This window comes from Blautia sp. SF-50, from assembly GCF_900101315.1.
In the GTDB taxonomy this organism is placed as follows: Bacteria; Bacillota; Clostridia; order Lachnospirales; family Lachnospiraceae; genus Blautia_A; species Blautia_A fusiformis.
This window is the reverse complement of record NZ_FMUW01000003.1, coordinates 173,015-228,251: the sequence shown is the minus strand read 5'-3', so window position 1 is coordinate 228,251 and position 55,237 is coordinate 173,015. Positions and strand designations below refer to the sequence as shown.

The 55,237-nt window shown below is 43.2% G+C and carries 50 protein-coding genes, 1 tRNA gene, 1 pseudogene and 2 riboswitches (1 of these 54 only partly in view); of the genes and pseudogenes, 2 read left to right on the top strand and 50 right to left on the bottom strand.

Going from position 1 to position 55,237, the window contains the following annotated elements; translation table 11 throughout:
- Positions 1-384: 384 nt before the first annotated feature.
- From BLP57_RS03415 to BLP57_RS03325, 21 genes are all read right to left on the bottom strand, one after another.
- Positions 385-648, bottom strand: a complete 264-nt coding sequence (locus BLP57_RS03415) for a hypothetical protein (RefSeq protein ID WP_278603923.1) — start codon at positions 646-648, stop codon at positions 385-387.
- Positions 649-742: 94 nt separating this feature from the next.
- A complete protein-coding gene (gene radA / locus BLP57_RS03410) occupies positions 743-2,116 on the bottom strand; it encodes a DNA repair protein RadA (protein ID WP_092069449.1) in 1,374 nt (457 codons plus the stop codon).
- Positions 2,110-2,523, bottom strand: coding sequence for a hypothetical protein (locus tag BLP57_RS03405; protein ID WP_015525913.1), 414 nt, complete (start codon positions 2,521-2,523; stop codon positions 2,110-2,112). The genes radA and BLP57_RS03405 overlap by 7 nt, the downstream gene beginning before the upstream one ends.
- 96 nt (positions 2,524-2,619) lie before the next feature.
- Positions 2,620-5,085, bottom strand: coding sequence for an ATP-dependent Clp protease ATP-binding subunit (locus BLP57_RS03400; protein ID WP_092069446.1), 2,466 nt, complete (start codon positions 5,083-5,085; stop codon positions 2,620-2,622).
- 11 nt (positions 5,086-5,096) lie between these two features.
- Positions 5,097-5,474, bottom strand: coding sequence for a GntR family transcriptional regulator (locus BLP57_RS03395; protein WP_015525911.1), 378 nt, complete (start codon positions 5,472-5,474; stop codon positions 5,097-5,099).
- Positions 5,475-5,546: 72 nt separating this feature from the next.
- Positions 5,547-6,320 (bottom strand): SseB family protein, encoded by a 774-nt coding sequence (locus BLP57_RS03390; RefSeq protein WP_015525910.1) that lies wholly within the window; start codon positions 6,318-6,320, stop codon positions 5,547-5,549.
- The gene (locus BLP57_RS18425) at positions 6,305-6,430 is read right to left on the bottom strand and encodes a hypothetical protein (RefSeq protein ID WP_021650958.1); all 126 of its coding nucleotides are present in this window, start codon (positions 6,428-6,430) and stop codon (positions 6,305-6,307) included. The genes BLP57_RS03390 and BLP57_RS18425 overlap by 16 nt, the downstream gene beginning before the upstream one ends.
- Positions 6,431-6,505: 75 nt before the next feature.
- Positions 6,506-7,780: a phosphoribosylamine--glycine ligase gene (gene purD, locus BLP57_RS03385; RefSeq protein WP_092069443.1), complete on the bottom strand. Its 1,275-nt coding sequence runs from the start codon at positions 7,778-7,780 to the stop codon at positions 6,506-6,508.
- Positions 7,781-7,812: 32 nt separating this feature from the next.
- Entirely contained in the window at positions 7,813-8,436 is a 624-nt protein-coding gene (purN, locus tag BLP57_RS03380) for a phosphoribosylglycinamide formyltransferase (protein ID WP_092069440.1), read from the bottom strand.
- Positions 8,430-9,455 carry a phosphoribosylformylglycinamidine cyclo-ligase gene (gene purM / locus BLP57_RS03375; RefSeq protein ID WP_015525906.1) on the bottom strand — a complete coding sequence of 342 codons (1,026 nt, stop codon included), beginning with the start codon at positions 9,453-9,455 and terminating at the stop codon, positions 8,430-8,432. Before purM ends, purN begins: the two co-directional genes overlap by 7 nt.
- A gap of 50 nt (positions 9,456-9,505) precedes the next feature.
- On the bottom strand, positions 9,506-10,006 hold the full coding sequence (gene purE / locus BLP57_RS03370) for a 5-(carboxyamino)imidazole ribonucleotide mutase (RefSeq protein WP_092069437.1): 501 nt from the start codon (positions 10,004-10,006) through the stop codon (positions 9,506-9,508).
- Positions 10,007-10,129: 123 nt separating this feature from the next.
- On the bottom strand, positions 10,130-12,202 hold the full coding sequence (locus tag BLP57_RS03365; RefSeq protein WP_059085248.1) for an aminopeptidase: 2,073 nt from the start codon (positions 12,200-12,202) through the stop codon (positions 10,130-10,132).
- Complete coding sequence (locus BLP57_RS03360; protein WP_118752432.1) at positions 12,192-12,803, bottom strand: HD domain-containing protein; 612 nt, start codon at positions 12,801-12,803, stop codon at positions 12,192-12,194. The genes BLP57_RS03365 and BLP57_RS03360 overlap by 11 nt, the downstream gene beginning before the upstream one ends.
- Before the next feature lie 3 nt (positions 12,804-12,806).
- Positions 12,807-13,121 carry a hypothetical protein gene (locus BLP57_RS03355; protein WP_015525901.1) on the bottom strand — a complete coding sequence of 105 codons (315 nt, stop codon included), beginning with the start codon at positions 13,119-13,121 and terminating at the stop codon, positions 12,807-12,809.
- A complete protein-coding gene (locus tag BLP57_RS03350; protein WP_021650962.1) occupies positions 13,105-13,614 on the bottom strand; it encodes a VanZ family protein in 510 nt (169 codons plus the stop codon). Before BLP57_RS03350 ends, BLP57_RS03355 begins: the two co-directional genes overlap by 17 nt.
- Positions 13,615-13,642: 28 nt before the next feature.
- On the bottom strand, positions 13,643-13,795 hold the full coding sequence (locus BLP57_RS17760) for a hypothetical protein (protein ID WP_022426215.1): 153 nt from the start codon (positions 13,793-13,795) through the stop codon (positions 13,643-13,645).
- Positions 13,796-13,865: 70 nt separating this feature from the next.
- Complete coding sequence (pyrE, locus tag BLP57_RS03345; protein ID WP_015525899.1) at positions 13,866-14,540, bottom strand: orotate phosphoribosyltransferase; 675 nt, start codon at positions 14,538-14,540, stop codon at positions 13,866-13,868.
- 139 nt (positions 14,541-14,679) lie between these two features.
- Complete coding sequence (locus tag BLP57_RS03340; RefSeq protein ID WP_015525898.1) at positions 14,680-15,585, bottom strand: dihydroorotate dehydrogenase; 906 nt, start codon at positions 15,583-15,585, stop codon at positions 14,680-14,682.
- A complete protein-coding gene (locus BLP57_RS03335) occupies positions 15,582-16,376 on the bottom strand; it encodes a dihydroorotate dehydrogenase electron transfer subunit (RefSeq protein WP_021650964.1) in 795 nt (264 codons plus the stop codon). Before BLP57_RS03335 ends, BLP57_RS03340 begins: the two co-directional genes overlap by 4 nt.
- A 15-nt stretch (positions 16,377-16,391) precedes the next feature.
- Positions 16,392-17,318, bottom strand: coding sequence for an orotidine-5'-phosphate decarboxylase (pyrF, locus tag BLP57_RS03330; RefSeq protein ID WP_059085168.1), 927 nt, complete (start codon positions 17,316-17,318; stop codon positions 16,392-16,394).
- Entirely contained in the window at positions 17,315-18,613 is a 1,299-nt protein-coding gene (locus BLP57_RS03325) for a dihydroorotase (protein ID WP_022426216.1), read from the bottom strand. The genes pyrF and BLP57_RS03325 overlap by 4 nt, the downstream gene beginning before the upstream one ends.
- Positions 18,614-18,938: 325 nt before the next feature.
- On the opposite strand from BLP57_RS03325, the gene BLP57_RS03320 reads away from it, so the two are divergent.
- Positions 18,939-19,139, top strand: coding sequence for a cold-shock protein (locus BLP57_RS03320; protein ID WP_015525894.1), 201 nt, complete (start codon positions 18,939-18,941; stop codon positions 19,137-19,139).
- A gap of 144 nt (positions 19,140-19,283) precedes the next feature.
- On the opposite strand, the gene BLP57_RS03315 is transcribed toward BLP57_RS03320, so the two are convergent.
- Both BLP57_RS03315 and BLP57_RS03310 read right to left on the bottom strand, forming a co-directional pair.
- Complete coding sequence (locus tag BLP57_RS03315; RefSeq protein WP_015525893.1) at positions 19,284-19,538, bottom strand: hypothetical protein; 255 nt, start codon at positions 19,536-19,538, stop codon at positions 19,284-19,286.
- 117 nt (positions 19,539-19,655) lie between these two features.
- Positions 19,656-20,495, bottom strand: coding sequence for a DegV family protein (locus BLP57_RS03310; protein ID WP_021650968.1), 840 nt, complete (start codon positions 20,493-20,495; stop codon positions 19,656-19,658).
- A gap of 159 nt (positions 20,496-20,654) precedes the next feature.
- Between BLP57_RS03310 and BLP57_RS03305 the strand changes: the two genes are divergently transcribed.
- Positions 20,655-21,158: a DUF5721 family protein gene (locus BLP57_RS03305; RefSeq protein ID WP_022426217.1), complete on the top strand. Its 504-nt coding sequence runs from the start codon at positions 20,655-20,657 to the stop codon at positions 21,156-21,158.
- Here BLP57_RS03305 and BLP57_RS03300 read toward each other — a convergent pair whose 3' ends face one another.
- The 27 genes and pseudogenes from BLP57_RS03300 to BLP57_RS03165 form a co-directional block, all read right to left on the bottom strand.
- The gene (locus tag BLP57_RS03300) at positions 21,159-21,491 is read right to left on the bottom strand and encodes a sporulation initiation factor Spo0A C-terminal domain-containing protein (protein ID WP_022426218.1); all 333 of its coding nucleotides are present in this window, start codon (positions 21,489-21,491) and stop codon (positions 21,159-21,161) included.
- 280 nt (positions 21,492-21,771) lie between these two features.
- Positions 21,772-23,826 carry a molecular chaperone HtpG gene (gene htpG / locus BLP57_RS03295; RefSeq protein WP_059085170.1) on the bottom strand — a complete coding sequence of 685 codons (2,055 nt, stop codon included), beginning with the start codon at positions 23,824-23,826 and terminating at the stop codon, positions 21,772-21,774.
- A gap of 240 nt (positions 23,827-24,066) precedes the next feature.
- Positions 24,067-27,048 (bottom strand): LPXTG cell wall anchor domain-containing protein, encoded by a 2,982-nt coding sequence (locus BLP57_RS18170; RefSeq protein ID WP_242872546.1) that lies wholly within the window; start codon positions 27,046-27,048, stop codon positions 24,067-24,069.
- A gap of 120 nt (positions 27,049-27,168) precedes the next feature.
- Entirely contained in the window at positions 27,169-27,426 is a 258-nt protein-coding gene (locus BLP57_RS03285) for a hypothetical protein (protein ID WP_015525887.1), read from the bottom strand.
- A 1-nt stretch (position 27,427) separates the two neighbouring features.
- On the bottom strand, positions 27,428-28,231 hold the full coding sequence (locus BLP57_RS03280) for an HAD family hydrolase (protein ID WP_092069434.1): 804 nt from the start codon (positions 28,229-28,231) through the stop codon (positions 27,428-27,430).
- Complete coding sequence (locus tag BLP57_RS03275; protein WP_092069487.1) at positions 28,224-28,889, bottom strand: HAD family hydrolase; 666 nt, start codon at positions 28,887-28,889, stop codon at positions 28,224-28,226. Before BLP57_RS03275 ends, BLP57_RS03280 begins: the two co-directional genes overlap by 8 nt.
- An 8-nt stretch (positions 28,890-28,897) precedes the next feature.
- Positions 28,898-29,503, bottom strand: coding sequence for a Maf family protein (locus BLP57_RS03270; protein ID WP_092069431.1), 606 nt, complete (start codon positions 29,501-29,503; stop codon positions 28,898-28,900).
- A gap of 189 nt (positions 29,504-29,692) precedes the next feature.
- Positions 29,693-31,360 (bottom strand): glutamine--tRNA ligase/YqeY domain fusion protein, encoded by a 1,668-nt coding sequence (locus BLP57_RS03265; RefSeq protein WP_015525883.1) that lies wholly within the window; start codon positions 31,358-31,360, stop codon positions 29,693-29,695.
- A gap of 114 nt (positions 31,361-31,474) precedes the next feature.
- Positions 31,475-31,547, bottom strand: a tRNA-Thr gene (locus BLP57_RS03260).
- A 164-nt stretch (positions 31,548-31,711) separates the two neighbouring features.
- Positions 31,712-32,065 carry a hypothetical protein gene (locus BLP57_RS03255; protein WP_059085171.1) on the bottom strand — a complete coding sequence of 118 codons (354 nt, stop codon included), beginning with the start codon at positions 32,063-32,065 and terminating at the stop codon, positions 31,712-31,714.
- Positions 32,066-32,149: 84 nt separating this feature from the next.
- Complete coding sequence (sigH, locus tag BLP57_RS03250; RefSeq protein ID WP_022426224.1) at positions 32,150-32,734, bottom strand: RNA polymerase sporulation sigma factor SigH; 585 nt, start codon at positions 32,732-32,734, stop codon at positions 32,150-32,152.
- Between the two features lie 36 nt (positions 32,735-32,770).
- Positions 32,771-33,496: a 23S rRNA (guanosine(2251)-2'-O)-methyltransferase RlmB gene (gene rlmB / locus BLP57_RS03245; RefSeq protein WP_227573913.1), complete on the bottom strand. Its 726-nt coding sequence runs from the start codon at positions 33,494-33,496 to the stop codon at positions 32,771-32,773.
- A gap of 10 nt (positions 33,497-33,506) precedes the next feature.
- Complete coding sequence (locus BLP57_RS03240) at positions 33,507-33,932, bottom strand: Mini-ribonuclease 3 (protein ID WP_021650980.1); 426 nt, start codon at positions 33,930-33,932, stop codon at positions 33,507-33,509.
- Entirely contained in the window at positions 33,917-35,326 is a 1,410-nt protein-coding gene (gene cysS, locus BLP57_RS03235) for a cysteine--tRNA ligase (RefSeq protein WP_021650981.1), read from the bottom strand. The genes BLP57_RS03240 and cysS overlap by 16 nt, the downstream gene beginning before the upstream one ends.
- A 1-nt stretch (position 35,327) precedes the next feature.
- Complete coding sequence (gene ispF / locus BLP57_RS03230) at positions 35,328-35,819, bottom strand: 2-C-methyl-D-erythritol 2,4-cyclodiphosphate synthase (protein WP_044961210.1); 492 nt, start codon at positions 35,817-35,819, stop codon at positions 35,328-35,330.
- Positions 35,820-35,889: 70 nt separating this feature from the next.
- A complete protein-coding gene (locus tag BLP57_RS03225) occupies positions 35,890-37,155 on the bottom strand; it encodes a sn-glycerol-1-phosphate dehydrogenase (protein WP_021650982.1) in 1,266 nt (421 codons plus the stop codon).
- A gap of 1,184 nt (positions 37,156-38,339) precedes the next feature.
- Positions 38,340-39,389, bottom strand: coding sequence for a GGDEF domain-containing protein (locus BLP57_RS03215; RefSeq protein WP_092069426.1), 1,050 nt, complete (start codon positions 39,387-39,389; stop codon positions 38,340-38,342).
- Between the two features lie 299 nt (positions 39,390-39,688).
- A riboswitch (cyclic di-GMP riboswitch) is annotated at positions 39,689-39,764 on the bottom strand.
- 164 nt (positions 39,765-39,928) lie between these two features.
- Positions 39,929-42,760, bottom strand: coding sequence for a response regulator (locus BLP57_RS03210; RefSeq protein WP_092069423.1), 2,832 nt, complete (start codon positions 42,758-42,760; stop codon positions 39,929-39,931).
- 178 nt (positions 42,761-42,938) lie between these two features.
- The gene (locus tag BLP57_RS03205; RefSeq protein ID WP_092069419.1) at positions 42,939-45,794 is read right to left on the bottom strand and encodes a transporter substrate-binding domain-containing protein; all 2,856 of its coding nucleotides are present in this window, start codon (positions 45,792-45,794) and stop codon (positions 42,939-42,941) included.
- A 46-nt stretch (positions 45,795-45,840) separates the two neighbouring features.
- Positions 45,841-45,999, bottom strand: a pseudogene (locus BLP57_RS17965) (response regulator); the annotation flags it as partial.
- 60 nt (positions 46,000-46,059) lie between these two features.
- Positions 46,060-47,559: a response regulator gene (locus tag BLP57_RS03195; protein ID WP_092069416.1), complete on the bottom strand. Its 1,500-nt coding sequence runs from the start codon at positions 47,557-47,559 to the stop codon at positions 46,060-46,062.
- Positions 47,560-47,636: 77 nt separating this feature from the next.
- Positions 47,637-47,996 (bottom strand): Hpt domain-containing protein, encoded by a 360-nt coding sequence (locus BLP57_RS03190; RefSeq protein ID WP_092069413.1) that lies wholly within the window; start codon positions 47,994-47,996, stop codon positions 47,637-47,639.
- Positions 47,997-48,026: 30 nt separating this feature from the next.
- Positions 48,027-50,213, bottom strand: a complete 2,187-nt coding sequence (locus BLP57_RS03185; protein ID WP_092069410.1) for an ATP-binding response regulator — start codon at positions 50,211-50,213, stop codon at positions 48,027-48,029.
- Positions 50,197-51,012 carry a substrate-binding periplasmic protein gene (locus tag BLP57_RS03180; protein ID WP_092069484.1) on the bottom strand — a complete coding sequence of 272 codons (816 nt, stop codon included), beginning with the start codon at positions 51,010-51,012 and terminating at the stop codon, positions 50,197-50,199. The genes BLP57_RS03185 and BLP57_RS03180 overlap by 17 nt, the downstream gene beginning before the upstream one ends.
- 207 nt (positions 51,013-51,219) lie before the next feature.
- A riboswitch (cyclic di-GMP riboswitch) is annotated at positions 51,220-51,295 on the bottom strand.
- A 200-nt stretch (positions 51,296-51,495) separates the two neighbouring features.
- Positions 51,496-51,870 carry a RidA family protein gene (locus BLP57_RS03175; protein ID WP_180214147.1) on the bottom strand — a complete coding sequence of 125 codons (375 nt, stop codon included), beginning with the start codon at positions 51,868-51,870 and terminating at the stop codon, positions 51,496-51,498.
- 94 nt (positions 51,871-51,964) lie between these two features.
- Complete coding sequence (locus BLP57_RS03170) at positions 51,965-53,404, bottom strand: serine hydrolase (RefSeq protein WP_242872545.1); 1,440 nt, start codon at positions 53,402-53,404, stop codon at positions 51,965-51,967.
- Positions 53,405-53,554: 150 nt separating this feature from the next.
- Positions 53,555-55,237: the 3' portion of an ATP-dependent DNA helicase gene (locus BLP57_RS03165; protein ID WP_092069478.1), read on the bottom strand. Its footprint extends 684 nt past the window's final position; the window shows 1,683 of its 2,367 coding nt (coding positions 685-2,367); the start codon falls outside the window, past its right edge; the stop codon is at positions 53,555-53,557.

Sequence of the window (55,237 nt, the reverse complement as noted above, 5' to 3'; positions counted from 1 at the left end):
CTGCTGTCTGAGCCGGAGGCGAGTTCTGGCCCTGCCGCAATGCTTTTAGCCGTCTCACGGAGCCCTAGTAGTATCCCCCGACGGAGTCCCTGCCCGGAGCGATGCCACCTTCCTCTGGCGTCCCTCAACCACATCCACCTCTCAAAACCTCAAAAACATCCCCGCCTGCATCCACCCCCGGAGCGATGCCGCCTTCCTCTGGCGTCCCTCTCCATCCACCACACAAAACCGCCCCCCGGACCGATGCCAACTCCCTCTGGCGTCCCTCTCCATCCCAACAAAAAAAACGGCACCCGGCAGTTCCAACACTGCCAGACACCGGAACCAAAACACCCGTCAAACAGACATATACAATATATAATCAACATTCGCTATCTGCTCAACTCAATTACCACCAGAAAGTTCTCTCAGTAACTCAAGATCACTGGCCTGCACTTTAATATTCGTAGTCAGCTTCTCACCCTCAGGGCTAATATACGTCACCTCAAGAATACTCCCCTCACGAATCCCCCGCCGGGAAACCGCACTACAAAATGCCGGAAACTTCGGATGATTCTGTTTAAATGTATTCCATGCATTCATAACCTTCATCATATTTCCAATATTTCCAATACCCATAACCAACACCAGCCTTTCCCTTACTATCATCTATGTTTTTTTATCTATTAACCCAAACACAGCCGCCGTACAAACCATACAGCGGCTGACCACATGATCCTATTCAAAATAACCTGCCGGGAACTCACAACCCTCTGATAAAAGAAATCGCATCCCGGATCCCAGCTACATAAACCAATTTAATTCCTTTAATACTCTCTGTAGCCGTCCGGTTCACCTCAGGAAGTATCACCGTCTCAAACCCAAGCTTTTTCGCTTCCTGCACACGCTGTCCGGCCATACTCACTGCACGAACCTCGCCACTCAGACCAATTTCACCAAACGCCATCACAGAATCCGGGATCACGATCTCCTTCGCACTGGAAATAATAGCAAGACAAATACCCAGATCGATCGCCGGCTCTGTCATCTTCATGCCACCCGCAATATTCACATAAGCATCCGAAGCAGCAAGATGAACTCCCGCCTTCTTCTCCAGAACCGCCATCAAAAGATTCACACGATTAAAATCCGTACCAACTGCTGTTCTTCTCGGAATTCCAAAATTACTCTGACACACCAGAGCCTGGATCTCCACCAAAATCGGTCTCGTCCCCTCCATAGAACATGCAACAACAGATCCCGAAGCATTCTCCGGTCTTCCATTCAAAAGGAACTCGGAAGGATTCTTCACTTCTTCAAGTCCGGAATTCTGCATCTCAAAAACACCAATTTCATTGGTAGAACCAAAACGATTTTTCACCGCACGCAGGATCCGGTAAGAAGCATGCCTGTCTCCCTCAAAGTAAAGCACAGTATCTACCATATGCTCCAGTACACGAGGACCTGCCACATTTCCCTCCTTGGTCACATGACCCACGATAAAAATGGACACACCCATACCCTTAGCGATCTGCATCAGTACATTGGTAGATTCCCTCACCTGAGAAACACTTCCCGGTGCAGACGAAATATCTTCATGAAACATCGTCTGGATAGAATCCACAACAGCTACATCTGGTTTCGTCCGCTCAATGATCTCCCGGATATTTTCAAGATTCGTCTCACAGAGCAGTTTCAGTTTATCATTAAACGTTCCAAGCCGATCTGCCCGGAGCTTGATCTGTCTGAGAGACTCCTCACCAGAAATATACAAAACAGAAATCCCCTGTGAAGATAAATTTCTGCACACCTGCAACAACAATGTAGACTTGCCAATACCAGGATCTCCACCTACCAAAACAAGGGAGCCGGGGACGATTCCGCCTCCCAGCACCCTGTCAAGTTCACCGATTCCGCAGCTCTGACGTTCATCTGAAGAAAGACTGATATCTTTCAGAACTACAGGCTCCGTTTTCTTTTGTGTAGTTTTAATACTCCCTGAGGAAGATTTTTTGGAAGAAACCGTTTCCTCCACAAAAGTATTCCATGCCTTGCATGCCGGGCACTGCCCCATCCACTTGACTGATTCATACCCGCATTCCTGACAGAAATAAACCGTTTTTTTATTTTTTAGCATTTTACAATTTTAACTTCTGCTTTGGTGTTCGCATCCAGTTCAACACTGAAAGAAAGCTTGCCGCCCAGGTTTGTGGTCATTGTACCTGTACTTACATCATCAATAAATACCTGATACTCTGTCTCAGCTTCAAGTTCAACAGTAATCTGAGAATCCTCAAAGCCCTGAACCTCAAAACTCATTGCTGTTCCATCCTGCTGAAGATGGAACACACTGGTTCCCGGAACAGACTCATATACGAACATTCCATTACGCTCAAGTTTGGTGATCTCCTTATATGTTTTTACTTTATACATATCTCCCTGATACTGATAATCCGACAATTTGGATTTCTGATTTAATTCATAATCTCCAAAACTGATAGTCCCATTATCTTCTGTGCGGATCAATTCCTGTACCACTGCCATGATCTTATGTCCTCCTGAAATCTTTCGTTGTATAGTTTTAATTTTGTTAATTATAACTTATTTCTGTTTTTTTGGCTATAGAAAGTAATAAAATTCTTACGCTTTCTCCGCATCTTTTACTTCAAAGTAGATTTTCTTGTCTTTGACCTTCACCTGTACGGTATCACCGGCTTTGATCCGACCTTCAAGGATTTCTGTTGCCATCTCATCCTCAATCTTTGTCTGGATCGCACGACGCAGCGGTCTTGCACCGTATTTACTGTCAAAGCCCGCATCTGCGATAAGATCTTTAGCTGCTCCGGTAACTTTCAGTATGATATCCAGCTGTTCCTGACAGCGTTTTTCCAGGTTTTTCAAAAGAATAGTAACGATCTTCCTGATATTTTCTTTATTCAGAGAATGGAATACCATGATCTCATCGATCCGGTTCAGAAATTCCGGTTTAAACATCCGCCGCACTTCTTCCATCACTCCGGACTTCATACGTTCATAATCACGCTTTTCCGTATCTCCGGACATAAATCCAAGATGTTTCGGTTCCATGATCATCTGCGCACCTGCGTTGGAAGTCATGATAATGATCGTCTGCTTAAAATCCACTTTTCTGCCTTGAGCATCTGTAATATGACCATCATCAAGTACCTGCAGAAGAATATTAAACACATCCGGATGAGCCTTTTCAATCTCGTCAAAAAGAATGACACTGTATGGATTTCTGCGCACTTTTTCGCTGAGCTGTCCACCTTCTTCATAGCCTACATATCCGGGCGGCGATCCGATCATTTTAGAAACACTATGTTTTTCCATATATTCGGACATATCTACACGGATCATTGCCTGCTCACTTCCAAATACAGCTTCCGCCAGCGCTTTGGAAAGCTCCGTTTTTCCCACTCCGGTAGGTCCCAGGAATAAGAAAGAACCTATAGGCCTTGCGGGATCCTTTAATCCTACTCTTCCCCTTTTTACCGCACGGGCAACTGCAGAAACTGCCTCATCCTGTCCGATCACACGTTTTTTCAGAACCTTTTCCAAATTTGCAAGCCTACGGGATTCCCCCTCTGTCAGACGCTGTACAGGTATTTTTGTCCAGTCAGACACAATACCGGCAACTGCCTCTTCATCAACTGTAAGTGGATTTTTCCGATTTTTCCTCTCCCCCTTTCTTCGGATCTTTTCCAATTCTGCTTCCGCCTCATTCTGCTTTGCCTGTGCTGCTTTTGCACCTTCAAGATCTGCATTTATAACTGCCTGTTCTTTTTGTTTCAGAATATCGTGGATCTCTCTTTCCAGTGCTTCTGCTTTCGGAGACGGACGATATCCCGCCAGCTGTACTTTCGACGCTGCTTCATCAATAATGTCAATGGCTTTATCCGGAAGAAACCGGTCATTGATATAACGAACGGACATTTTTACAGCCGCCTCAAGGGCCTCATCCAAAATCTCTACACCATGATGTTTTTCATAATATGGGCGCAGCCCCTTCAGGATTTCAACAGCCTCCTCTTCTGTAGGCTCTTCCACGATGATAGGCTGAAAACGCCGTTCAAGCGCTGCATCCTTTTCAATGTATTTCCGATATTCTTCCAGTGTCGTTGCTCCGATCAGCTGGATCTCTCCACGGGAAAGAGACGGTTTCAGGATATTGGAAGCATCCAGTGCACCTTCCGCTCCACCGGCTCCGATGATCGTATGGATCTCATCAATAAAGAGCAATATTCCCTGCTGTTCGCTTACCTCATCGATCACATTTCGGATACGTTCTTCAAACTCACCGCGATATTTACTTCCTGCGACCATTCCGGAAAGATCCAGAACTACAACCCGCTTATCCTTCACAGTATCCGGTACCATTCCTGTGACGATCCGCTGTGCAAGTCCCTCTACGATAGCCGTTTTTCCTACTCCCGGTTCTCCAGTCAGGCAGGGATTGTTCTTTGTTCTTCTGCTCAGGATCTGGATCAGTCTGGCAATTTCTTTATCCCTTCCCACTACAGGATCCAGCTTACCTTCTTCTGCCATGGCCGTCAGATCTCGGCTATACTGATCCAGAGTTGGTGTTACACTGCTGTTTCTTCCCTTTGAAGCTTTTACAGCCTGGAATTCTTCCGCAATGGCATCGCTGTCCATTCCCATAGCTGTCAGCACGGCCGCATAAAGCTTCTGGATATTGGCACCCATTGTGTACAGCAGTCTGGTACCCACACAATCTGTTTCTTTCAACATTGCCAGCAGAATATGTTCTGTCCCGACTTCCTCAAAACGCATGGATTCTGCTTCTGCATATGCACCCTCAAGAACTCTTCTGGTTCTCGGACTGAATCCCGGTTTCTGTGAAACAGCCGTATTTCCCGGCGGTGCGATCAGTTTATCGATCAGAGCCATCGCTTTATCAGCCTGGATCCCAAACTCCTCCAGAACTCTTCCTGCTGTGCCCTCCTTTTCTTCTACAAGCCCGACCAGCAGATGCTCCGTGCCGATATAACTATGTCCGCAGGAGCTGGCTGCCTCTTTTGCCAGAGCAAGAACATTCTCTGCCTGTTTTGTATATCGTTCCTGCATGATGTCTCCTCCTATCTGTCTGTGTCATACTCGTCAAAAATCTCGTCCACCAGCTGATGGACTTCTTCTCTTGTTACATTTTTACAGCATCCCCATGCCATTGCTACTGTCAGATTCTGTTTCATTTCTTCCAGTGCTCTGACCTTATCTGCATCTATGGAGATCACCGCTCCCTTTCGCCTGTCAATAGTCACAAAGCCTTCCTGACGAAGCAGCGCATATGCCTTATTCACAGTATGCATATTGATTCCTGCAATGCTTGCAAGCTGCCGTACAGAAGGCAGAGTATCCCCTTCATGAAGCCTTGATGTAGCGATCCCCATTATGATCTGATTGGTGATCTGCATATAGATTGCCTCATCACTGTTAAAATCGATTTCTATCACCATAGGGTAATCTCTCCTCTACAACAGCAAAAGGCTGCACAGTTTCATCCTGGCAGCCTGCTGTGATTTTTGTTTTTATTTACTGATCCCTGCAATCTTCTCTATCTGTTCTTTGTTAAGAACCAGATTAAATCCCATTGGATTTACCACATAAGCGTTTGCCTGCGGAATCATCAGGCTCGGAAGTTTGTCTATAGTCACTTTCGCAACACGGAGATTCTTGCCTCTTCCAAATTTCTCAAATTCCATAACATCTGTAAACACAGGCTGCATGATCTTATCCTCTTTATTTTTCAGATACGGAATATGGAGCTTTCCATCTTCTTCCTGCTCTGCATTGATCGCGATCAGGAATTCTGCCTTACGCAGGTTTGCTATCAGCTCTTCTTCCAACTCACGGATATTCTTGTGCTCTTCCTGTTTTACCGGGCGACGCAATTCCTGCATAAAATAGATTCCGGAAAGTTCAAGAGACGGGTTCAGAAGCGGTCTCTTTGACGGCTCGATCTTACTCATATCTCTCTGGTTTGCGATCTTTCCGATCTCAATCTCGATCTTCTCTTCTCCGTCGATCCAGATCACACTGTTCACTCCGATCGCGTACAGCGTACCATACAGTCTTGGATAGTCTTTTTTCTCATATTTCATGCCCATAAGAAGGATCTTATCCTCAAGGAGCTGTTTACCATATTCTTTGATCTCTTCTTCTGTGGCAAAAATCCTTGCCTGGTCATTAAATGTTTCTTCATCACAGGTCACATATGGAAGTCTGGTTGCCTGTGAATATGCAACAAATACTTCCTCCCTGTTTCTGAGCTCATGGATTGCTTCTTCTACACTGATTCCCATTTTTCTGTCCTCTCTGCCTCATCACTTGGATGCGACACCTCATCAAGGAAAATGGTTGGTTCCTGTTGTGCCCTGTCAGCATCCAGCTTTTCATGTTCGTAACTACTCACTGTGTTTCATAGTTGTTACTATTGTACAATGAAATCCCTGTTTTCGTCAAGCTGTGCCTGTGAAAAATGACCAACTTAAGCCTCGTCGATAGCTTTTCCGATATCGTGACGCATATACTTGTTTGTAAAGCTGATCCACTCTGTAGCAGCATATGCATTCTTTCTGGCTTCTTTTAATGTCTCTCCTTTGGCAGTGATGCCAAGAACACGTCCACCGTTTGTAACGATCTCTCCATCTTTAAATTTAGTTCCCGCATGGAAACAGTAATAGCCGTCTTTGTCCTTAAAATTCTCAAATCCATGGATCGGGATACCTTTTTCGTATTTTACCGGATATCCATCACTTGCAAGAACAACACAAACTGCTGCATTGTCCTCAAATTTCAGATCGATCTGATCAAGTTTGCCGTCTACACAGGCTTCCATTACTTCAATGATATCATTCTCCATACGCGGAAGAACAACCTGTGCCTCCGGATCCCCAAATCTTGCATTATATTCCAGAACCTTCGGGCCATCTGCAGTAAGCATCAGTCCGAAGAAAATGATTCCCTTAAACGGACGTCCCTCTGCTGCCATGGCATCTACTGTTTTCTGATAAACATATTTCTTACAGAATTCATCTACTTCCGGAGTATAGAACGGACTTGGAGAAAATGTTCCCATTCCGCCTGTATTCAGTCCCTGATCCCCATCCTTCGCACGCTTGTGATCCTGTGCGGATGTCATGGTACGGATCGTCTTTCCATCTACAAAAGAAAGTACGGAAACCTCACGGCCAGTCATAAATTCTTCAATTACCATGGTATTTCCGGCATTTCCGAATTTTTTGTCTTCCATGATCTCTTTTACGCCAGCTTCTGCCTCTGCAAGATCCTGGCAGATCAGAACTCCTTTTCCAAGAGCAAGACCATCTGCCTTCAAAACGATCGGGAATTTTGCCTCGGTCCTTAAATATTCCAGAGCTTTTTCCGGATCATCAAAATTCTCATAAGCAGCTGTAGGAATGTCGTATTTTTTCATAAGATCCTTGGAAAAAGCCTTGGAGCCTTCCAGAATAGCAGCATTTTTGCGCGGTCCGAACACACGCAGTCCCTCTGCCTCAAATACATCTACGATTCCGCCCACAAGAGGATCATCCATTCCCACGATAGTAAGATCGATCTCTTTTTCTTTGGCAAAGGCTGCCAGTTTTTCAAATTCCATTGCTCCGATATCTGCACATTCCGCATACTCTGCGATTCCTGCATTTCCAGGTGCACAGTAGATCTTGTCAACTTTCGGGCTTTTTGCAACACTCCATGCAATTGCATGTTCTCTTCCGCCGCTTCCTACGATTAATACTTTCATCTGTTTACTCCTTTGTTTCATCTGTCTGCTGATTACTTTAAAGAAACAATTCCATCTGTCACTGTGATCTTGTCATTGGCGATAAGATTGATTGCTTCCGGAAGGATCTTCCACTCTGCTTTTTCCATTACACGTCTCTGAAGCTCCTTGGATGTATCTCCGTCTTTTACCTTTACTGCTTTCTGAAGAATGATCGGACCTGTATCCGTTCCGGCATCTACGAAATGAACCGTAGCGCCTGTTACTTTCACGCCTCTTGCAAGAACTGCATCATGGACCTTAAGTCCATAAAAACCTTTTCCGCAGAAAGACGGGATCAGAGATGGATGGATATTGATGATCTTGTTGGGATACGCTTCCACCATCATCGGAGGGATTGCAACCAGATATCCTGCAAGAACGATCAGATCCACCTCTTTTTCCTGAAGCTTCGCCAGTAATGCTTTATGGAAAGCTTCTCGGTCCAGATAGTCTTTCGGTGCGATGCATACCGCCTCTATATCATGCTTTCTGGCTCTTTCCAGAGCATAAGCGGAGGCATTATTACTGATCACAATATCCACTTTTGCATTTGTGATCTCTCCTGCATCAATAGCATCCAGGATCGCCTGAAGATTCGTTCCCCCACCGGAAACAAGAACACCGATCTTTAACATAAGGTCACTCCCTTTTCTCCCTCTTCAATGGATCCTACCACATATGGCTTATCGCCGGTTTTGCGGATAGCTTCCATTGTTTTGTCAACATCTGCAGGATCTACTGCCAGGATCATTCCAAGACCCATATTATATGTATTATACATCATATGCTCATCAATATTTCCTTTTTCAGCAAGGAGCTTGAAGATCGGAAGTACCGGATAGCTGTCTTTTTTGACAACAGCTCTGGTTCCCTCTTTCAGCATACGCGGGATATTCTCATAGAATCCACCACCTGTGATATGGCTGCATGCATGGATCTTCACGCCAGACTCTCGGATGCTCTTCAGCGCTTTTACATAGATTCTGGTCGGTGCGATCAGTGCCTCTCCCAGAGTTGTTCCAAGCTCTTCATAATAAGTATCCAGAGACTCTTTTGTCATGTCAAATACTTTACGTACAAGAGAAAATCCATTACTGTGAACTCCTGTGGAAGCCATACCGATCAGGACATCTCCTGGTTTCAGGGCCTCTCCTGTAAGAAGATCTTTTTTGTCAACGACTCCTACTGCAAATCCGGCAAGGTCGTACTCATCTTCCGGCATAAGTCCAGGATGCTCTGCTGTCTCACCACCGATCAGAGCTGCCTCAGACTGTACACAGCCCTCTGCAACACCTTTTACGATCTCTGCGATCTTTTCCGGATAATTTTTGCCGCAAGCAATGTAGTCCAGGAAAAACAATGGCTCGCCGCCTGCACATGCAATATCATTTACACACATGGCTACAGCATCGATTCCGATGGTATCATGCTTGTCCATAACCATGGCTACCTTAACCTTGGTTCCACATCCGTCTGTTCCGGAAACCAGAGTAGGCTCTTCCATATCTTTGAATTTCTCCATGGAAAATGCACCTGAGAATCCACCGATTCCTCCAAGCACCTCCGGTCTCATTGTCTTGGCAATGTGCTTTTTCATCAGCTCTACTGATTTGTATCCTGCCTCAATATCTACGCCTGAAGTCTTGTAATCCATAATGTCCTCCTTATGACAACACTTTTTTATTTTTATGGTAAAAGATTTATTTAGTAATTTTTGTATCCAACTTCCTGAAGCCTTGCGTCTTTCTTCTCAACCTGCTCCTTCAGATCCTGACTGTAGGCTTTCAGTCTGAAAAGAAGCTCTGCGTCGGAAGTTGCAAGGATCTTGGCAGCAAGAAGTCCCGCATTGGCGCCACCATTGATCGCTACTGTAGCAACCGGGATACCGCTTGGCATCTGTACGATTGAGTAAAGGGAATCTCTTCCTCCCAGAGAGGTTGTATGCATCGGAATACCGATCACCGGCATCGGAAAGATCGCTGCGCACATTCCCGGAAGATGAGCTGCCATTCCTGCGCCTGCGATGATAACTTTGAAGCCTTTTTCTTCTGCTGTCTTTGCATACTCGAAAAATACATCCGGTTCTCTGTGTGCGGAAATGATCTTCATTTCATAATCAATCCCCAGTTTCTCCAGGATATCTGCTGCTTTGCTCATAACCGGCATATCTGAATCACTACCCATTACAATTCCTACTTTTGCCATTGTGTTCTCCTTTCATGGTACACTAACTGAATATTAGCCTGTGTCCTTTGACTATTGTTATGGTTATTCTACGTATATTCTCACTTTCTGTCAATACGATCGGAAAAACTGTAAATTTACTAATTAACTTATATTATTATTTAATGGAAGATTCTCAAAAGGACGGTTCAATTCCTCTGTTCCGGGAAGAACAAACCTTCCGTTTTCGATAATGGAGATCATTTCTCCCTCATCATCGATCACCCGGATACTTCCAAGCTCATCATAAGGTATCGTAATATCTGTATGACAGCCATAATAAGCAAGGCTTACGTCATCTTTTCGCATCTCGGAAATCTCATTATCCCTGGCGATGATCTCTTTTCCATCCGGATTATATACCGGTGTATCCTCTGCCCAGCTGTAACAGGTATCGCCCACAGCAAAATGCGGTCCCATTTTTTCTGCGATCAGGATCGGAAGCTTATCCGCAATTCCGTATTTCAGCGCCGCCACATAAGCTGTGGTATTTGTACCGATGGCAAACTCTCCCATGGGGATCTTCGGATGGTGGTGGAGGATATTATCTTCAATATATTTCCGGTTCTCTTCTTCGGTTTTAAAATTCGAGCAGGTGTAATCAATAACCTGGCCGCAGTCAAATACCAGTTTCAGATCCCGGAACTGAAGACCGTTCAGATATACTTTTTTCACATGAAGGATTCCGCCTGTGCCTGCCAGCTGCGGAGATGTAAAGACTTCGCCCACCGGAATGTTCACATCTGCCACACAGTTCTCAAAATTCGTCTGTTTCTCCGGATCTGTCAGCTCATGAAGATGGATCAGAAGATCCGTCTCATTGTCTCCACGTCCTTTGACTTCCACCCACTCACAGGTATCCAGGGTATTGATGATCGTCTGCTGGATTTCCTGATAGAGATGGTAATCCAATGTATTGATCTTTACGATCTCACGGAAAATTTCCTCATAATTTCCACCAATCTCAGGAACCGGATATGCAATGATCGTAAAACTTCTCTCATCACCTTTGATGTATCGGTTTACGATCTGTCCGGATTCATTGTCAAGTTCTGTCTGAAGCTTCTGCTGTGTCTCGCTTAATGCATAAGCTTCCGGTTTACTTATCGGAGAGAAAGGATTTTCTCCAAATGTATCAATGCAGGCCGGACCGCCATGTACTTCTGCCAGTTCTCTGTACTTCTCATAGGAGGTCTGCATAGCACGAAGTTTTCGCTGAACAAAATCCCCATCCAGGAACAATGCACTGTCCTGACGATGATCGTAATCGTACTGCGGATTGGCAACGCCGCCTGTATAGCCTACTCTCACGGCGCCTCTCTTATTTACCACATGCGTTGCATGGCGATAGATTACCGGCTTCAGACCCATTTTTTCAAACTGGAGGATCGCTGCTTTTACCATCCGTTCAAAACCAAGACTATATCGGATATTTACTGTTTTCTTTTTTGTGATATCCTTCCGTCCGGTGATAAATCCGATCCGATAGCCTTCTGTATAGGTAGAAGCCATCTTATCGATCTCTTCCTGAGAAAGGGAGTTCAGAAACTCTGCAACTCCTGTTTCATTCTCTGAAACAAACTCGCCATAGCGATACAGATATCTCAGATCCGAAAGATCCGAATTCATGATGATATCTGCTGCAAAGTCAAGCTCCGGATCTACACCTTCCCGTATCCTCTGCTCCATCATATCCTGGCAGTAATCATTTACATAGGAACGGAGAATCCCCTCCACTGTTGCCGCCTCTGGAAGTTCTTCCTCACAAAATGCAGAATATACTTCCAGAAACAGTTCCATGGATACAGTCATATCCCACAGCCTTTTCTCATGAGCATAAGCTACAGTTCCTGCGATCTCTGCATACAGAAAACTGAAGGCTTTTCCATATTCTCCCATCTGCTGTACTGCATACGCCGGATTTCCATAGCTGCTTTCATAATTTTCCGGGAGGATATCCTGATAAAAGCAATGATTTCTCTCTTTCAACGCCTCCATCGTAAGCTCTGCTGCGCTCTCATCCATCACATCTGCTGCCATGGAAAGAAACTTTGCCCTGTTTCTGAAAAAATCTCCAAACGGTTTTTTTACGGTTTCTTCTGTTATGATCTCACGGATCCGTTCCTTCGCAAGTCCATAACGTTCTTTCATGCATTCTTCCAAGACTTCATCTCCCATCTTTTTCATCATTGATCACATGCCCCAGGGCAATGTGTTTGTCAACGAGTTCTTTCATATATTCCCAGATCACTTCAGAACCCTCTCCTGTTTTCCGGTTTCTCTTATAAATCTGACTTTTCTTCACCTGATGCTCTTCCCAGCTTTTTCCGTTGGAAGCATCATTTAGAAACAATGGCTGACAATTATCTAGCACATGGGCAAATTTCGCCTCCGGGGTTTCGTAAGCCTCAAACTCCTCCCATAATGCTTTTAACCACTGTCCCTGATCTTCCGGCAATAGTCCATAGATCCGTTCTGCTGCCTGCTTCTCCCTGTATTCCTTGGTTGTCGCTCCTTTTTCATCATATGCATAGGTATCACCTGCATCGATCTCTACCAGATCATGCGCCAGTACCATAGGAATCACCTTCGAAAGATCCACTTCCTCATTGGAATATTCCTTTAAAAGCACTGCCATCAACGCCAGATGCCAGGAATGCTCCGCATCATTCTCTTTCCGCTTTCCGTCTGCAAGATATGTCTGACGAAAAATATTCTTGACTTTATCTATTTCCATAATAAAGTCCAGCTGTTTTTTTAAGCGTTCTTTTTTATCCATCTGTTATACCCCCGATAAAAAAAGTCCCAGCCAGATAACCAGGATCACTCCATTCAAAATAGACCCGACCATGCTCGTCCTGTGTTTCCGGTTTTCTTCCGAAAAGCTGGAAAGCCCCAGTGTAAAGCCATATGCAGAAAGTAGCATGGCAAAAAGCCCGGTTCCGCCGATCAGGCCCCCGAGCTTTCCATCAAAAAAGAGTGCAAGCACAACTGCCGCGATAAACAGCACGAGGGAAGCCGCCGCAAGTCCTACAGACCATTTTCCCTTGGAAGCTTCTCTTTTTTTTGCAAATGCATATCTATATCTTCTTGCCATTAATTTTTCTCCTAATCCTGTCGCAGACTGCATAAATCCCATATCCAAGCGCTGCGCCCAGAGTATTCAATATCATATCATCCACATCAAAGCAGCCAACTTTTGTAAGCAGCTGGATCACTTCTATCGTCAGACTGATAAAAAAGCCGGATAATATGATAAAAAAGCCATTTCGCATTTTTCCGGTTATTACCGGAAGAATAAATCCGTATGGCACAAATCCCAGCACATTTCCAAAAACATTTGTGAAAAGCGCAAATGTACCCACTATTTTTCGATAAGTCCAGAAACGCCTGATCTCCACAAACGGAACAAGATTGTAACGGTATTCTCTTTCTGCATCCGCCACTCTTCCGTATCCTTCCGAAAAGAACAGAAGATACACAAGAACAAGAACATACAATACAAAAAAAGCTGTCCCGAGTTTTTTTACTCTGCGTTTTGTCCCTTTTTCCAATATTCTCCCCTGCTTAAATAGTCCGAAAAGCCACACGGAACAACGTGCGGCTTTTCAGATCATATTAGATTAATATCTCTGATTTTCTTCTGAGCAGTCTCGCACCGTTCACGATCATCAGAATTCCTGTGACAAGTCCCGTCACCAGAACGACAATACCGAGTGCAAGGCTTCCCGCCCCGCTGCTCGCCATAGTTTTATAAATTTTTTCATTCATAAGGCTGCGTCCTCCCAGTAAAAGCGGACCTTCGGAATCCGCCGCTCTTTTATGACCTTTTATAACAATATTATTCTGCGCCGTACTGGTCATAATATGCATCAATGGCAGCTTTCAGCTTATCATCGATCACAACACGGCCTTTGTATTCTTTGTTGTAGAGATGCTCAACAACCTCCGCCATAGTTACAATAGCTGTAGTCTGAAGGCCGTAGGTTTCCTCGATCTCTTTGAGCGCACTCTTTGTTCCCTGGCCACGTTCCATACGGTCAACAGAAACCACAAGACCTATCGGATTTACATCTCCCTGCGCTTTGATGATCGGAAGTGTCTCTTTAATGGATGTTCCTGCAGTCGTAACATCCTCAATGATCACTACCTTATCCCCATCCTGGATCGGGCTACCAAGAAGAATTCCTTTATCTCCGTGGTCTTTCACTTCCTTACGGTTGGAACAGTAACGGATATCCTTTCCGTACATTTCACTGATTTCCATAGTTGCTGCTACAGAAAGCGGAATTCCTTTGTATGCCGGTCCAAACAGCACATCAAAATCCAGTCCGAATTTGCTTTCTATCGCTTTTGCATAATACTGTCCCAGCTTGCGAAGCTGCGCACCGGTACGGTAAAATCCTGTATTTACAAAAAATGGTGTCTTTCTTCCTGATTTCGTAGTAAAATCTCCAAATTTCAGGACATTACAGTCAATCATAAATTCAATAAATTCCTGCTTATACTGTTCCATTTATCTAATCCTCCATGTTTTTCATATATACGACAAACCCAGGATCCACACTCTGTTACAATCCCAGTGTAAAATCCCTTTATTTATCCTGTTAATTCTAACATATGAACAACAGAATTGCAAATACGGCAATCCTCCGTTATTTCACTACTCCGATCAGCTCATTGATGTCTTCCACTTTCTGTTTTTCAAGAAATGCCTGAATACCATCTGCGATCTCCACAGTGGCATAAGGGTTAAAAAAGTTTGCAGTTCCCACAGACACTGCAGTAGCACCTGCCATAATAAATTCCAGGGCATCCTCAGCAGTTGCAATTCCCCCCATACCGATGATAGGAAGGGATACTGCATTTGCCACCTGATATACCATACGGACAGCTACCGGTTTTACTGCAGGACCGGACATTCCACCAGTTTTATTTGCCAGTGCAAATGTACGTCTGTTGATATCGATCTTCATTCCTGTCAGGGTATTGATAAGAGAAAGAACATCTGCGCCGCCAGCTTCTGCTGCTTTCGCCATCTCGGTAATATCGGTTACATTTGGGCTCAGCTTCATGATCACCGGCTGTTTTGCATATTTCTTTACTTCTTTTGTGATCTCTTCAAGAGCTTTCGGATTCTGACCGAAGGCAATTCCGCCTTCCTTGACATTCGGGCAGGAAACATTAATCTCCAGCATATCCACAGGCTCATTTCCAAGGCGTTCTACAACCTCACAGTAATCCTTTGCAGATTTTCCACAGACATTGACGATGATCTTTGTATCATATTTTTTAAGGAACGGAATATCTCTTTCACAGAAAACATCAATCCCCGGATTCTGAAGACCAATGGCATTGAGCATTCCGGATGCGGTCTCTGTCACTCTCGGTGTAGGATTTCCCGGCCACGGTACATTTGCCACACCTTTTGTCACAACTGCGCCAAGTCTGTTCAGATCCACAAATTCACTGTATTCCGCTCCGGAACCAAATGTTCCGGACGCTGTCATCACCGGATTCTTAAGTTCTACGCCGGCAAGATTTACATTCATTCTGCTCATAGCTCTACCTCCGTGCTCAGGAATACAGGTCCGTCTTTACATACTCTCTTGTTATGGACATGAGAATGAGAATCCACATCTTTGGATTTGCACACACAGGCAAGACACGCGCCTACGCCACAGGCCATACGCTCTTCCATGGAGATCCAGCACGGAATTCCTTTTTCAAGGGCATATGCCTTGATGGCACGGAGCATCGGGGCAGGTCCGCAGGCAAAGATCGCATCTGCCTCAAGATCGTTCTCACGGATGGCATCCATAACATTTCCCTTTGTTCCTGCAGAGCCGTCTTCTGTTGCCACATAGACATCTCCATAAGCTTCAAATTCCTTATTTAAAAACAGCTCATCTCTGTATCCGAGAACCATGATCTTTTCTGCGTCCAGCTGTTTAGCAGTTTCCAGCATTGGCGGGATTCCGATTCCTCCACCCATGAGAAACACTTTTTTGCCTTTTACTGCATCCAGCGGAAAACCATTTCCCAGAGGTCCCATAGTCTCAATGGGGACCCCTGCATGAAGTCTGGAAAATTCCTCCGTACCGGTTCCTTTTCCTGTAACGCGATATACCAGTCTCAGTTTTCCTTCTGCTTTATCGATCTCACAGAGACTGATGGGTCTTGGCAGAAGCTTACCGCCATTGCGGCTGTAAAGTGATACAAACTGTCCCGGCACTGCATTTTTTCCAATCTCACCTGCATCCAGCCACATACTGTAAATATCTGTACCAATACATTCCTGGCTGAGTATCTTACAGGGCTTTTTTGTTTTTTTACTTTCTGATGTACTCATAAAATGCCTCCTGTATTATCTGTTCTCCAGCGCACCGCTGATATCCGCGATCATATCTTTTACTGCCGCTCTGGAAGCATCTGCGTAATTTTCAGCGCCAAACTCTTTATATTTCTCCTGCTTATATGCAGCGATGATTCCTCTGGAAGAGTTTACGATAGCACCAAGTCCGTCCTCATTAAAGAAATGGACAAGATCTGCGCCCTTTCCACCCTGAGCACCATATCCGGGAACAAGGATAAATGTCTTCGGCATGATCTTTCTTAATACCTTTCCCATTTCCGGATAGGTCGCACCTACAACAGCACCAACATAACTATATCCATCACCCATAAGCTCATCGCCCCATTGTGCAACCTTCTCACCTACCAGCTCATAGAGCGGGCGACCGTCGATGACACGATCCTGGAACTCACCACTTGATGGATTGGAAGTTTTGACCAGAACAAAGATACCCTTTTTCTCTTCCTTACATACATCCATAAAGGGTTTCACACCATCAGAACCAAGGTATGGATTGACCGTTGCAAAATCCTCATCAAAACCTGCATATTTTTTTGAGCCTACCTGAACCTGTCCCAGGTGACCAACTGCATATGCTGCAGATGTGGAACCGATATCACCTCTTTTGATATCACCGATCACAACCAGATCTTTGGCTTTACAATACTCAACCGTTTTCTTGTATGCGATCAGTCCCGGGATACCAAACTGCTCATACATGGCGATCTGTGGTTTCACTGCCGGGATCAGATCACAGGTCGCATCCACGATCCCTTTGTTATACTGCCAGATTGCTTCTGCAGCGCCCTCCAGAGTCTCTCCAAACTCTGCAAAAGCCTTCTTCTGGATATGCTCCGGAATATAATTCAGCATAGGATCCAGTCCTACAACGATTGGTGCATTTGTTTTGCGGATATTGCTGATCAGTTTGTTAATCATGATTCTTTCTCCTCCTGGTTTTTAAATACAATTTTTCCGTCACAGATGGTATAAAGCACTTTTCCCTTTACTTTCCAGCCATCAAACGGTGTGTTATGTCCTTTGGAAACAAATTTATTTTTATCGATAGCATACTCCTGCTCCGTATCCACGATGATCACATCTGCCGGATGGCCTTTCTGGAGAGTTCCTCTGTCAAGCCCGAGGATTTTCGCCGGGTTCAGGCACATCTTCTCAACCATCTGTTTCAGTGTGATCACATCTTTTTCCACCAGCTCTGTATAGGTGAGCGGAAGGCTTGTTTCCAGACCTACGATCCCAAATGGTGCATTCTTCATAGAACCTGTTTTTTCCTGTGCACTGTGCGGTGCATGGTCCGTGCTGATCACCTCGATGGTACCGTCCTTCAGGCCCTGTTTCAGCGCTTCCACATCCTTCGGTGTACGGAGCGGCGGATTCATCTTGTAATTCGGGTCATCTGTTTTAATATCATCGGATGAAAGGATAAAATGGTGCGGGCATACTTCAGCTGTGATATTGTCGTATCCTTTCTCTTTTACGATCTTCATCATCTGGGCATCCCCATAAGTGGAACAGTGGCAGAGATGAAGATGGACTCCTGTCTCCAGCGCCAGAATGATATCTCTGGCTGTAATGGTATCTTCCACTGCATTGCAGATTCCGGGAAGCCCCAGTCTTTTGGCGTTCTCATCCTCATTCATGCATCCATCTCCACGCAGATCGATATCTTCACAATGGTCAAAAAACGGCACGCCACATTCTGCTGCGATCCTCATTGCTTCTTTACAAAGCGCTGTATTCATCACAGATTTACCATCCTCGGATACTGCCGGGATCCCTGCTTTCACCATTCCGGCAATATCTGCAAGTTCAGTACCCTTTTCTCCCATGGTGGCTGCACCTGCCTGAAGTACATGAATACCGGAAACCTGCGCCGCCTTGTTATGTACATAGTTTACCCGGTCCGGATTATCAATAGTGGGAGTTGTATTTGGCATAGCAACTACAGTTGTCACACCACCACGTGCTGCCGCAGCAGCACCACTCTTGATATCTTCCTTATGTGTCTGGCCCGGATCACGAAAATGGACATGAAGGTCGATAATTCCCGGCATGACCAGCTTTCCTTTCGCATCGATCACACGGTCGCCGTCTTTCTTTTTCAGCTTCTGGCCTATTTCCGCAATGATTCCGTCTTCCAGATAAATATCGCCTGTTTTATCCGTATCTGTAGCCGCATCCACAATCCGGCCTCCTCGAATCAGAATCCCCATTTCTGTTCTCCTCTCATCCTGTATTTTCAAAGCAGATCCTTCAATCCACTTGTATTCTACTATATCATACACGAAATCTCTCTATTTATAAAGATTTTTTTTACAAAGCAATTTCGCCTCTTTTTACACCCCGGAATTGTTGGAATTTTCTCCTTGACATTTCAAAACACGGGTTATATAATCAGAGCATGGCAAAATATTTAATGTAAAATCACTAGTTTTTAGAGATTATATTTACATGAATATAGTCTGTAAAATCTGGTGATTTTTTATTATCATCAGAAGGCTATTTTAATTTTTTTTATTTTTATGGAGGTAACACAAAATGAACAAGGGAACTGTAAAATGGTTCAACGCAGAAAAAGGTTATGGTTTTATCACAGGTGAGGACGGACAGGATGTATTCGTACACTTCTCCGCTATCAACGGTGAAGGCTTCAAATCTCTTGAAGAAGGACAGGCTGTATCCTACGACTTAACAGAGGGCGCTCGCGGAATGCAGGCTGCTAACGTTACAAAGTTATAATTCTATAACCATAAAAAACGTATAAGTCAAAACGGGGCTGCTTTATGGCAGACCCGTTTTTTATTGCATTGTATTTATCCTGTATATAAAAATCCCCGGGATGCTTCAACACATCCCGGGAACCCATCATTTCATATGTGTTTTCTATTCCGCACTGTCTGAAGATAATCCGGAAATATAATCTGTCAATGCAGAAGTATCCATCACAGTATCCACCTTCACACTGGCTTCCTTCGCCTGGATCTTGGCATATGCGGAATATCCGATCCAGCCTACAAGCAGAACCGCGATGAGGATCCATGCCGCCATCTCAAGTACAAATTCTGCGCGTTCCTTCTTCAGGGCACTGTTTCGCGAGTATTTGTTGTTTTTATATTTGTCAACTTTCTTCTGGCTCATTGTCTTTCTCCTTTGCCGCTTCAGTACTTCGTTCATTATAGCACACTTGTTTTCAAAAGAAAAGCGGCAACTCCCTGAAGAAATGTGATAATTTTCTGAACTGGAGATTTTCTCTGATCAGACTGCTACGATAACGCCACCATCGTTGGCATACATACTGCTGACACCGGCAGTATCCATAACTACGATCTTTGCTGGGTGCAGTTTCTCACGGATAGCCTCCTCCAGCATCTTCGCTCTTTCCGGACAGTTGCAATGAGTGATGGCAACTGTCTTTTCCGGGATGTTGATCCCCTTCTCTCCAATGTGATCCACCATTTTTACGATTGCTTTATTCATGCCTCTGGCCTGATCCAGCTGACAGATCGTTCCTTCCGGAGTAGCTCCCATAACCGGCTTGATCTTCAGTGCACTGGCCACCAGAGCTTTCACTCTGCCCAAACGTCCGTTCTTGCGCAGAGTTTCCAGATTCTCCAACACAAAAAATGTGTTCATCTCTTCAATATATTTCTCTACTTCACTTACTACTTCTTCAAAAGAAAGTCCCTTTTCTTCACACTCCACGATCTTCATGGCAATCAGACTCTGACCACCGGATGCAGATTTGGAATTAAATACATGAACCTTTTTCTCCGGCTGCTCTTCCAGGAACAGGTTTTTTCCAAGAATCGCACTGTTATAGGAACCACTCAATTCTGCCGATAGCGTCACCGCATAAATGTGTTCCGCATCACACTCATATGCCTTCATATAGCGTTCCGGAGAAGGGCATGCAGACTTGGGGCATTCCGGGCAGGCCGCAACCTTCTTTAAAAAATCTTTCTGATCGAAATTCTCATCATCTATAATATTCTCACCGCCCACCGTCAGCGTCAGTGGTATGGATTCAATCCTGCCGTCATTTTTCCATTCATCTAAAAGCTCCCCACAGCTATCTATCGCAATCTTATAGCTCAATTATATCGTCCTCTTTTCCATTATATGTAGTATTCAATACCACATCTATCGTATCACATAAACAGATATTTGAAAAGAGTTTTTTAAAAAGTCTGTCCTTTTTTCTTTATCTGAGATATAATGTCTACACGCGATCACATAAAAGAAAGGAAGTGCGGCATGCTTGCATTAAAGATCACAGATATCCGGGATTTCACAAACAAACTTTTTATAGGAGAAGTATTTGACAAATTCTGTCTGTCCGAAGCGACTGTGACTACTTTTAATACTTTTACCATTGATGGCAGGCTTCAGAAAGATTTTTTTGATACAGACAGCATGAACAGACTCACAGAGCACGGCCGGACACATTCTCTCTGGAAGGACATCAGACCTTTCTGCTGGTCTGTGATCCGCGGTAAGCGTACGCCCTTAAGCTTCAGGATCGTGCTGCATTTAAGTCGGAGTGGAGTTGAAGCTGCAATGAGAAATACAGATTTCGGAATTTCCTCCGAACAGATAGACGGACTATTCTTAAATCTTCAATTTAAAAATAACAGCCTTCTTTGTACTACCGGAACCTCTCTTAAAACATTCTCTATGGATAAACGCCCGGAGCAGCTCTGGGATGATATGATCCTGAGCTTTCTGTCCAGGAATCAAATTCTTTTTGAAAGGCTATAGTCAATTCTCTTCTTCTATTTCCCTCAGGTAATACGCAAGCATATCAATAAATTCACTGTTGGTAGGCTTGTATTCCAGAGGATATCCTGCAATCTCATCCAGCAGTTTTTTATTTCCTTCCCAACACACATTTACCATTGTTCTGATATCATGCTCAATATTGGTAGGTGTTGATCTGTACTTCCGCGCCAGGCATGGATAAATGTCCTTTGTGATCCGCAATGGTTTATACTGATACCCCATGGAAATCTTTACCGCTTCCGCAACGAAAAAATATCCTTTGTATTTCGAATTTGCACCAAGTCTTCTGATCAATCCATACACCTTTTTCATACATTTGTTCCTCCATTTCATTTTTTTCTCTTTTTAAAAGCACTCCCTTATGTATAATACGACAGTTATCTATATTTTTCGCTTTCTTCTGAAAATTTATTTTATACATATTAGATACTAATTTAAATTTTTAGTCATATTTTACAGGTTATTTTTATTTAATATCTATTATTTTATTTAAAATTCCTATAATTGTGTTAAAGATACACATATTGTTATAAAAAAAGCAAAGGCTTCGCCCCATTACGGGCAAAGCCTTTCGATCATTTTATATGTCGTTTTATTTTGTAAGGACCATAAGGATATCGTTGCTTCTCTTTACAAATTTTGTCATTTCTTCAGGAGAAAGCTGTTTATGGCTCATCATTGCAAGATCATAAAGCTGTTCACAGATCACCGGAACATACTCTGATCCCTGATTTTCTGCTATAAATCTTACAAGAGGATGATTTGCGTTCAGTACAAGTACTTCCTGACCACCGAACATATTCGGATCCATTCCGTACATATTGTACATTTTCATCATATCCTGCATACGGCGGCTCTCCTCAGGAAGAGTGATCATCGCTGCAGTTCCCTCATTTTTCAGCTTCTCTACTTTTACTTCAAGTTTATCCTTGCCAAGATTCTTACGGAACACCTCAGTAAGTGTCTTGACTGTTGCTTCATCCGCTTTTCCGTCTTCACGAAGCTCTTCTGTCAGATCTGCATCAATTCTCTTGAACTGGATCGTCTGATCCTGCTGTTCAAGATGGGAAATAAACTGTGAATCGATCACATGCTTCAGCAGTACAGCATCTTTACCCGCTTCACGGAACATATTAATGTACTGGCTCTGCTGTACCTCATCGGTCACATAATAGATCACCGTTTTTTCCGGTTCCTCATTCTGGGATCCTTCAGAAGCTTTCTCCTCTGTCTTCTCCTCTTCAGCTGCTTTTGTTTCTTCTTTTTTATTTTCCTCAATGCAGTCTTTCAGGGTAAGATATTTGCCGTCCAGATTCTTAAAGAGGATATAATCGTTCATCTTCTCACCAAATTTCGCATCCTTGATGCATCCAAATTTGATAAACGGGCTGATATCATCCCAGTACTTCTCATAAGACTCTCTGTCTGTCTTGCACATTCCGGTGAGCTTATCTGCTACTTTCTTGGTGATGTATTCAGAAATCTTTTTCACAAAACCATCATTCTGCAGTGCAGAACGAGAAACATTCAGTGGAAGATCCGGACAGTCGATCACGCCTTTCAGAAGAAGAAGGAATTCCGGGATCACCTCTTTGATGTTATCTGCAATAAATACCTGATTATTATAAAGCTTGATGGTTCCCTCAATGGAATCATACTCTGTCCTGATCTTCGGGAAATACAGGATACCTTTCAGGTTGAACGGATAGTCCATGTTCAGATGAATCCAGAACAGCGGTTCCTTGTAATCCATAAATACCTTACGGTAAAATTCTTTATACTCTTCATCCGTGCACTCATTTGGATGCTTCATCCAGAGCGGCTGTGTATCGCTTAAGGATACCGGCCGTTTATTGATCTTTACTTTATCTTTGGCAGGAGAAACTTCCACAACTTCTTTCTCGCCTTTATCATTCTCCTTTTCCTCTGTCTTGGCATCCTCATGGATATGTTCAACTACCACATCATCTTCACGGAGATCTGCCTCATCGATGGTTTCATACTCCTGTTCAGCATTTGCTTTGGAAAGATAGATATTTACCGGCATGAAAGAACAGTATTTCTCAATAACCTCTCTCATACGATATTCATTGGCAAACTCCAGGCTTTCCTCATTGAGGAAAAGAGTGATCTCTGTTCCCGGTTCTGTTTTGTTTCCGTCTGCCATCTCATACTCCGTACCACCGTCACAGGTCCAATGTACCGGTGTGGAACCCTCTTTGTAAGAGAGAGTATCAATATGAACTTCATCTGCAACCATAAATGCAGAATAAAATCCAAGTCCGAAATGACCGATCATCTGATCATCCGTTGTTTTATCCTTATATTTCTCAAGAAACTCTGTGGCACCGGAAAAAGCGATCTGTGTGATATATTCCTCTACTTCATCTGCTGTCATACCAATACCGTTATCGATAAACTTCAAAGTTTTCTGATCCGGATCAACGATAACATTTACAGCCGGTTTGTAACCTTCCGGGAATGTATAATCTCCCATAACTTCCAGCTTTCTCAGTTTGGTGATCGCATCGCATCCGTTGGAGATCATCTCTCTTACAAAAATATCATGGTCGGAATATAACCATTTCTTGATAATCGGAAAAATATTTTCACTGTTGATTGATAAACTGCCATGTTTTGCTGACATATATGTCACTCTCCTTTTGTTTTTATTTTTATTTCTGATGTTCCGACAGAGCCGGAAACCTGTTGTTTTTTTCAATAAATATATACTAATACGACTTTTTACAAAAGTCAAGAAAAATTTAGCACTCATCATTATAGAGTGCTAGTAACAGCATGTAAAACGGATCTCTATGTGCAAAAAAATCCCTCCGTACATTTTTTGTACGGAGGGTGCTGTAAAACTATCTTCTACATTCTGTTCTTATTTTTTCTTTCTACGATATACAAGGATTCCTCCAATACATACCACAGCCACGATCAAAATGATCACAAATGTCATGATCGGTGTACTGTCTCCCGTCTGCACTGCAGATTTCTGATTTGTCTGTGTCACTGCCGGACTCGGAGTCGCAGTAAGAACTGCTGCCTGTGATACCGTAAAAGTAACCGTACTTTCTGACTGTGTACCGGTATCCTTCCAGCTAGAGCCGTCGTATTTCTGCTGTCCAAAGGTAACTTTCAGAGTATATTTTCCCGGCTTGCTGACACGGAATGTTGCAGTATAAGGCTCTCCATCCCAGGTACGGGTCTCTGTGATCTTCCAGCTCTTCGGCTGATATCTGGTATCTCCCTTACGCGGGTTTGTATTATCCATCCCTGCACCAGCTGCTGTAAAGGTGATCTTTGTATTGGTATCATACTTGCCATTGGAATCAATGCCTGTGATCTTATTGTCCGATGCAGCGGCTTCCGTGCCCTGATATCCGTTTACTGTAATACTTACTGCGATCACTGTACTGATCTTGTTGGGATTCTTAACCCCCTCCGGAAGAATGACAGTACCTTTTACATTAAATATCTGACGTTCTGCAGAAGACGGATCATAAGAAGATCCCTTAACATCCCATTTAACAGATGCCTTCTGCTCTCCCTTTGTTGTAGTGATCTTTACTGTTCCCGGAAGCTTCAGGGCTTTCTGGGTTTTCTGGGTTCCATTGGGAAGATCTTTGATATCGGATGGCTTTTTGATACCTGTAAGGTTATTCGCCTTCTTACTGTTATCTGTTTTTTTCTTTGTAACGCTGAAATGGACATTTACATAAGCTTCCACGTTTGCATCATTGGCGATCACAATGTCTTCCAGATATTCCCCCTGTGAAAGTCCGCTGACCGGCTGTACGCTAAAGGTTGCATTATCTCCTGCTTCCAGCTCTGTGGCGGAAAGTGTACCAATTGTATATGCATTTGATGAAGGCTGTTTCAGAACAATTTTTGTATTTCCGGTGTTGGTAACTGTAACTGTCTTCGCATCAGGAAGTTCCTTATAACCTTCTTCTTTGGTTCCAAACTCCAGACTGTCTGTTACCGAAAGACCGGGATTGGGTTCCGGTTCCGACTCCGAAACTGTAAATTCCAGCCGGACTTCAGCCAGTGTGTTTCCGGTATTCTGATCTGTCACAGAAATCGTATCGCTGTGATCTCCGGCCTGAAGACCGGTCTTGGGCTGTACAGTAAAGGTTGCCGCCTTATCTCCGGGATTGAGCACTTCCGCAGAAGGCTCTCCCACCTCATAATCCTCCGGAGCAGAAAGCTGGATTCGGATAGCTTCTGTACCTGTATTCTCTACGGTTACAGGCTGTGCATCCGGCGCAGTCTCATAGCCCTGTTCCAGTGTTCCAAACTTCAGAGGACCTTCCGGTTTCACTGTTGCAGTAACTGTTTTTGGTGTTTCTGTCTTTACCATAACCGAAGCCGTCACTGTAGCAGATGCTTCCGTGCTTTCATCAGAAGCAAATACAAGCTCTTCCACGTATGGATCATCTTTTGCAGAGAGTCCAAGCTTAGGCTGTACGGTAAAGGTCTGCTCTCCTCCCTGCGCCAACTGGATATTTCCGCTGCTCTCCACTTCACTGACCGGCGCAATATCAAAAAACTCCGATTCAGGCTGTACTAACGTCACAGCTTCTGTACCTTCGTTTTTGATCGTGACTGTACTTGTTGTTTCTACCTTTTCATAACCAGCAGTCAGATCATCAAAAGGCAGTTCTGTCGGATCCGCAGTTAGCTTGTATATTTTTTCCGCTGCAGGGTCCGATGTTTCCCCGGGATCTGTCTGCTCATTATTTTCATGATCTTCGACTTTTTTATTTTCCGGTTCTTTTACTGTAAAGTCCGCTTCAAAGAAGACATCGGCACCTTCTTCTGTCTGATACGTGATCAGATCTTTGTATTCTCCAGCCTTCAGACCTTCTCGTGGTTTTACCCACACAGCAACACTTTCACCACTCTTTAATGGCGCATCGTTAATATCCGCAGCCATGAAATTCTCCGGGGCGATCTCTTTAAAATTAAGATCGCCGGTTCCGTTATTTGTGATAGTAACCATCTGTGCTTCCGGAATTTCCGTATATCCCTCTTCCACGGAACCAAAATCCAGAATTCCACTTCCATCTTCCGTGTATGCAGATGCCGAATATGTCGGTTCCTCATTTTTTTCGGAAGCGTCTGCTGCTGTATCTGCGGAATCCGGTGTCTCTGTCTGACTATCTCCGGATGTATCTGCCTCATCGGCATTCTGAGTCCCTGACTGTTCTCCGTTTACTTCTATAACAGAGTTTTCAGCAGGCTCCTGGGTATCTGCAGGTTCCTGTACATCTGTATTCTCCTGCACATCCGCAGACTCCGTTTCTTCTGCCGGCTCTATGGTTTCCTCAGGCTGAGCACTATCAGGCTCCTCTGACGTTCCAGCTTCTGTATCCGGCGTGTTCTCTGAAGACTCCGAAGCTTCACTTTCCTCCGCATCCGGATCTTCTCCTGCTGCTTTGGCTTCTTCCTTTTTCTTTTCTGCCAGTGCTTTGGCTTCCTCCTCTGTTTCGGAAACCTCCTGGGTCGTCACCGTAAGCTCACCACTGACTCCCGTCTCTTCTTTTCCGGTGATCTTCAGAACGATCGGAAGACCCAGATCTTTTTCATCGATTTTATAAGTCTTGTCAGTTCCTACCTCTGTAAGAAGGTCTCCGTCTTTTAATGACCAGGAAAAACTCACATTATCATCTGTGATCCCCTCCGGCTTGACCTTTGAGTAATCTGCACTTAAGGTAGACCCGATCGCAAGTGTTCCTTTGACCTTCAGCTTTCCATCAAGATTTCCAGATGGAGCTGCAGTGGCAAATACCATCGATGGAAGCAGCGTTACCATCATAAGCACAGCCATGACGACTGCCAGCACTCTGCTTTTTTTCATATCCCATCCTCCTTTACATCATTTTATTTTCCCCACATTTACCCTTTCTACGCAGGGCTTTCTTTTTGCTGATGCAAGTTTATCATATTTAATTTTCAGAGGTGTAATCCCTGCTTTCCGTCAGCCTTCTACGATCATATATTTTCCGTCCGGGAGTTTAAATACTTCGCTTTCTTCTTCCAGCTCCTTCAGGGAAATCCCCTCCACATCTGCGCCCATTCCATCCAGATATTTTTTAACATCCTTCAGGGAATCCAGCACAACTGCCATGCAATCCTCTAGAAATTCCTCTGCCTCCTCAAAATCCTCTGCTACCGGCTCATCAAAAAGCTGACCCTGTTTTTCCAGAAATGTCTGGACATATTCTTTCTTGTACATATTAAAGTACCTCCTTTATATCTCCGCCCGCCGCGATCAGTCTGCGAAGTACTGGTTCCACCTTCTCTGTCTCGTAGAAAGCCGCCGCCTTTACCCCTGGCTTCGCATGCTTCATGGCAAAGCTGTATTTTACAGATTTCATCATTTCAATATCATTGTATTCATCCCCGAACGCCATGCATTCATCCGGTCCGATTCCCAAAAGTTCCTGGTATTTACGGATCCCTTTTGCTTTGTTCGTGGTAAATGGAACAAAATCCACCCACGCAAATCCGGATGTCACAACAGTACATCTGTCTTTGAACCGTTCTCTCCAGTACTGGATGGATTCCTCCGTCATTCCTTCTCTCTCATAAACTGCAACCTTCATACAAGGCTCTGTGATCTCATCAAAACTCTTTATGATCTTACACTGATTTTTTACTTCTTCAATCATCAGATGGCGATAATGTTCTGCCTTGGGCATGATATAATAAAAATCCTTTGTAGAACAGGAAAATTCCGCTCCGGGCTTTTCCCATATTGTCTGAATGATCTCTCTGACCAGTTCTTTGTCAAAGCTGTCGCAGTACAGAAGCTTCTCATTCTGGACAGCAAGCCCGCCATTTTCACTGATAAATGCCATCTCGTCCTTTACCGGCGCAAAAAGATTCCTCATATTGGCATACTGTCTGCCACTGGCTGCCACAAAAAGGATTCCCATTTTTTTCAGTTCCTTTACCAGCGGAAAGATCTCTTCCGGCAGCGTCTGTCTTCCACCGATAAGCAGCGTTCCATCCAGATCACTGGCAACCATCTTAATCATGCTGCTTCTCCTCATAAATAGTAAACAGATCACCAGGTACAGCTGCTACAATATCTGCACCGTTATTTTCAAGCTCTTCTCTGTCACGGAATCCCCATAGTGCACCAACGGTATACATTCCGGCAGCACTTCCTGTCTGCATATCTGTCTTTGTATCTCCGATATACATACATTCTTCCGGCTTTACGCCGAAATCTTCTGCAATCTTCAGCGGACCATCCGGTGCCGGCTTTCTGCGGATCCCTTCCTGCTGTCCCATCACCTCATCAAACAGATCACCATAGATCGCCTTTACCACTTTCTGCGCCGCAACATGAGGCTTATTGGAGCATACAGCCATCTTAAGGCCTGCATGTTTCAGCTTTTGAAGGGTTTCCGGCATATCTTTATATGGCACAACTTTATACAGCGGATCTTCATCAAATTTCCTGCGATAAAGTTCCCTGACTTCTTCGTAGTGTACCAGCTCCGGATCTCCTGCATCGATCAGGCATCTTCTGATCAGCATATCTGCACCTTCACCGCTGTAATAACGAAAATTATCTGCCGGCTGTGATTTCAGGGAAAACTTTTCCATGATCTCATTCGCCACATATGCCATAGATTCCAGTGTATCCGCAATTGTTCCATCCAGATCAAATATACAAGCTTTTATCATTTTGTCTTTCATCCTCTCAGGTTCATTCCCAGTTTTTTTGTCTCATAGATCAGTCTTGCCACAGGCAGTCCCACCACGTTGTTATAATCACCACGGATTCCCTTCACATAGGCTCCCCAGGCGCCCTGGATCCCATAGCTTCCGGCTTTGTCCATTGGGTCTTTGCTGTTTACATATTCCTTTATTTCTTCCTCTGTCACCGGATAAAAGCTCACATCTGTGCACTCATAGAAGGTATGAGCTTTCCATCTCCCTTTTTCTCTTATCAGCAAAGTTACACCGGTATATACCTGATGTGTATTCCCCTGCAGCATAGCGAGCATCTCTATTGCAGCTATCTCATCTGCCGGTTTACCTAAAATCTTACCCTCATAAGATACAACGGTATCTGCACCGATCACAACCACATCTCTCAGATCTCGGTTCTCCTCTTCCTCCAGCGCGTATGCCGTAAACATAGCTTTCTGACGAGAAAGTTCCTCCACCACTTTCGCAGGCTCTGCACTGGTGATCCGTTCTTCCCCGCTGGCAGGCTTCACTTCAAAGGCGACTCCTACCTGGCTTAAAAGTTCCCGCCTCCTGGGAGATGCGGAAGCAAGCACGATTTTCTTCATGTGTAATTCCTCTCTTTCCTGTGTTATCAGTATAACCGTTTCTGTAAATGGGCGCAACCGAAATCGTTGCAGGAGCATTTTGTACTTATCCATTTATTCCTGATGACGATAAAACAAAACAAGCAGTACACCCTGATACCTGTTCACGGTGTACTGCTGTCATATATTTCGTATTCTTTTTGACAGTTTTTATGCTTTCGGTAATTTGAAAGAGCTCTTCAGAGATACAATGCGGTTAAATACCGGTGCTCCCTCCCTGGAGTCATGGATATCTGCGCAGAAGAAACCGTTACGTACAAACTGATAGCTGTCATAACCTTTTGCTTTCAGAAGCTCCGGCTCTACATAAGCACTTGTTACTGTAAGAGAATTCGGATTTACATTAAGAGAACCATCTTCTTTATTGTAAACACCTTTTTCTTCATCTACGATATTCTCGTAAAGTCTTACCTCAACTTTACCTGCATTGGATGCTTCCACCCAGTGGATCGTTCCTTTTACCTTACGTCCGTCCGGTGCATTTCCGCCCTTGGTCTCCGGGTCATAGGTACAGTGGACTACACGGATCGTTCCGTCGTCATCTGCCTCATAACCTGTGCAGGTTACAAAATATGCATTCATAAGACGAACTTCATTTCCAATATAGAGACGTTTGTATTTCTTAGGAGGCTCTGCCATAAAATCATCACGTTCAATATAAAGTTCTCCACTGAACGGAATCTTTCTGGTTCCAAGCTCCTCATTCTCCATATTATTCGGAGCTTCAAGATACTCAACCTGTCCTTCCGGATAGTTATCGATCACGAGCTTGATCGGATCAAGGATCGCCATCATACGCGGACGTTTCAACTTCAGGTCCTCACGGATGCAGTACTCGAGCATTGCATAATCTACAGAACTGTTCGCCTTTGAAACACCACAGAGTTCTACAAATTTACGGATAGACTCCGGTGTAAATCCACGGCGGCGAAGTGCGGCGATGGATACTAGTCTCGGATCATCCCATCCATCTACGATGCCGTCCTCAACAAGCTTCTTGATATAACGTTTACCTGTAACAACGTTGGTCAGGTACAGCTTTGCAAACTCGATCTGCTTCGGTGGGTGCGGATATTCCAGTTCCTTTACCACCCAGTCATAAAGCGGTCTGTGGTCCTCAAACTCCAGAGTACAGATAGAATGTGTCACACCCTCAATGGCATCCTCGATCGGATGAGCGAAGTCGTACATCGGATAGATGCACCATTTATCTCCTGTATTGTGATGTGTCATGCGGGCTACACGGTAAATGACCGGGTCACGCATGTTCATATTCGGTGATGCCATATCGATCTTGGCACGGAGAACCTTCTCGCCATCTCCGTATTTGCCCTCACGCATCTCTTCAAAAAGCTGAAGATTCTCTTCTACAGTACGGTTTCTGTACGGGCTCTCTTTACCTGGCTCTGTAAGAGTTCCTCGGTACTCACGAATCTGGTCTGCAGTCAGGTCGCAGACAAAGGCCTTGCCTTTCTTAATAAGCTTCACTGCTGCCTCATACATCTGATCAAAATAATCAGATGCAAAGAAAAGTCTGTCTTCCCAGTCTGCACCAAGCCATTTCACGTCAGCCTTGATGGACTCTACAAATTCGGATTTCTCCTTTGTAGGGTTGGTATCATCAAAACGGAGATTGAATTTTCCGTTGTATTTCTGAGCCAGTCCATAATTTAAAAGAATGGATTTCGCATGTCCGATATGAAGATAGCCGTTAGGTTCCGGTGGGAAACGTGTATGCACGGTGTCATAAACGCCTTCTTCAAGATCTTTGTCTATAATATTTTCAATAAAGTTTTTGGAAACTGTTTCGTTCTCCATTGCTTTCCCTCCTAAATATCATCCTGATGTTTTATCTTATCATAAATCCGGAGTTTTTGAAACCCGCAAAACCTGTATCTAAACAAAAAATTGTCTGTTTTTAGACACAAAAAAAGCTGCTGACGGGAATCGAACCCGTGACCTCCGCCTTACCAAGGCGACGCTCTACCGACTGAGCCACAGCAGCTTGTTTCGCGACGTTTGTGCCGCTCACAGTTGTTTATATTATCAGATGATTGTCATATTGTCAATACATTATTTTTATTTTTTTAAAAATTCATATTTTCATGATTATAGCACAAAAAATCCTGTGTGCTGTCGCTCGCAGACACAGCACGCAGGATTCTCTTTTTACTCTTCTGTCTTTGTCTCTTCTGCTTCTGTCTCTTCTTCCGCTTCGGCCTCCGATTCATCATCTGCAGGTGTTTCCTCTTCTGCTTCTGTTGGTGCCTCTTCAGCATCCTCTGCCTCTTTGGAAACTTCTACAGTCTCAGATGCAGTCTTGTCCCAGTCCTGGAAGACTTCTTTCTCTTCTTTTTCTTCCTTCTTCTCGTCATCCTTGAAATCATCAAGATCTTCGAAATCATCCTCAAAGTCTTCTTCGCATACGGATCGTCTGGATACAAGTGCTGCGATAGCTCCTGCTGCTGCGGCGGTAAGCGCTCCTACTGCAACAAGTCCCCAATATTTATTGATCTTTGCCATAATTTGGTCTCCTTTCTTATTCTGCTCCTTATGAATATTATTTTAATACTTTTATATTCAAAAGGAAAGAGGTATTTACTCTTCTCAAAAATAGCTTTTAATTTTCCCACGGATCCTCTGCAGTGCATTATCAATGGATTTCGGTGTTTTTCCAAGAATCCGGGCAATATCCATATATCCATTTCCATCCAGATACAACTGCAGTACCCTGTTTTCCAGAGGGCTCAGGCTCTTTTTCATTTCATTTTCGAGAGCCGCCACATTTTCCCGGTCGATCAGGATCGATTCCGGATTATCATGCTCCACACAGGAATCTCTGAAGTTTTCCTCCGCCTCTCCGTCGCTTAAAGACACATAAGTGTTCAGTGGCTGATGTTTCTGGCGGTTTGAACTTTTAATTGCAGTATATATCTGTCTGTCAATACATATATTTGCAAAAGACTGAAAAGACGACTCCCTGTCTGGCTGGTAATCACGGACTGCCTTAAACAGTCCGATCATCCCCTCCTGTATCAGATCATCTGTGTCCCCACCTATCAGAAACATGGCACGGGCTTTTTTTCTGACCAGACCTTTATACTTTTCCATCAGATAATCTGCAATTGCAGATTCCCCTGCACGAAGTCTTTCGATAAGAGCTTCATCCGTCATCTCATTATATCGGCACATTTTTTCTCCGAACAGCTATGGCTGTATTTGATGTATTTATTTTGACAGTCTCTGTCTCACGATCTCAAAAGCAAGCACCCCTGCTGCTACAGAAGCGTTAAGGGAATCGATATCCCCCTTCATCGGGATCGCGGTAGTAAAATCACATTTCTCTTTTACAAGGCGGCTTACACCATTTCCCTCATTTCCGATCACAAGGCCAATAGGTCCTGTCAGATTCTGACGGTACATCACCTCTCCGTCCATATCTGCACATACGAACCAGATGCCTTTTTCTTTCAGTTCATCAATAGTCTGTCCCAGATTAGCAACCTTGGCAACCGGTGTATAATTCAGTGCGCCTGCCGAGGTCTTGGCAACCGTAGCAGTCAGTCCTACTGCTCTGTGTTTGGGAATGATCACACCATGAGCACCTGCGAGATTTGCGGTACGGATGATAGCTCCCAGATTATGAGGATCCTCAATATTATCAAGAAGAATGATAAACGGAGGCTCTCCTTTATCTTCTGCTTTTTTCAGGATATCTTCCACTGTAGAATAATCATAAGCCGCAACCTGTGCGATCACACCCTGATGTGCACCTGTCTCGCTCATGGAATCCAATCGTTCCTTTGGAACAAATTTTACAATGGTATCATGTTTTCTGGCTTCTCTTGCGATGGTGCGGACCGGTCCGTCCTGACAGCCATCCAGAATAAACAGTTTATCAACACATTTACCGGAACGAAATGCCTCAAGGACCGCATTTCTTCCTTCTATCATTTCAGTCAATTTAAATTTCCTCCTTCTCAAGTCCTGCATGGACCAGCTCCAGTATCCTTGAAAAATCCTCTTTCAGGTAAAGATATCCCATCAGCGCCTCAAACCCTGTGGCACGCCGGTAATCCGCCATGGTGGCATGTTTGGCCATGGTAGCGGAATGCGCATTCCTTCCTCTTCGATATACACTTTTTTCTTCTTCTGTCAAAAGTGGTTCGAGGATCTCCATCATACCCGACTGCGCAGATGCTTTTACAAGGCTGCTGGCTTTTTTGTGGAGACGATTTACCGGACAATTCGCTTTTTTCACAAGAATAGTACGGATCACCAGCTCATAAACACCATCCCCGATATAGGCCAGCGTCAGCGGCGAATAAGTCCGAAGGTCTGCGTCTTTCAGATCAAACAGCTCTTTCAGTTTCTTTAAGCTCTCTGCCATTTCACACCTTCTCTTGTATCTTTAAGGATGATACCTTTTTTCAGGAGCTCATCTCGGATCTCATCTGCTCTCTTGAAATCCTTTGCCTTTCTTGCAGCCTGGCGTTCCTGGATCAGATCCTCGATCTCTTTGTCAAGAATCTCTTCTTTTTTCTCGATTTTCAGTCCCAGCACATCACTGAGCTTAAAAAGTTCCTCATAAAGACCACCGGCAAACTCCCTTGAGCTGTTCTCGTCTACGTTTGTGTTGGCAAATTTTACAAGCTCAAAAATTGCCGCAAGTGCATCTGCAGTATTAAAATCATCATCCATGGCAGCTTCAAATTTGGTAACAAAACCTTCTGCCTCTTTGAGAAGCGCAAGCTCTTCCTCTGTAATATTCTCTGCCGCCCCATTGTCTTTACGGTCGCTGAGCTTGCCTGCCGCCTCAAGGATACGCTCCAGAGAGTTCTTTGCTGCCTCCATCAGATCTGCGCTGAAGTTCAGCGGACTTCTGTAATGTGCGTTCAGCATAAAGAAACGGAGAACCTGAAGATCATACTGTTCACCGATTTGACGAACGGTACGGAAATTTCCGAGAGATTTGGACATCTTGCGGTTGTCGATGTTCAGGAAACCATTATGCATCCAGTATCTTGCAAAAATCTTACCATTGCAGCACTCACTCTGTGCAATCTCATTCTCATGATGCGGGAAGATCAGATCCTCACCGCCTGCATGGATATCAATCTCTTCTCCGAGATATTTCTTGGACATAACAGAACACTCAATATGCCAGCCAGGACGTCCGTCGCACCACGGTGACGGCCAGGACGGCTCGCCCTCTTTCTTTGGTTTCCAAAGCACGAAGTCTAACGGATCTTCCTTCTGATCCTCACCGGATACCTTAAGAGAACGGAATCCTGACTGGAGATCATCCAGATTCTTATGAGAAAGCTTGCCATACTCTTTAAATTTCTTTACACGGAAATAAACGGTCCCGTCAGCTGCCGGATATGCATATCCTTTATCAATAAGAGTCTGGATCATGTCGATCATGCCCTGGATCTCCTGTGTAGCCTGGGGTGCAGTTGTAGCAGGTTTTACATTCATATCTGCCATATCTTTCTTGCACTCTTTGATATAACGGGTAGAGATTTCCTCTGCGGAAACGCCCTCTTCAATGGCCTTCTTGATGATCTTATCATCTACATCGGTAAAGTTGGATACATAATTTACTTCATATCCTTTATATTCCATATATCTGCGCACCGTATCAAAAATGATCATAGGGCGGGCATTTCCGATATGGATCAGATTGTATACCGTAGGTCCGCAGACATACATTTTTACTTTTCCTTCTTCCAGAGGTACAAATTCCTCTTTTCTGCGTGTCAGTGTGTTAAAAATCTTCATGTTACTCTTCCTCCAATTTCCCGATTCTGTACAGGGAGCAGATCGCCTGTGAGGAGATTCCCTCTCCCTGTCCTGTAAATCCAAGGCCTTCCTCTGTTGTCGCCTTGATATTCAGCTGTGATATTTTAATCCCAAGTGCTTCTGCGATATTTTCTCTCATCGTCGGAATATGTGGTGCCATCTTCGGTTTCTGAGCGATGATGGTGGCATCGATATTTCCGATCGCATAGTCATTCTCCTTCAGTAATCCGGCAACATGCACCAGAAGTTTCACACTGGAGATTCCCTTATATGCAGGGTCTGTATCCGGAAAATGCTTTCCGATATCTCCAAGAGCCGCAGCTCCCAGAAGTGCATCCATGATCGCATGGATCAGAACATCCGCATCCGAATGGCCCAAAAGACCTTTTTCCCAGGGAATATCAACACCACCAAGGATCAGTTTCCTGCCCTCAGTCAGTTTATGTACATCATATCCCATTCCTACTCTCATCAAACCGTTCATCACTGCCTTTCCTGAAATTTATGTCAAGTCAAAAGAACCTTTTATGAGCTGTTCCTGCTCAGTATGTGAGCATCTTCCGAAGTCTCAGAAGGCTCAGCCTTCTTCTTGTATACGGTGCAAGTCTGAGACTCTCCTCGATCGCTTTTCCCGGCAGTCCGATATCCCGGACTCTGCTCACGCAGCCGACGATACTCATCATCTCCTGCATATCTGTAACTGCAGGAAGAAGATCTATGATCTTAAGGATTTCCGGAAGTGCACCGGAAAGTGTTTCTGTGCTTACATCGTCCAGAAGTTCCGGAGTGTTTTCTTTTTCAAGTGCTCCAAGAATCCCTTTTCTGCCGAAGGTCTCCTGCAGGAGTTCTCTGTCTCCGTCTGTAAAGGCATGCACTCTGCAGGCTCCTCTTCGGATAGCATCTGCAAGCTTTTTATATTCCAGAAGGACCAGCATGGTTGCTGCAGAAACCTTCTCCCCGTGAAGAGCATCCAGGTGACCATTGACCACTTCCATATCCCAGAGGTGGACCATATGGTGCTCCGCCCCGGATGCCGGTCTGGAGTTTCCTGTCATCTGCATGGCCAGTCCGGAAAGGATCAGCGCATACATCAGCTTCTCACATGCATCTTTCTCTCCTGCTGCAATTTCTTTCAGATTATCCTTAACAGTCCGGATCGCTTTTGTTTCCAGGTCTGCCACCGCTGTACAATAGTATTCATCCATAAGAATACTTGCTATCTTCCAGTCTGCCAGCGCAATGTATTTTCCCAGAATATCCGACACCCCGGCTGCTGTAAGCCTTGCAGGCGCCTTGGCAAAAATATCCGTATCCGCAAAAACAAAAAGTGGCGCAGATGCCTGAAATACTTTTTTTACACCATTCCAGGTCATGTCTGCTACTGTGGAAGTAAATCCGTCTGAACTGGCTGCGGTGGGCACAGAGACAAAAGGGATCCGGTACTGATGGGCGACAAAACGGCTGAGATCATGGATCGTCCCCGCTCCAACTGCAAGAACAAGATCGATGTCCTCTTCCATATAATTCTCCACGATCTCCACGGCACGCTCATCTGCCTCAAGACCTTCAGCATCCAGGATCAGTACCTGACACCGGTCGTAGATATCCTCCATCAGTTCCTCTGTAGCTTTGTAACTGTTCGTGTCACAGATCAGAAGCGGGGAAATACATTCTTTCAGATCACCGTCTGACATTTCCTTTTCCAGTTTCCCGATAGCTCCTGATTCAATTACAATTTCTCTAACGTCTATGTGGTGCTCCCTCCCGCAGCTGCAAGGTCGGGCAAAATCGTCCGCATCGACTCGCATGTACTTATGTCCTCCTGACTTCTTTTAATGATTCACAGCGTATTTCTCTGTCCGCTGAATGATACAATATTACAGTTTGGTATTATACAGGATTTTTTTTTATTACGCAATGATAGAGTTCAACTTGTTTCATCATATAGCAAAAATCCTTTATTTTCAAGGATTTCCGGTGTTTCTACGCCAAACAATGTTTCGTCTGGTTGCGTCTATTTTCTTTTGTTTGTCACAAAAATTGTCATAATAAAAAGCCACGCCCAATAAAGGGAATGGCTCTGATTATTACATTACATTTTCAAGCTTTTTCATTTCATTCTGTAAACGTGTAAATTTTTGCCCTAAATGTTCTGCTGACAAAAAAGCTCAAAAGCAATATAACGACCGGAAACGCAAAAAGAATCCTACTATTACAGAGATTTGATTAAGGGAAAGAAAGTTTCTCCTTGCCCTAATGACTATAACTCTTCTATTCAAACTCAAAAGCAGTATGAAGAATGGTTAAAACAAAAACATCAAGAATTGACAAAAAGGCCAAAGAAACACCCGGTACATTAATTTGCACCGGGTATTTTTATATGTTCCATTCTGTTCTAAGTTGTGTTATACTGACTGCGTTGTCCAACCGAGACCCGGCAACGGGGGGAGGTGAACACATGGAAATAGTCATATCTTTTTTGGTGGCTGTTGCGGCAGGTGTGACTTGCCATCTCATTTGCAAATGGTTAGACAGTCATAACAAGGACAACGAATAGCCTAGTGGATGCTCAACCACTGAAATAAAAAGAGAAGAACCCTCGCATGTATTGGTGGTACATACGGGGGTTCGTTCTTTGTTCACATGGAACATCATCATATCTTTTTTGCCTACTGGCATTATAGCATATGCCGATCGTGAAATCAATATGCTTCGTCTTTGTAAATCCGTGATTTTTCCGCCGTTTGTCACAAAATTGTCACAAAATCATATTTTCAAAGCATCCCACACATCCAGAAATGCTTTAAAATCAACACTTTCCAGACTTCACAGTATAAATACATTGCTTTCTTTTTTATTACGCAATGACGTGCTTTGACTTGTTTCATCTTATACCAAAAATCCTTTGTTTTCAAGGATTTCCAGTGTTTCTACGCAAAACAATATTTCGTCTGATCGCGTCTATTATCTTTTATCTACTCTGAGCTGAAAGCTAATTATATTTCTTGCATATCTGTTTATTTTTATACATATAAGCATCTGCAGCATCCAATAACATCTGCATTGTGCACGACATATCATCGGAGGATAATGCCCATCCGCATGCATAGTCGATTGGTATTTGATTTTCATAACTATTTAATCTGTCTTTTTCTCTGTTCAAGGATTTTAATATTTCCTTAATTTTCGCCTCGCTTGTATGATAAATGACTGCTATAAACTCATCTCCGCCATATCTTCCAACAAAATCCTTTTCTGGAATAACACTGCGCAAAAGTTTTGCGAAATTTATTATTAACTGATCTCCTGCGGAATGTCCCATTGTATCATTTACAGTTTTTAAATTATTTAAGTCAAACATTATGCAAGCTGTAGGATCTGTAATTATATCTTTTTTATTAAGAAGCTCATTACAGGCATTTTTATTTGGCAGCCCAGTATGGGCATCTATGAATGCTTTCTGTTCCAGCAGTCTGTTTTGCATTGCCATCTGCATTGCCCTTAGAGTCTGCATAATAACCAATATCACCAGACTCAACATATCAAGTGCCGACAAAAGCTCTATAGTACGAATCTTTACAGCGATCTTTTCTGAATAGCTTTCTGCGGAAGAGACAGTTTCATCTGCCATCGAAAAATATATTTCACTCATATTAACAATGTCTGTATTTTCGTATCCCTTGTTTCTTGCTGCTTCAATTTCTGTTTTCAATTTATCCCAGTAATCACTCTGGATTTGCAATTTTTCCTGGTATTCTTCGTCATTGAGTTTTACCAGATCATAATGTCCATCCTGATATCTCAATCCAAGAAGAATATCATCCAAATATTTAATTAATTCTTCATTTTGGTTTCCTGTAATTTCTAATTTTACTTCACGCTGTGTAGCTCCACGTACCAGACCTGCATAATTTATTACGCGTGCTGTCCCCTGCAGCCTATTAATCTGAATCATCATAAAAATAATAAGAACTACTAATATCAATATAAGGAAACTCTGTATAATACCTATTATATTTTTACTTTTCTTGTTTGTCTGCATTTCACAATTTATCCCAAACCTTAAATAATATTCATTTACTTTCCTACCGGAAATCAAATGACAGACTTTTGGTCAGCGAACTTTCATTAAGAATATTAATCTTTGAAGATGGAATGACAGTTGCAGCAGTTTTCTTGCTGCTTTATAACTTCCGCTAACATCAACAGCAGCTTATCAATCCACTCATGTCATTGATGTTTGGATCATAAACTGTCTGTGTACAAATATCGGGAAGATCATCTCCTGTTGATAAATCATTCCTCAAAAAAAGCACTGCCAACCAGACAGTGCACCTCATTTTATGCAACTGGCTGCCATTTTACAGGCCCTATAGCTTTGCGTCCCAGACTTTCATCTGGTTTGCCGATTTCCTTATTATAGCTTTTACACGTATACAAAAAAACTGGTTTTATTATACTATAGTGCTCTACTATATACAAGAAAAACATTACCGTTTTAACGTCCAAAAATAAAAAAAAGAACAGCCGATATATATATCGAACTGTTCTCCCATTTCCGAAGTCCACGCAGCATTGACATTACCGTTCTATATATTTTGTGATGACAGATATTAAAATCCTCATATCAACCGGCTTCGCCACATGATCATCCATTCCGGCATTCAAAGCAGCCTGTACATCCTCTGCAAATGCATTTGCTGTCATTGCAATAATAGGGATCTCCTTTCCGTCCGGACGCTCCGACAGATTTCTGATAGCTTTTGTCGTTTCATAGCCATTCATTTCCGGCATCATGATATCCATCAAAATCAGATCAAAGGTCCCCGGAGCTGTATTGCAAAACTGTGCCAGGGCAGATTTTCCATCGGCAGTCCTGGTTACGATCATCCCTTGTTCTTCCAGCAAAGCTGCTGCTATCTCTGCATTTAAATCATTGTCCTCTGCCAAAAGGACATGCAGACCATGTAAATCCATATCTTTCCTTAACTTTTCTTCCTTTTCAGTCAGTATCTGTTCTGCTATAAGCAGGGGAATTTCTACCGTAAATGTTGAGCCAATACCCTTTCTGCTGCTGACCTCAATTTTTCCACCCATAAGATCTACATACTGTTTGGCAATGGCCATTCCCAGTCCGGCTCCCTTATAGCTGGTTCTTGCCCCACCATTTTCCTGACTGAACTCATCAAATATTCTGGTCTGGAACTCCTCACTCATACCAATTCCGGTATCTGATATACGATAGCGTACAATTATATGATTCTCATCATTACCCGGAGCGTTTTCTGCAGCGAATGAAATGGTGCCTCCGTCTTTTGTAAATTTGACTGCATTACTGATAATGTTGAGCAATACTTCCCTGATTCTGAGTTCATCTGCCATCACATAAGGAGTTTTTAGTTTTTCTCTTGAAACATACAAATTAAGATCACGATTTTCCATATATCCCTTTGCGATCGACAAAACAGTATTTATCATATCCCTGAGATCTGTCGGTACCGGTTTATATTCCAGTTTACCACTTTCAATGCGGCTGATATCCAACACATCGTTGATCAGTGTCATCAGATATTCTGAACTCTGCCTGATCTTTTTCAGACAATTCTCCACCTCTTTGTCCGGTTTCCTCTTCATGGCAATATCTGTAAATCCAACAATTGCATTCATTGGTGTCCTGAGATCATGGGACATATGGTTCAGGAATGTCGTTTTTGCAATATTCGCCGCATTTGCATTCTGTGCTTCTTTCAGGGCTTCCATCTGTTTTTTTCTACTCACGGAAAGAGAATAAACCAGAAGAAGCAGTACAAAAATAATCACAAACGAAACTCCGATAACTAAGCCTGCATGCTCAGCAAGGATATCCTTCAAGGTCATTTCCTTTTCTGAAACAGAATTCTGTGCAAGGACAACACCATTTAAAACATTGGATGACTGCTCAATTGCTTTATTGATAATGGTAGCTGCTCTTCTGTTTTCTCTCGTCGTGAACATTCCTAATTCCTGCCGTTTTGCCATCTCTGCAAATGACAGACTTTGGGTCAGTGGACTTTCATTAAGAATATTGATCTTTGAGGATGGAACGACAGTTGCTCCCACTTTTCCATTTGCTACAGCCTCCAGGCATTCTTCCTGTGTATCATATTGTTTGATTTCTGCATCCGGAAAAAGAAGGGACACCATCAATCCAGAATACAGTGAGGTCTCTGTCACTGCGATCGTAGAGAGACTGCTGCTATATTCTTTTCCCTTGTAAATAACAACCGGCGTAATATCAAAGATTGCATCCGTCAAAACCACTTGAAACTGTTCCTGTGTATAAAAATCCTGAATGATAGGACCGGCAATATCTATTTTGCCAGATTGCAATGCCTCATTCATCTCTACTCCCGTGGAACATGGAACTGCCTTGATCGTAATTTTATATTTTTCCTGAACAGTATCCAGAACAGTTCCAAGAATTCCTGTGAGTTTCCCATTTTCTTCACCACAAAAAGGAAGATTATCCTTTAGATATCCCACGCGGATCGTATTTTCATGTGCATCCAGCCATTGTTTTTCTTCCTTGTTAAGTGCATAGTTTATGACCGCTTTTCCTTCATAACGGGCATACAGCTTGCTGCTGTAGTCCGTTTCTGTATTGTTGATTTCTTCCATGGCAGAATTTAATTCCTTTAACAGATCTGGTCTGGATTTTGATACACCGAAATAACAGTCACTTGCACCGATATTGGCAATGGCAATAAAATCGCTGTTGACAGACAGCACTGGGATCACAAGTGCATCCAGTTCATCTGCATCCAGTTTTTCTATCATTTCATCATAGCCTTTACAAACAACCACCTCTGCCTGGATCTGATTGCTGTCCAGCCATTTTTCCAGAAGTTCTTTCTGATAGCTTCCATCTGCTACACCAATACGACAGCCATTCATCTGCTTTGGATCACCATCCATAAGATCTGTATGATCTTCCCGGGTATAGATCCAATATCTTTCTGTTCCTGCGGCATAGGTTGAGTAATCTATAGATTCTGCTCTTTCCGGTGTGTAACTGACATTTCCAAGTATATCTATTTCTCCATCTGCCAACATATCCAGACACTCTTTAAATGAGCCATAGACATATTCATACTTCCAGCCGGTTATATACGAAATCTTCTGGAGATACTCATAGCCTGCTCCCTGCTTGTGTTCCCCATAGCCGCCTTCCTGAAAATTGGCATATGGGAAATAGCCAACTCTCACGGTTTTATTTTCTTCCTCTATTACCTGAGTTGTATTCCCATCACTTTTTGTTTCCGACGCATAAACAAAAAACGGTACAAAAAGCAGCATGACAAATGCAAAAATGCTCAAACATACTCTATTATTCTTACTCTTTTTTCTTATCTGTTTTTCTATCTTTCTGTTCATTCATTTCCTCTTTATCATCCAGTAAAGCGGACATTCGCAATCCGCTTTCGCTACTTGCTCATAAACGCAGTCTGTTTGCGTTCATGCTGTTGTCCTTCCCAGTCTGTAAGTTTTCCTGTTTTTTCAATACAGAAAGAATGACCACTCCATTCAGTATAACACGAAATTATTAGTTTTCTTACTGCCTTAAAACTTCCGCTAACATCGACAGCAGTTTATCAATCTGGATCGGCTTTGCAATATGACCATTCATTCCGGCTGCAACAGCATCCCGCTTATCTTCTTCAAATGCATTTGCCGTCATTGCAACGATCGGTATGCATGCCTTATCCTTATCCGGCAAGTGCCTAATTGCCTGTGTTGCTTTATAACCGTCCATTCGGGGCATCTGGATATCCATGAGGATCATATCATATGTTCCCACCGGCATTTTTGTTATCTTATTTACACACTGAATGCCATCCTCCACACGTTCTGTTTTAAGGCCGGCACGCTCAAGTATTGCTTCTGCAATCTCTGCATTCAGATCATTGTCCTCTGCCAAAAGGATATTCCTGCCTTCAAGGATTTTACTGGCTGTTCCAGAGCCTTCATCGTGTTTTTTTACATAATAGCTTTCATCCGCTATCCTGTGTTTTAATGTTACAGTAAAGGTGCTGCCCTTTCCAGGCTCACTCTCTACATCTATTGTTCCGCCGAGCAGATCAACATATCTCTTTACGATTGACATTCCCAATCCGCTTCCTGTGATTTTGCTCTTTGTAGTGTTTCGCTCACGCGTGAATGCATCGAAAATCTTTGTCAGATAATCCTGGCTCATACCGATTCCGGTATCGCTCACCCTGGTCCTTACCATCATGTACCCGGGCTCATCACATACTAATTCGTCTATGTTTATCATAACAGAACCACCGGATGGGGTATATTTTATGGCATTGCTCAGGATATTGACAAATATTTCTTTTACCTTGGTAGTATCTGTCAGTATATGTTCATGCTCTACATTTATTGTGTAATGAAGTGCAATATTCTTTTTCTTTGCTTCATCACCAAATATTTCAAATAAAGTCTGCCGGATATCTTCAATCCGGCCATAGTTCTCATCAATTTCCATCTTTCCGCTCTCAATCCGAGCCATATCAAGTACATTATTTATGATTGACAGAAGAAGATTTCCAGACTGCTGCAATTTTTCCAGATGATCTGAAGTTTCAGGCAGATCCTTTTCTTTTAGTTCTTCCTCCATAAGCTGTGCATAACCCAGAATTGCATTCATAGGAGTACGGATGTCATGTGACATATTGTTAAGAAAACGAGTCTTTGCCAGACTGGCATCCTCTGCTTTTTTCAAAGCGATTTCCAGTTTGTCATTGAGTTTTTTTGTATCCTTTGCCGCAAGCTTTGCGACAGCTTCCGCTTTCCTTGCCTTCCGCAAAAGTACGAGGATAATACCAATGATGCTGAGTGCCAAAAATCCTACCGTAGCCAAAAAAACAAGCAGATTGTCTTTTATGAAATCAGAAAATGTTACTTTATCTGCAGTACTGTCATAGATAGCAAGTGCACTTGTAAGCATGTCAGACGGCATGGCCTTTATAGTTTTATTCAGTATTGATAAAAGGCTTCCCTCTCCCTCTCTTACAGTAAAGCATGCCTCCATTGTTTTTGTAAGTGGAACACTCTTGAAATTTTGACTGTTATCATATATCAGCGCCTGGCTTGCTCCCATGAGGAAACAGTCTGCTTTTTCTTGGATGACCATATCTGCTGCATTGTCAAGCGAATCACAATCTACAAGCTTCCATTCAGGATAACTGAATGCAATATGCTGTTTTAAGGCATATTTTTCCTTTGGCACAGCTACAGTATGCACCTTATTCTCATCAAATTTTTCCTCATCAGTTACCGCCATCAAACTGTAAGTCCAGGCTGTGTTTGTAAGTGCATATCCGTTTTGTTCTGCAAAATATGGATTCCTGCCGGCATAAAAAATCATGTCAATCTCACGATTCTGCAGCGCCTGAATCATTTCATCATAATCATCATATGCATGTATATTAAATTCCAGTGTCTGATTTCCCAGACAATCTTTGGCATAGGAGATATATTCCGCCAGCATACCGGTAATTTTTCCAGTCTCTTCATCCATGGAAAAGATTGCCGGATCATTGTTCAAAAATCCTATCTGGATACCTCCATGCTCTTCCACCCAGACCTTTTCTTTACCTGTAAGAATCTGAATATAATCAAGTGTAAAATACTTCTTATACAGATCTGCCTTAAAAAAGGGACTATCCTGTTCCAGTTGACGCATAGCATAGTCCAGCTCCGTCTTGATATCGCTGCGTTCTTTATTTATTGCAAAATATATGCCTGATTTGCCAATCGTGGTAACGGATGATATTCCCTGTTCAGACCAGATCGATTCCTCCAGAGATACAAAACAGTCGATCTCATGATTTGCTAATTTCTTTTCGACATCATCATCATTATTCACATTTACATGTTCTGTATGTATGCCATTCTTATTTTCCCATTCTGTCAGCATGATCTCAGGTTCTGTATCCATGAGCACACCTACACGTTTCCCATCCAGAGACTTGAAATCAGACATTCCAATATCCGTATCCGATAAATCAGCATAAAGGATATATTTTTCCTCCCCCATCGGTTCATCCGGGAAAAGCATCTTTTGTGCACGTTCATCGGTGTAAGAGATATCACCCATGATATCGATCTCACCATTTTCAAGTTTATCAAAACAGTCAGACCAGTCACATTTCACATACTCAAATTTCCATCCGGTATAACCTGCCAAAGCCTGCATAAGTTCGTATCCATATCCTCGTCTTACACCGTTTTTATCGACATAATTAAAAGTATCCTCAAATGAGCCGACACGGATGATCTGTGACTGCTTTTCATCGTTGTTCGTCTCAGCAGCCCGGCAAGGTACTGTCAATACCATCCATATTCCCAGAAACACAAATATACCTGCACATAGTACGGTTGATTTTTTCCTACTTTTATCCATATTTTTATTTCCTTTATTTGTGCGGTTTTTCTAATACTCCGGACACCTAATCCAGGTTCTTCTGCAGGATGCTGATCAATTCCTCTATGACAATTGGTTTGGACAAGAACCCATCCATACCACATTTCAGTGCTTTCTTTCTATCCTCATCAAAGGCATTGGCAGTCATAGCAAGAATAGTAATTCCAGCCAGTGCCGGATTTTCTTTTTCATTAGGATTTTCTTTTTCATTAGGATCCTCCTTCTGAGCTTCCTTTGCATTTTTCTATTTTACAATATCAAAATATCCAACGATCCCAATGTATACATCCTTCTTTAAAGGCGACCACAATGTATGCAATTTCAGTTTGTACATCTGGCGGTCATTTTCCACCCTTGCTTTTATCTGCACAGAGATTTCTTTATTTTGTACAGATGTCTGATGTAATAAAACCTGAATATGATGAACATCTTCTTCATTTACTCCGAATTCTTTGAACAGATCAAAATCCGGATTATTTCTCTGATATAATATCTGCTGTTTTCCGTTTAATATAGTCAGCTGACCGGAACTTGTATTGTAATCAATTGAACCCATGCCGCTGTTCGCTTTGAAGAAATCAACCTTTTCCTTCATGACCCTAAGAATACTCTGTGAATAATTTGGATTCGGTAAAGATCTGTCGCTGAGTATTTCATTTGAAAGTCTCTGCACTTCATGGTAATAGCTATTGTCATCCTTCTCTTTATCAAGCATTTTCGAAAGCTGAAGACGCAGCTCTTTCAGGCACTTAAGGAGGATGGGGTTAAATTGTCCGCATTGCCCATCCAGGATCATCTGGATCGCTGTGTCATGATCAAATGCTTTCTTATAACATCTTTCACTTGTAAGTGCGTCATAAACATCAACGATCGACACCACCTGTGCGGAGATTGGTATTTCTTCTCCTTTCAGTCCATCCGGATAACCTTTTCCATCCCATCTTTCATGATGCCATCTGCAGATTTCCCATGAAGCACGTACCAATGAATTGTCTTTTGGGAAATGCATATCCTGGATCATATCTGCACCAAGTTCACTATGAGTTTTCATAATTCTGAATTCTTCATCGGTAAGTCTGCCAGGTTTGTTCAGGATTTCTTCCGGAATACGGATCTTACCGATATCATGAAGAGAAGATGCTGTTGTGATCAAAGAAATATCTGCCTCTGTCATAGGATAAGCATCTGTTATTTTTACCAGTTGTCTCAGCATCAGTTCTGTTGCTGTTTTAATATGCAGGATATGTTCTCTACTCTCACTGTTACGTGATCCCAGTACATTACTCAGGATCCGGATCATAATATTATTATTTTCTTCTTTTTCGTAAACCTGATCATAAACCACATTAATCAGATGCTTTTGCTTCATATAGAGTCCCAGGGTATTCTGAACTCTTTTCTTTACAATCACAGAATCAAACGGTCGTGTGATATAATCCGTGATTCCCAGCTCATATGCCTTACGCATAGTATCAACGGCATCTTCTGAAGATATCATGATCACCGGAGTTTCTTCTATACACTGGCTTCTTTTCATTATTTCCAAAACTTCAAAACCATTCATCTGTGGCATATTGATATCTAAAAGCATCAGATCAATTCCTATATTTTCTCCTATCATCTGAATTGCCTGATTTCCATTTTCCGCTTCCAGGTAATTATAAGTTTCTCCGAGAATCTCCTTTAACATATCTCTGTTAAATTCTGAATCGTCTACAATCAGGATCTTTTGTCTTTTATCCATATTTTTTATTTCCTTTATCCAATGGGTTGATGATGTTCCAAGCACCTGGTCAAAGACAGAACGTCGTGTCGCATCACTTAATTCGACAGTCCCTTCTTTATTTCTTCAATCATCCTCTCATATACTTCTGTTACTTTTTCCATTGCCTTCGATATCCCAGGCTGCGCTCCGGTTCTATCTCTCAAAAGTTCTGTTAACTCATTACTAACCTCATACAGACGGTCAAAAGAAAGATTCTGACAAACCCCTTTCAGTGTGTGTGCACTGCGGAAAGCATCTTCATAATTTTTATTTTCCAATGCCTGTTTTAACTGTAGATAACTCTGGTCTTCAAGGAACTTTAATGTAAATCTCCGAATCAGTGCTTCGCTTTGAAGGCGTCCCAAGACATCTTTATAGTTTCCTCCGATCGCTTCATAGCATTCCTGTATTGTCATGATTTTGTCCTCCTATCTATATTTCACTGCTTATTTGTCACTGCCATATCCATTATATTTCACCAATTTATGAATTACTTTTATCAGTAACCCCACATCAACAGGCTTAGCAATATGTTCATCCATCCCTGCTTCTTTTGCTCTTATTCTGTCCTCCGTGAACGCATTTGCTGTCATTGCAATGATCGGTATTTCTTTTGCATCCTCTCTGTCCAGAGATCGGATCATCTTTGTAGCTTCATAACCATTCATGACCGGCATCATAATATCCATAAGAATGACATCAAATCCACCAGGTCCACTTTTTCTGAACAGCTCAACCGCTTCCTGACCATTCCATGCTTTTGTCACGTCAGCCCCTTCATTCTGAAGCAAAAATTCAGCGATTTCCATATTCAGTTCATTATCTTCTGCCAGAAGAATATGCAGTCCCTTTATAGATTTTTCTGATATATCCTTCTGTTCTTCACGTTTATCCGCATCCAGATCTATCTTAAATGGAACCCGGATCACAAATGTAGTCCCTACACCGTATTCACTTTCGAGGGTAATGGTTCCACCCATTTTCTCGACCAGATTCTTTGCGATCGCCATTCCCAGGCCTGTTCCTGGAAATTTTGTACGGCTTCCTGTATGTTCCTGTGCAAATGGTTCAAAAATATGTTTCTGGAACTCCTCAGTCATTCCGATTCCTGCATCCCGGCAGATAAATTCCATTGTCGTCATTCCTGGCTGTTCGGATGGGATTTCCATGCAGCTAAGATAAATATGTCCGTTTTCTCTGTTATATTTCACTGCATTGGACAGGATATTCATCATCACACGTTTCACATACCCCGGACTTCCAATAAGATCACGGTGTATGATTTCTTTTTTCTCCCACACAATCCGGATATTCTGTTCTGCTGCCACCTGCTCGATCACAACAAATACTTCCCTGGAAATACTTCTCAGATTAAATGGGATCTCCTCCAGAACGATCTCACCGGACTCCAGCTTACTCATATCCAGAACATCATTTACCAGTTCCAGCAACAGATTGGATGCCTCTTTAATCTTTGTCCTGTATTCCGTCTGTTTCTCCATATCATCTACATAATGGTCTGCCATATCGACCAAGCCGCAGATTCCATTGATCGGAGTCCGGATATCATGGCTCATCCGTTGGAGAAACTCTGTTTTTGCCTCATTGGCAGCCTCTGCCTTTTTTGCAGCTATCAGAAGTTCTGCCTTATATTTTTCGTCTTTTTTCTGTTCCTGTTTCCGATGTGTCAGATTGGTTCTATATGCCCAGAACCAGAATATACTGAATATCAGAAGATAAAGGAAAATAACACCTGCTACATTTAATAGAAGATTATGAAACACTTCCGTATCCGGAAGATACGCATAAATATAATAATCCCGCTGTTTCAGCATGATTCCGTAGCATCTGGTTCCTTCATTCTTCAAATGATAAATGTGCTGACTGTCTGTATGCTTTTTCATTGCCTGAACAACTTCGTTGTCGGCTGTATTCTGCCCTAACAGCCTCTCATCATTACTGGCAACAACGATCCCATCGTCTGCAACAATGATCGTTCCATCTTTCTGGACACTATAACCATTTAAAAGCTCTTGTATCGTCAGGGTATAATTTCTGGTAAATTCAGGAGATGTGTAGTAATAGATTGCAACGATACCTGGCACATCTTTTCTGGCACAGGCTGCAATGTCAATATAGGATCCATCTTTCCTGGCAAACCGTTCTGAATAAGATCTTTCTTCATATCCGGCAAAATCCATGATAATTTCTTTTTGCAGATACTCCGTGATCTCATTAGTCAGAGACTCATCCATACTGTATTCACAGTCCATCTTTCCTTCTTTATCCAGCACTATGATGCCATCCACCCAGAGAGTCTGCAGGTTTTCTTTCAGGAACTCCCTGCTTAGCTGATCGCCGTTTTCTGTTTCCATGCTAATATTTGTGCTCATCTGTCTGGCACTTTCAATGGCACGTAAAAGACTTTTGGATTCCGAAGATTCATTATAATGGGTGTAGGTTGAGCACTGCACTTTCACATAGTTTACGATCTCCACCAGTCTTTTCTCTGCTTCCGCTTTTTCTGCGTAAAAGAAATAAAACAGAGAGACTACAGCCACACAGATTCCGAGCAGACCTCCCAGCAGCTGGATTCGTTTTCCTTTTGTCTTTCTCTTAATATCCAAGATCATCCACCTCCAGATACTTCTGGGGATCATCCAGATATTTTTCAATAATTTTCAGGGATGTGCCATCCTGACGCATCTCCGCCAGTGTCTGATCCATCTGCTCACAGATTCTCCTGTCATCATCTTTTGCAAAAGCGACACCTATTCCGGTGATCATAAGAGGCTCTTCCAGGATACGGAAGCTTGTATCATAATCCTTCATATACTGAACGATAGATTCCTCGTGTGCGGCAACTGCATCTACATATCCTTTCCCAAGAAACGTATAGATCAGTTCCCGATGTCCAAGACTGATCAGATTTCCCAATTTGGGGATTCTTTCATCTGTCCGGTTCAGAAAGATGCTTTCCGGTTTGGTTGTGGACTGAACAGCCAGATTCTTTCCCTCCAGATCACTCAGTTTATAGATATCACTGTTCTCATTTACAGCGACCACCTGACGGCTTGCTATGTATGGTCCTGCCCATCGGTAATCGTCAAGGCGCCCTTCCATGGAAAAACATCCCATGATACAATCAATCTCTCCACTCTCTACCAGTTCTTTTTTCTTCTCCCAGTTGATCTGGACAACCTTCACCTGATATCCCATTCTCTCGAAAGCTTCTGTAGCCAGTTCTACATCTATACCCGTCGGTACACCATCCTCATTCAGATAATTGTATGGTGGATAATTATCGCTGCCGAGTGTAATAACAGGCTTTTCTGGTTCTTCTTTCGTGTTATCTGTGTTTTTACACCCTGACAGGGTGACTGCTAAGATGCCCGCAAGCAGAATGCCTGCAATCACTCTTTTTCCTTTCATTTTCCATCTATCCCTAACTATCCTTTTTGTTTTTTTCATATCTGTATTTACGGTTTCCAGCCTCGCATTATTTTCCCGCTCCACACGGATCGCTTCCTGCTGATTTCTACGCATAACAAGAGAAATCACCAGCATAACGCAGACAGCTACGACAACCGTAAAGCTAACGATAAAAAAAACACCGTCTCACAGACAGTGCACCTCATTTCATGCAACTGGCTACCATTTTACAGGCCCTATAGCTTTGCGTCCCAGACTTTCATCTGGTTTGCCGATCATCCTTATTAAGCTTTTATACGTATCCTAAAAAACTGGTTTTATTATACTACAGCGCTCTACTTTACACAAGAAAAAACATTACCGTTTTAACGCTTGAAAACACAAAAAAAGAGATTGCTCCAAAACAGAGAAAAATACTTTATCCCCACAAAAAGAAATCCCCGCTGTCTGACTGAAATCAGACAACAGGGATTTTTTATCAGATCATCCGATCGCTGCGATCACTTCTACCTCACAGAGAACGTTCTTTGGCAGTGTCTTGACTGCAACACAGGAACGTGCAGGTTTATTTACGAAATATTTGGCATATACTTCATTAAATGCCGCAAAATCGTTCATATCTGCAAGGAAGCATACTGTCTTGACTGCATTCTCATAGCTGGAACCGGCAGCTTCCAGAACTGCTCCGAGATTCTTCATAACACGGTCAGCCTGCTCCTCGATGGTTGTGCCAACTACCTCTCCAGTTGCCGGATCCACCGGGATCTGACCGGATGTGTAAAGTGTATCTCCATGGATGATAGCCTGGGAGTATGGTCCGATTGCTGCAGGTGCTTTGTCTGTATGTACTGTCTTCATAATAGAATTCCCCTTTCATGAACATTTCGGATACTTCTCTGGCGGAAATATCCATCAGGATCTTGCTCAGCTGTTTTTTATTCTAACTCACAGATCACCCCTGGTCAAGGTCCATATTCAGATAATTATAAACAATACCGGAAATATCCCGGATATGCGAAACTGCGTCCCCAGGTTTACAGTCTTCTGACATCACACAGAGGATATATGTAGTCTTTTCTCCATATACAATGGCGATATCATGCTGGTCCGTATCCGTTTCTCCAGTCTTATTTGCAATTTCCACGGACACAGATATCCCGCTGGGGATCTTAGTAGTAACCTGCTGGTTCAGAAGCAGGTTCAGCATAGCCTCCGAAGCTTCTTTCGATACACATTCTCCTTTATAGATCCGGGAAAGAAGCTCTGCGCAGTCTTTTACGGAAGTGGTGTTCCTGCCACCGAGGCCGACGTCCTTTGAAGAGGACGGGCTTAAGATGTGCTGTACGGAAGTATCTGCAAATTTCTGTTCCGCAAGAAATCCATTTACAGCCTGTGCTCCGTCCTTAAAAACACCCGATGCTGTCTGCAGACGTACCAGCTCATTAAAGGATTCATTGTCACTGACTGTGATCATATTCCAGAGAAGGTCATTGACCTTTGTGGATACGGACGGATCTGTAACATCTTTTTTCATTTTTGCCGCTTCGTTCTGAAGGACTGCATCCATGTTGGCATAGGTCTGGGCCATGACAAACACTTTGATCAGACTGGCTGAGTACAGTGACTGACTGTTCTGTTCAAACTCCTGATCACTGGTTAGATCCTTTACATAAACGCTCCATGTACCCTCATAGGTTCCAAGAAGATCCGCAAGCCGTTTCTCAAGGCCATCCATTCCCAGATCTTTCGTCTCGACTTTTCCGGATTTATCCACGGAAAATCCCTCCGGAGTCTCTCCCTCTTCCTGGAGCAGAACGCCGTTTTCTCCGCCAAAATAATAATATCCGTCAAACATCTGTCCTGCAGCATTCATTTCCAGATAATGGATACCTGGATCTGTAACCATTTTTCCATATTCATCAAAATAATACAGCCCGTTGTATGTTGTTTTGTCCACCACCAGCTCATCCATATAACGTACCTGTGGAGAAGCGCTGAGTTTTCCCAGATTGTTTACCATATAACAGCCGTCAAAAGAAACTTCCTCACCGCTACCGTCTTTTGCCGGAGCCTTCAGATCGGTGATCTGGACCATATGCGAGTTTCCCGCTGTAAATTTACCGCTTTCGTCGTGATAATAATATCCATCAAAAACCGTTCCGTCGATCTCAAAATGATCAAAATAATACACTGCCGGAGTATTTTCTTTGGTTCCATCTTCATTCAGGCAGTAAAAGCCATTGCTTTTCAGAATATATTTCCCGCTTTCACCGGGAATTGGAAGTATCTGGGACTCCTCCGTAACAGAACCAAGGCTTCCCTGTGCCGTCTGCTGCACTGTTGTCGCAAAAACCGGCTGTGCGAGCATCACTGTGCTCAGACAAAATGCCAATGCTTTATATATTTTTTTTCGTCTCATATACTTCTTTCACTTTTCTTATGATCCTATTTTACAGTTTCTTGTCCTGATCCGGCATCCACACATTCCTCCAGTGATTTTCCAGATAAAGACTCTATAAGTATATCGGATTTCTCCGTTCTGTCAAGTAAACCTCTTCCAGAACGTCTCCACTGCACCTTCTACCGTATCCAGCCTGCAGCCTGTACGGTCCTGCCATTCCCTGGGAAAGATTTCCTGGTAATCCCGATCCCAGAAGCGGTCATCCAGAAGCAATATCACGCCTTTGTCCTCTTTTGTGCGGATCACGCGCCCGGCGGCCTGAAGCACCTTGTTCATACCCGGGTAGCGATATGCATAATCAAAACCACAGTGATTCTTTTTATCGTAATACTCTTTCAAGATCTCACGCTGACTGCCGATCTGGGGAAGTCCGGTTCCTACGATCACTGCCCCGATCAGACTTTCCCCTGTCAGATCAACACCCTCAGAAAAAATTCCTCCAAGGACACAGAACCCTACCAGGGTACCTTCCCGTTCCTGAAATTCCTCCAAAAATCCTTCCCGTTCCTGTTCTGTCATATCCGGCGTCTGACACACGCAGCGCACCCAGTCTACGGAAAATTCTTCCTCATAAACTTGCAGTACGTCTTCCATAAGACGATACGACGGAAAAAACACCATATAATTTCCCTGCCTCTGCCAGACACATCTGGCAATATATCCGGCGATCTTCCGATATTCTGCACGATTTCTCCGGGTATACCGGCTGCTTACGTCGCTGCCGATAAGAATCCTGCGGTTTTCTTTTGGGAAAGGAGACTGCACATAAATCCCATAGGCATCACGGTCTGTTGTCAAAAGCTCCCGGTAATAGAGCATGGGAAACATTGTAGCTGAAAAGAAAATAGCACTTTTCCCTTTTTTCAGGTATTCTCCCAGATTTTCTGCCGGGTTCACACAGAACAGCCTCAGACGAAATCCTTCTTCTGCGCTGTTTTCGGTATATACTACATAATTTTCATCTACCAGCTCTGAAACATTTAAAAAATCACGCACTATAAAATAAAATTCCAGTATTTTCCTGCGTAGTTCTTCTTCCAGTTCTTTTTCCTCCAGTATTTCTTCCAGTTCACCTGATATCGTAAGAAATGTGATCGGCAGTACTCCGGGATTGGGAAGCACCTGATACCCTTTTCTTGTTTCCGCAAGATTCTCTTCCAGTTCCATCATCTGGCGATTTGCTTTATCCAGTGTTCTGGCCAGTTTTGAAAACCTCTTTCTTATCTTCTTTCGAAGTGCTACCAGACTCTGACGGGAAATACCGGCACTGTACATCTCTCTGCCACGTTCTACCAGATTATGTGCCTCATCGATCAGAAAAATATGATCCCCGGAAATATTTTCCCCGAAAAAACGTTTCAGATGAACATTGGGATCAAACACGTAATTATAATCACAGATGATCCCGTCTACCCAGATTGAAAGATCCAGACACATTTCAAAAGGGCACACCTGCCATTTTTCTGCATGAGCACGGATCACTTCTCTGGAATATACCTCTTCAGTGGTCCAGAGCTCATAAACCGCATCATTTACCCGGTCAAAATGCCCCTTTGCATAAGGACATTTCTCCGGTGTACATTCCGGAGTATCCTGAAAACACAGCTTTTCCTTTGCCGTGATCGCCGTTACCTTGAATTTCAGACCTTTTTCCCGCAGGATGTGAAATGCCTCCTGCGCCACAGTTCCTGTGATGGTTTTTGCGGTAAGATAAAAAAGTGTTTCACCTTTTCCCTCACCGATGGCGCGCACGGACGGAAAAAT

Bases quoted from the DNA above. Each gene is read 5' to 3' on its own strand.
- BLP57_RS03365 (WP_059085248.1), bottom strand. From the start codon at position 12,202: ATGGGAGATGAAGTCTTGGAAGAATGCATGAAAGAACGTTATGGACTT.
- BLP57_RS03180 (WP_092069484.1), bottom strand. From the start codon at position 51,012: ATGAAAGGAAAAAGAGTGATTGCAGGCATTCTGCTTGCGGGCATCTTA.
- BLP57_RS03325 (WP_022426216.1), bottom strand. From the start codon at position 18,613: ATGGGGATTCTGATTCGAGGAGGCCGGATTGTGGATGCGGCTACAGAT.
- purE (WP_092069437.1), bottom strand. From the start codon at position 10,006: ATGGCAAAAGTAGGAATTGTAATGGGTAGTGATTCAGATATGCCGGTT.
- BLP57_RS03405 (WP_015525913.1), bottom strand. From the start codon at position 2,523: ATGGCAGTGGTACAGGAATTGATCCGCACAGAAGATAATGGGACTATC.
- BLP57_RS03195 (WP_092069416.1), bottom strand. From the start codon at position 47,559: ATGGATAAAAGACAAAAGATCCTGATTGTAGACGATTCAGAATTTAAC.
- BLP57_RS03285 (WP_015525887.1), bottom strand. From the start codon at position 27,426: ATGTACAAGAAAGAATATGTCCAGACATTTCTGGAAAAACAGGGTCAG.
- BLP57_RS03315 (WP_015525893.1), bottom strand. From the start codon at position 19,538: ATGAGCCAGAAGAAAGTTGACAAATATAAAAACAACAAATACTCGCGA.
- BLP57_RS03205 (WP_092069419.1), bottom strand. From the start codon at position 45,794: ATGGATAAAAGTAGGAAAAAATCAACCGTACTATGTGCAGGTATATTT.
- purD (WP_092069443.1), bottom strand. From the start codon at position 7,780: ATGAAAGTATTAATCGTAGGAAGCGGCGGAAGAGAACATGCAATTGCA.
- BLP57_RS03395 (WP_015525911.1), bottom strand. From the start codon at position 5,474: ATGGTGATAGAAATCGATTTTAACAGTGATGAGGCAATCTATATGCAG.
- BLP57_RS03275 (WP_092069487.1), bottom strand. From the start codon at position 28,889: ATGATAAAAGCTTGTATATTTGATCTGGATGGAACAATTGCGGATACA.
- ispF (WP_044961210.1), bottom strand. From the start codon at position 35,819: ATGAGAGTAGGAATGGGATATGATGTACATAAACTGACTGAGGGCAGG.
- BLP57_RS03390 (WP_015525910.1), bottom strand. From the start codon at position 6,320: ATGGGAATCAGTGTAGAAGAAGCAATCCATGAGCTCAGAAACAGGGAG.
- cysS (WP_021650981.1), bottom strand. From the start codon at position 35,326: ATGAAGATTTTTAACACACTGACACGCAGAAAAGAGGAATTTGTACCT.
- BLP57_RS03340 (WP_015525898.1), bottom strand. From the start codon at position 15,585: ATGAGCAGAATGAATGTAAATCTTGCCGGCGTAGAACTTAAGAATCCG.
- radA (WP_092069449.1), bottom strand. From the start codon at position 2,116: ATGCTAAAAAATAAAAAAACGGTTTATTTCTGTCAGGAATGCGGGTAT.
- BLP57_RS03210 (WP_092069423.1), bottom strand. From the start codon at position 42,760: ATGAACAGAAAGATAGAAAAACAGATAAGAAAAAAGAGTAAGAATAAT.
- BLP57_RS03355 (WP_015525901.1), bottom strand. From the start codon at position 13,121: ATGGCAAGAAGATATAGATATGCATTTGCAAAAAAAAGAGAAGCTTCC.
- BLP57_RS03255 (WP_059085171.1), bottom strand. From the start codon at position 32,065: ATGGCAAAGATCAATAAATATTGGGGACTTGTTGCAGTAGGAGCGCTT.
- BLP57_RS03185 (WP_092069410.1), bottom strand. From the start codon at position 50,213: ATGATCTTGGATATTAAGAGAAAGACAAAAGGAAAACGAATCCAGCTG.
- rlmB (WP_227573913.1), bottom strand. From the start codon at position 33,496: ATGATAGAAGGAAGAAATGCGGTCCTTGAGGCATTTCGTTCCGGTAAA.
- BLP57_RS03400 (WP_092069446.1), bottom strand. From the start codon at position 5,085: ATGCAGGAACGATATACAAAACAGGCAGAGAATGTTCTTGCTCTGGCA.
- htpG (WP_059085170.1), bottom strand. From the start codon at position 23,826: ATGTCAGCAAAACATGGCAGTTTATCAATCAACAGTGAAAATATTTTT.
- BLP57_RS03335 (WP_021650964.1), bottom strand. From the start codon at position 16,376: ATGAGTACATCAGAAAGTAAAAAAACAAAAAAGCCCTGTAAGATACTC.
- BLP57_RS03265 (WP_015525883.1), bottom strand. From the start codon at position 31,360: ATGGAGAACGAAACAGTTTCCAAAAACTTTATTGAAAATATTATAGAC.
- pyrE (WP_015525899.1), bottom strand. From the start codon at position 14,540: ATGGAACAGTATAAGCAGGAATTTATTGAATTTATGATTGACTGTAAT.
- BLP57_RS03270 (WP_092069431.1), bottom strand. From the start codon at position 29,503: ATGAAGAAAATCGTGCTTGCTTCCGCATCTCCCAGGAGGCGGGAACTT.
- BLP57_RS03215 (WP_092069426.1), bottom strand. From the start codon at position 39,389: ATGCAGACAAACAAGAAAAGTAAAAATATAATAGGTATTATACAGAGT.
- BLP57_RS03360 (WP_118752432.1), bottom strand. From the start codon at position 12,803: ATGGATAAAAAAGAACGCTTAAAAAAACAGCTGGACTTTATTATGGAA.
- BLP57_RS03305 (WP_022426217.1), top strand. From the start codon at position 20,655: ATGCTTGCATTAAAGATCACAGATATCCGGGATTTCACAAACAAACTT.
- BLP57_RS03300 (WP_022426218.1), bottom strand. From the start codon at position 21,491: ATGAAAAAGGTGTATGGATTGATCAGAAGACTTGGTGCAAATTCGAAA.
- sigH (WP_022426224.1), bottom strand. From the start codon at position 32,734: ATGTGCCGATATAATGAGATGACGGATGAAGCTCTTATCGAAAGACTT.
- BLP57_RS17760 (WP_022426215.1), bottom strand. From the start codon at position 13,795: ATGAATGAAAAAATTTATAAAACTATGGCGAGCAGCGGGGCGGGAAGC.
- BLP57_RS03240 (WP_021650980.1), bottom strand. From the start codon at position 33,932: ATGGCAGAGAGCTTAAAGAAACTGAAAGAGCTGTTTGATCTGAAAGAC.
- BLP57_RS03175 (WP_180214147.1), bottom strand. From the start codon at position 51,870: ATGAAGACAGTACATACAGACAAAGCACCTGCAGCAATCGGACCATAC.
- BLP57_RS18170 (WP_242872546.1), bottom strand. From the start codon at position 27,048: ATGAAAAAAAGCAGAGTGCTGGCAGTCGTCATGGCTGTGCTTATGATG.
- BLP57_RS03415 (WP_278603923.1), bottom strand. From the start codon at position 648: ATGATAGTAAGGGAAAGGCTGGTGTTGGTTATGGGTATTGGAAATATT.
- BLP57_RS03320 (WP_015525894.1), top strand. From the start codon at position 18,939: ATGAACAAGGGAACTGTAAAATGGTTCAACGCAGAAAAAGGTTATGGT.
- BLP57_RS03225 (WP_021650982.1), bottom strand. From the start codon at position 37,155: ATGCGAGTCGATGCGGACGATTTTGCCCGACCTTGCAGCTGCGGGAGG.
- pyrF (WP_059085168.1), bottom strand. From the start codon at position 17,318: ATGATTAACAAACTGATCAGCAATATCCGCAAAACAAATGCACCAATC.
- purM (WP_015525906.1), bottom strand. From the start codon at position 9,455: ATGGATTACAAGACTTCAGGCGTAGATATTGAGGCAGGATACAAATCA.
- BLP57_RS03280 (WP_092069434.1), bottom strand. From the start codon at position 28,231: ATGATTAAGATGGTTGCCAGTGATCTGGATGGAACGCTGCTTATCGGT.
- purN (WP_092069440.1), bottom strand. From the start codon at position 8,436: ATGTTAAAGATCGGTGTTCTTGTTTCCGGTGGGGGAACGAATCTTCAG.
- BLP57_RS03190 (WP_092069413.1), bottom strand. From the start codon at position 47,996: ATGACAATACAGGAATGCTATGAAGCGATCGGAGGAAACTATAAAGAT.